The organism is Streptomyces sp. NBC_00448, assembly GCF_036014115.1.
Taxonomy (GTDB): Bacteria; Actinomycetota; Actinomycetes; order Streptomycetales; family Streptomycetaceae; genus Actinacidiphila.
In genome coordinates this window covers 1,376,088-1,433,758 of record NZ_CP107913.1, presented here as the reverse complement: position 1 = coordinate 1,433,758, position 57,671 = coordinate 1,376,088, and the positions used below count along the sequence as shown (strand labels likewise).

The following is a 57,671-nucleotide window of genomic DNA, read 5'->3' as shown; positions in this document are numbered from 1 at the left end:
ACGGCGCCTACGAGTCCTACGTCCGCATACCTTTCACCGTCAGCGGTCCCGCCGCCGACGAGGCCGCGGCCCGCCTCGCCCAAGCCGCCGAACTCGTCCGCTCCGGCGCGGCCCCCGACGGCGACCCGACCGGCCTCTTCGTTGCGTAGCCCCTGCGGGGTGGCCGCCGCGACCCCGTCCGAACGGCACGCCGTTCCCCCTACGGCACCCCGCCGCCGTGGTGGCGGTCCGTGTCCGTCCCCGGCCCGGTGGGTGGCTGGTCGCGCAGTTCCCCGCGCCCCCCTGCGGGGTGGCTGCCTCGCCTTTGTCTGACGGCCGGTGGTCGGTTGCGCGCGCAGTTCCTCGCGCCCCTGACGGCAGCCCGCCGCCGTGGTGGCGGTCCGTGTCCGTCCCCGGCCCGGTGGGTGGCTGGTCGCGCAGTTCCCCGCGCCCCCCTGCGGGGTGGCTGCCTCGCCTTTGTCTGACGGCCGGTGGTCGGTTGCGCGCGCAGTTCCTCGCGCCCCTGACGGCAGCCCGCCGTCGCGGTGGCGGTCCGTGTCCGTCCCCGGCCCGGTGGGTGGCTGGTCGCGCAGTTCCCCGCGCCCCCCTGCGGGGTGGCTGCCTCGCCTTTGTCTGACGGCCGGTGGTCGGTTGCGCGCGCAGTTCCTCGCGCCCCTGACGGCAGCCCGCCGCCGTGGTGGCGGTCCGTGTCCGTCCCCGGCCCGGTGGGTGGCTGGTCGCGCAGTTCCCCGCGCCCCCCTGCGGGGTGGCTGCCTCGCCTTTGTCTGACGGCCGGTGGTCGGTTGCGCGCGCAGTTCCTCGCGCCCCTGACGGCAGCCCGCCGCCGTGGTGGCGGTCCGTGTCCGTCCCCGGCCCGGTGGGTGGCTGGTCGCGCAGTTCCCCGCGCCCCTGAGGGGGTTGCTCGCCGTTGTCGTCCGACGGCCCCCGGGGCCGGGCCGCTGCGGAGGAAGCCGCACTTACAGGGGCGCGGGGAACTGCGCACGCAACTCGCCACCGGCCGTCAGGCGGTAACGAGCCGCAACTCCGGCGGCGGGGTGCCGTAGGGGCGCGGGGAAATGCGTGGCCAACCACGACGCACCGTCGGACGGGGTCGAGGCGGCCACCCCGCAGGGGCTAGCCGAGCTCTAGGTCGGCGACCGTGCGGACTACTGCATCCTTGCGGAGGGTGACCGTTTCGGGCGTGGAGTTCCGCTCGGGTTCGGGTGGGGTCGGGGTGGAGAGGGGGGCGCCGTCGGAGGGGAGGAGGGCGAGGACCGCGGAACGGTGTGCGGCGGGGGCCTCCTCGTCGAAGGGGTCGGGGGTGGCGGGCACTTGGAGCCGGAGTACGGGGCCGGTGCCGAGTCGGGCGTAGCCGCGCCCGGGGGGCACGTCACCCGCGGGGGTGGTGCGTTGCGGCGCCCCGAGGACGGCCTGCACGTGCTCGGGTGCGAGCGGCCCGAGCACCACCCTGGCCCGGGTCTGCGAGATCACCACGGGCGCCAGCGCCTCGGTCGCGTCGAGCTGATCGGCCACCGCGACCGCGACGTTCGCGGTGCGCCCGTGCCGCAGCGGGACGTCCAGCAGCGCCTGCGGGTCGGGCCGCCCCTCGGCGAGCGCGAGTTGGGTGAGCGCGGTCGGCCGGTCGACGACGATCCACAGCGGCCGCCGTACGTCCTCCGCGACCGGATTCCCCGCCTGCCGGGCCCGGTTCACCGCGATCAGCCGCCGCTCGGTCTCGTGCGCGGCCCACTCCAGCGTCGCCGACGCCCCGAGCAGTCCGTCCTCGACGGCGAGCACGCCCGGCCGCCCGGCCAGGCACGCGTACTCCCCGGTGCCGCTGCCGTCCACCACCACCACGTCGCCGTGCACCAGCGCCTGGAGCGCGATCGACCGCAGCAGGCTCGTCGTACCCGTGCCGGGCTGGCCGAGCGCCAGCAGGTGCGGCTCGGTGGAGCGGGCGCCGGTGCGCCACACCACCGGCGGCGCGTCCCGGGTGGCCGGCTGGTCGCCGTCGCCCTCCTCGCCGGCCGGCACCGCGACCGGCAGGGTCCGCTGCACCGTGTCGGTGTCGGTGAAGCCGAGCACCGTCTCACCCGGTGAAGTGACGAACCGCTGCGCGACGATATCGGTCGGCAGCGGCGGCAGGGTGGTGAGGGTGAGGTGGTTCTCCTCCTCGTTCCAGTCGAAGCGGTACTCGCGGCCGCGCCCGGCCTTGGCGTGCAGCAGTTGCTCCACCCGGGCCCGGGAGTCCGCCTCGCCGTCGGTGAAGTACGCCGGATAGCGCAGGTGCAGCCGCATCAGCCGGCCGTCCTGGAACTCGTACGAGCTGAACGCCCGGTCCCAGCCGCCGTCGTGCGCGTACAGCGGCGCCGGGTCGCCCGCGTCGGACAGGTACGGCACCAGCGCCTCGTAGAGCGACTGGAGGCGTACGCCCTCGGCCTCGGTCGGCCCGGCCGGCGCGGTGGCGGCGCGGTCCCGGCCCATCCACGCGGCCGAGGCGACCAGCGCGGCGATACCGAGGATCGGCCCGTACGGCATCATCGCCACGATCACGACCGCCGCGACGGCCAGCAGCAGCGCCGGTCCGCGCCGGTCCTTCGGGGTGCGGCCCCACCACCCGCCGGCCCAGGACGCCTGCCTGCGCATGCCTCGGGCGATGGTGATGACGGGGTGCAGCACGTCGCCGGCGCCGTCGGCCGCGGTGCGCGCCAGATCACGGCCGCGGACGAGCGCCGGTCGGGTGCTGAGGATGCTGGGAAGGGGACGCCTGGCCACGGGTTGCTCCATGGGTGGTTCGGGTGGGGGACGGCGCATGGGGGACGCCGCTGCGCGGGGGGACACGTGCGGAGAGCTGCGGGGAACGCGGCTGGGGGGAAGCACGGGGAGATCAGGTGCGGGGTGCGGGGTGCGGGGTGTGCGGGTGTGCGGGTGTGCTCGGGAACGAGGGCGAGGAGCGGAACGGCGACGGGCCCGGGAGCGGATCGACCGCTGCCGGGCCCGAGGGGGAGGGGCAGGAGTGGCCGTCGGGGACGGCGCTAGATCTTGAGCCCGCCGATCAGGCTGGCCAGGCTCGCTCCGCCCGCCGTGATGCTGGGGGCGATGGCGGTACCTGCGAGGTAGAACCCGAAGAGGGCGCAGACCACTCCGTGGGACACCTTCAGGCCGTCCTTGCGGAAGAACAGGAAGCAGATGACGCCGAGAAGCACGACGCCGGAGATGGACAGGATCATGGGGCTCTTCTCCTGAGGTGATGGGGACGGTCACCGTGAGTTCTTCCAGGCTCACAAAAAGTAATAGATCGCGCTCGGTGGCAAACGGGTGATTTGTAGCTGATTTCCACCACTGGAGTGAGGCGGGGTACGAGGGGCGTCGGGCCCTGGTCGGAACGCCGCCCGGATGTGCCCGCTCCCTCCGGCCCTCCCCGCTGCCCGGCCGTCCCGGCGCCCGTGCCGGGGCCGCCCGGTACGGATACCGCGTCACCTCGTCCGATCGGGTGACGGCGAGCCGCCGGGGTGACGCCCGCGGCGGCTCCGGCAGGATGGCCGGGTGCAGCCGATCCCCATCACCTGGCCCAAACTCGCCGACGCCCTCGCCGAGCGGATCACCGACGGCCGCCCGCCCGGACCGTGGTGGCGGGTCGCGGTGGACGGCGCCCCCGCCGCCCGCCCCGCGGACCTCGCCGACGCCGTCGCCGCCGCGCTGCCCGCGCTCGGCCGACCGGTCCTGCGGGTCGGCGCCGAGTCGTTCTGGCGCCCCGCCTCGCTGCGACTGGAGTACGGCCACGAGGACGTCGACGCGTACTACCAGCTCTGGCTCGACACCGGGGCGCTGCGCCGCGAAGTGCTCGACCCGCTCGGCCCCGGCGGCAGCGGCCGCGCCCTGCCCTCGCTGCGCGACCCCGGCACGGACCGCTCCACCCGGGCCGACTACGTCGAACTCCCGCCCGGCGGCGTCCTGTTGCTGGATGGACCGTTGCTGCTCGGGCAGGGGCTGCCGTTCGACCTCACGGTCCATCTGCGGCTGTCCCCGGCGGCGCTCGCCCGGCGCACCCCGCCGCAGGAGCAGTGGACCCTGCCCGCGTACGAGCGGTACGCCCGCGAGGCGCTGCCCGAGGAGGCCGCGGACGTCCTGGTGCGCGCGGACGACCCGCGGCATCCGGCGTGGACCGGGTGAGGAGGCGACGGCAACCCCGAGCCATCGGGTCGGCGGTCGCCGGCGTGCCCCCGGTGCCTCGCCCGGCGGGCGCCGGCCGCGGCCGAACGCCCCTGCCGGGCACGGCGTTTCGCGCGGTTGGCGGCACCCGTCCCGACCTGTCCCCGGCCCCGGCCGGACCCGCCTTGCCCTGGGACGGCGCCCACCACTAGCGTCCACGAGCACCATGACTGTCGCCACCGCGCCGCTGACCACCGAGCACATACCTCTTGCCGTCCAGCGGTACGACCGCTGGTTCGCCCGGGCCCGGCGCCCTCCGTCGCAGCGGTCCTGGCTCGCGGACGGTCCGGTGCGCGGCGAGGAACTGCTCGGCAAGCTCCACCAGGTGCCCGGCATCGAGGCGGTCCGCGCCCTCGACGGCGAGGGTGGCCTGATCGGTCACCTCGCGGCGATACCGCTCGACCTCGCCCCCGACGACCCCGCCGCCCTGCGCAGCCACCCGCGCTCCGCGCTCGTCCCGCACGGCGGCCACGCGCTCCCCTCCGGCCGCGAGAGCGAGGTGCTGCGCGCGCTGTACGTACGGGTCGCCGATCGGCTCGTCGCCGAGCGGCGGTTGGTGCACTACGTCGACGTGCCGGCCGGCGAGGTCGGCACCACGCCGTGGTCCGACCTCGGCTTCGGCCGGGAGCGGGTGCACGGGCTGATGGCGGTCAAGGCCCGCGGGCGGCAGCCGCGCGGGGTCGAGGGCCTGGCCATCCGCCGGGCCGGGCCCGGCGACCTGCCGCAGATCGGCCGGATGGCCGCGGAGTCCGCCCGGCGGCAGCGCGGCACCGCGACCTTCCAGCCGCAGCCGGAGGCCGCGCTCGCGGCGCTGCGCGTGCACTACGCCGGTGCGCTCTCGGACTCCCGCTGCGGTGCGTGGATCGCCTCCCGGCGCGGCGAGGAGATCGGCATGGTGCTGCTGGTGCCCGCGCACGCGGACCCGGTCGTCCCGGCGGCCTGCGTCGAACTCGTCGAGGCGTACGTCGAGCCTGCGTTCCGTGGGGAGGGGATCAGCCGGGTGCTCCTCGCGACCGCGCTCGCGTGGGCGTACGACGCCGGGCACCGCTACATGTCGGCGCAGTGGCCGTCCGCGTCGCCGCACGCCGCCGGGCACTTCCCCGCGATCGGCTTCCGCCCGGTCGCCTACCGGCTCTCCCGCACCCTCGACCATCGCCTCATCGGCGCCCCGGGCACGTTCTGAGGTTCTCCCCGGGGTGCCCCTGCGTAGGTACGGCTCCTCCCGCGAAAGGAGGTCGCACCCAAGAACCGTACGAATCAGGGCAATTCGGAAACGTGTGAGCGGGATCACCGGATGAGTACGGTCCGCGGTCGGCCGTAATACGCCGAGTCACCGCGACCGGCGCACCGTGATGGACGGTGGCGGGTGGCGCACCTGAAGTAGGGGCGGCATAACGGACATCCGGGAGCGCGGGCACATACGGTGACGGGGGCGCCCGGGGGTGGGAAAGTGCCGTTTGCCCGGGTGGAGCGGCGTCCCCTACGTTCCGTCTCGTGCGGGGCAACCCGCTTCCCCTCCGCCGGGCGGACCGCCGAGTCCTGCCACCGCCCGCTACGCGGATCACCCGAACACCGACATGGCAGGAGCGGGGGAACCAGGTAAGCCGCCGCTCGAGTCGACCGCCGCACCGCCGGCGGTCGCACCCGGGCGGCTCGGGGTGAAGCCGCATCCGCGGCCGGGCATCTCCTGCCCGAACCCGACAGCTCACCTCGCAGGCGTAGGAGAGGACATCCCCCATGCCCGCACACAGCCGGCACCGCAAGCCCAAGGTCCGCAACGGCCGCCGTCTCACCCGCCTCTACGTGGCCGCCGGCGCCGGCGGCGCCGCACTCGTGCTGCCGCTGGTCGCCGCGACCCACGCGGGCGCGGCCACCCCGGCGAAGAGCACGACCGCCGCGTCGGCCACGTACAAGGTCGTCACGGGCGACACCCTGGTCAAGATCGCCACCGCGCAGCACGTCACCGGCGGCTGGCAGCAGCTCTACCAGGACAACAAGGCCGTCATCGGGTCGAACCCCGGCCTGATCCGCCCCGGCACCGTACTAACCCTCGACGCCGCGAAGGCCGCGCCGCAGGCGAAGACCGCGGCCAAGACCGCCACCGCGTCCACCGCCGCCGCCACGACCACCGCCGGCACCGGCTGGATGAAGCCGGTCGGCGACGCCGCCATCGGCACCGGCTACAAGGCGTCGGGCTCGCTGTGGTCCAGCGGCTCGCACACCGGCGTCGACTTCCTCGTCGGCTCCGGCACCCCGGTGCACGTCGTCGCCGCGGGCACCGTCGTGTCGGCCGGCTGGGACGGCGCGTACGGCAACGACGTGATCGTCCACCACGCCGACGGCAAGTACACCCTGTACGGCCACCTGTCGCAGGCGCTGGTCTCGGCCGGCCAGACCGTCACCGAGGGCCAGCAGATCGGCATCTCGGGCGCGACCGGCAACGTCACCGGGCCGCACCTGCACTTCGAGGTGCGCACCACGCCGAGCTACGGCTCGGACATCGACCCGGTCGCCTACCTGAGCAGCCACGGCGTCGTCATCTGACACCGGCACCGCGGTCACACGGCCGCGATCGGCGGGCCCGCCCGGTTCTGACAACCGGGCGGGCCCGTCCGCGCGTTCGGGCCGGGCGGGCCGAACTCAGGCCAGCAGCCCGGACAGTTCGCCGCGCGAGGCGACGCCCAGCTTCGGGTACGCCTTGTACAGGTGGTAGCCGACCGTACGCGGGCTGAGGAACAGCCGTGCGGCGATGTCCTTGTTCGACAGGCCGTGCGCGGCCAGCCGGATGATCTGCCCCTCCTGCGGGGTGAGCCCCGCCTGCTCGGCGAGCGAACGCGTCTCCTGATGTGCCGTCACCAGCGCGCCGGAGGCGCCGAGTTCACCGCGGGCCCGATCCGCCCACGGGCGGGCGCCGAGCCGTTCGAAGACCTCCAGCGCGGACCGCAGCCGCCCGGCCGCCTCGCTTCTGCGCCGGGCCCGCCGCAGCCACTCCCCGTACAGCAGCTCGGTGCGGGCCGCCTCCAGCGCGCGCCGGTGCGGGTCGTGCGCGGCCAGCGCCGCCGTGAAGTACGCCTCCGCCTGGTCGTCGGGGGCCAGCAGTGCCCGGCAGCGGGCCACCATGGCCTCCGCCCAGTCCTGCCCCGTGCGCCGCGCCCACCGCTCGAACCGGGCGAACGGCTCGGCCGCACGCCCGGGTTCGCCGAGGCGGACCGCCGCCTCCACCAGGTCCGGCACGCTGCGGGTGGTGCAGATGTGGTGCCGCAGCAGCGGCTCGCTGAGCAACTCCAGCCGCTCCAGGGCCGATCCGGCCCGGCCCAGGCCGAGGTCGAGCAGGCCCTGCGACCAGTACGCCCACCCGGCACCCGGCGCGGTCGGCGCGCCCGGTGCGGCCGCCAGCGCCTCGGCGACGTGGGCGCGGCACTCCTCCTCGTCGCCCCGCAGCGCGGCCACCTGCGCCAGCGCACCGCTCAACTGGCTGACCCACTGCGCCTGCTGGGTGTCCCGGGCGATCCGCAGCCCCTCGGCCGCGGTGGCGTACGCCTCGGCGATCCGCGACTCGAACACCTCCACCTCGGCCCGGAAGAACAGCACCGTCGCCAGCCGCCCCACCCCGCCGCTGTCCCGGCTCTCCGTCGCCAACTGGGCGGCCAGTTCGTACGTCTGATCGTCCTGCCCGCGCAGCATGCCGGCCGCGCAGAGCATCACCAGCTCGCGGGGGTCGGCGTCGCCGCCATTGGCGGCCCGCACCGCTGCCGCGGCCGGCAGCAGCTCCTCCGGCGTCGGCGGGGCGGCGGCAGAGGCAGGGCCCGGTAGCCCCAGCGCGCCGGCGAAGAAGTCCGCGACCGGGCGGATCGCCGCGTCCCGGGGCAACTCCAGTGCCGCCAGCCGCCGTACGGTCTCCTCGACCTCGGCGGCGCCCAGGTACCACGCGGTGTGCACCGCCTGCACCAGCATCCGCCCGGCCCGTTCCGGGTCCACCGCGGCCACCGCGTCGGCGCCCACCAGCAGCATCCGGTGCGCGCCGGGGAAGGCGCCCTGCCAGAAGTCGGCGAGCGCCCGTACGTACAGCGTCCTGGCGCGTATCACCGCCTCCGCCGCGGAGCCGGGGGAGAGGACCGGGGCCGCCACGCGGGCGGCCTGCTCGGCGAAGTCCCGGGCCCGGGGCAGTTCGCCGGCCTCCGAGGCGGCCTCGGCGGCGAGCAGGAGGCGGTCGGCGCGGGCGGTGGAGTCGGTGCTCAGCCGGGCGGCGCGCTCGTAGGCGACCGACGCGGCGGAGTGGCCGCTGCGCCGGCGGGCCCGCGCCGCGGTGGCCTCCAGGGCGGCGGCCACCTCCTCGTCCGGGCCGGTCGCGGCCATCGCCAGGTGCCAGGCGCGGTGGTCCGGGTCGTGTACCGGGTCGGCCGCCTCGGCCAGCGCCCGGTGGGCGGCCAGCCGCTCCGGCAGCGGGGCCCGCTGGTGGATCGCGGCCCGCATCAGGGGATGGCGGAACCGCAGCCGGTCCTCCTCGTCGACCAGGACGAGCCCCGCGTCCTGCGCGGGCGGCAGGTCGTCCACGCCGACGCCGAGCGCGGTGGCGGCGGCGAGCAGGGTGTCCGGGTGGCCGGTGTGGTCGGCGGCGGCGATCAGCAGCAGCGTCTGCGTGCCGCGCGGCAGGTCGGCGACCCGGCCGTGGAAGGCGGCTTCCAGCCTGCTGGTCAGCGGCAGCGGGTCGGGCCCGACGTCCACGCCGGGGCCCGCCGGGCCGGCGCCGTCGGCTCCGCCGGCCGGGTCCAGCGCGAGCGGCAGCTCCAGCAGGGCCAGCGGGTTGCCCTGCGCCTCGGCCAGCACCCTGCGCCGTACGGCCGTGCCCAGCCCGGCGCCGCGCTCGGCCAGCAGCGTGCCGGCCGCCGTCGCGTCGAGCCCGCCCAGCCGCAGCTCGGGCAGCCCCGGCGCGACGAACGACCCCTCGCCGTCGCGGGCCGCGAAGAGCATCACCACGCCCTCCGCGTCCAGCCGCCTGGCCGCGAACGCCAGCGCGTCGGCGGACGCCCGGTCCAGCCACTGCGCGTCGTCGACGACACACAGCAGCGGCCCGTCGCCCGCGTGCCCCGACAGCAGCGACAGCACCGCGAGACCGACGAACATCGGCTCGCCCGCGTTCCCCGCGGTCAGCCCGAACGCCGCACGCAGCGCCCGCTGTTGCGGCTCCGGCACCGACCCGATCGCGCCCATCGCCTTGCGCAGCAGCAACTCAAGTCCGGCGTACGGCAGTTCGGCCTCGAACTCGACGCCCGAGCTGCGCACCACCGTGAAACCCGCCGCGCGTGCGCGCTCCACCGCGTGCGTCAGCAGCGCGGTCTTGCCGATCCCGGCGTCCCCGCGCACCACCAGCACCCCGCTGCGGCCCGCCCGCGCCCCGTCCAGCAGCGCCTCGACCGTGTCCGCTTCGGCTCCCCGTCCATGCAGCATGCTGTGCACGCTAACCGATGTCCGGCCCCGGGCCGAGCGTCGGGGCTTCCCGCGGCACGGCGGCCAGGCCGGCGCGGATGGCCAGCTCGACCGGGGAGTACGCCCCGTCCGGCCGCTCCAGCCGCAGCGGCTCGGCCGGGTACAGCGGCGGCTGCGCCATGAAACGGGGCCGGCCGCCGTGCTGCGGCTGCGCCGCGTGCACCAGGAAGGGATGGCACAGGTACACGTCCCCGGCCCGTCCGGTCGCCAGGGCGAGCGGGCGGCGGGCGCTCGCCTCGTCCACCTCCTTCGCGACGGTGAAGATCGACGTGCCCTCCTCGCCGTACGGCCGCAGCACCGGCGGCACGTCCAGGTGCGAGCCGATCCGGATACGGGTGGGCGCGTCGGCCCGGGCCACGTCCGTGAACAGGAAGAGCATCAGCAGCGCGCGGCCCTCGGACCGCGTGTTGACGTGATACTGCCGCCCGCCCGGCGGAAGGAAGCTCGCGTCGATGTGCCAGCCGGCGTCATCGGGCTCCACCGGGTGCGGGAAGCGCAGCGGGAACGAGCCGAGCGAGGAGCGCGGCGCCCACCGGCCCGCACCCACCAGCAGGTCGAACGCGGCATGCAGCACTTGGGTGTTGGCTGCCGCCGCGAAGGGGGGTTGGGCCATGTCGCCGACCCAGTGCACCGGTTCGGTCCAGGTGGCCGGGTCGTCCGGGTCGCACCCGGTCCGCTCCCACAGCAGGGCCGCGCACTCCCGTGCGGTGCTCCTCGCGAACGCGCCCTCCACCTTCACGAAGCCGTCCCGGAGGAAGCGGTCCCGAAGGAAGTGGCCCGGAAGGAGGCGGCCCGGGAGGATTCGGCCCGTCGGTTCCCTGTCGGTCATCCGACGATCCTGCCGGTTCCCGGCGCCGGAGGCACCCGATTTTCCGCGGTGCCCCCGGGCACCGGGGTGCCTGAGGTCTGACGAGGCGCCGGGGGGCGTGGCGAGGCTCCGGGGCGTCAGGAGGCGCCGGGCACGGTGGCGCGGGCGTTGCGGAGGAAGTCCGCGTTCGTGGCGGTCTCGCGCAGGCGGGTGAGGAGGACCTCGGTGGCGCCGTGCGGGTCGCGGTTCACGAGCGCGCGGCGCAGGTGGTAGCGGACCGCCAACTCGTCGGCGGGGACGAGCAGTTCCTCGCGCCGGGTGCCCGAGGTGGTGATGTCGAGCGCCGGGAAGACCCGGCGCTCGGCGAGGAAGCGGTCGAGGTGCAACTCCATGTTGCCGGTGCTCTTGAGCTCCTCGTAGTAGAAGTCGTCGGCGCGCGAACCGGTGTCGACCAGGGCGGTCGCGAGGATCGTCAGGGAACCGCCCTCCTCGGCCAGCCGGGCCGCGCCGAACAGCCGCTTGGGGCCGAGCAGGGCGGCGGCGTCCACCCCGCCGGAGAGCGTGCGGCCGCTGCCGGCGCCGTTGTTGTTGTGGGCCCGGCACAGCCGGGTCAGGGAGTCGAGCAGGATCACCACGTCGCGGCCCTGCTCGACCATTCGCTTCGCCCGCTCGATCGCGAGCTCGGCGACATGGATGTGCTGCCGGGCGGGCTGGTCGAAGGTCGAGGAGATCACCTCGCCGCGGACGCTCGCCCGCATGTCGGTGACCTCCTCGGGACGTTCGTCCACGAGCAGCACCATCAGGTGCGCCTCGGGGTGGTTGGTGGCGACCGCGGCCGCGATGCCCTGCAGCAGCACGGTCTTGCCGGCCTTGGGCGGGGCCACGATCAGGCCGCGCTGGCCCTTGCCGATCGGCGCCATCAGATCGATGACCCGCCCGGCGGCGGCCGAGGAGCCCTTGAGCGCGGAACTCTCCAGCCGCAGGGGCTCGTTGGGGTGCAGCGGCGTGAGGTCGCCGAAGTGGGGGCGCGGGGTGGCCGGCGGCCGCCCGTTGACGGACCGCACGTCGGCGAGGGTGCCGGGCTTGCCGGCGGTGCCCTCGACCAGGTCGCCTCTGCGCAGCCCGGCCCGGCGGACCAGCGCCTGCGGCACGGCCGGGTCGTCGGGGGAGGGGAGCAGGCCGGGGCCGCGCAGCCGGGCCTGTCCGCCGCGCTCGGTGTCGAGCACGCCGGTCACCCGCTGCGGCAACTCCTGCCGGTTCAGCGGGCGTTCGAGAATCTCGGTCATGGATGTCGTCCTTTCGCGGACGGATGGATCAGACGGGCGGCGCCGTACGCCGCCGTAGGGCGTGAGGGAGTTGCGGCCCGAGCGGAGGGATGCACGCTCCGGGTACCGCGGGAAGTCGGGCGAGGACGAAGATCGGCCGTCGCCGTGTCGATCGGAAAACAGACCACGCTCGGAGGAAAACCGAGGGGTGAGAGGGACGAGGCGCCATCAGAAGGGCGCTGACCTATAAGTCCCTACGGTGACTCTAGCACACTCCGGTCCGCGGTCGCGCTACTCCACCTCGATGCCGTGCTCCTGCACCAGCTCGACCAGGCCGCCGGGGCCCTGGTAGCCCTTGCCGCCGGGCACGAAGGTCCAGTCGTCGCCGGCGCGCCTGCGGAAGGAGCCCAGCACCAGGGCGGTCTCGCCCGGGCGGCCGTCGGAGACGTCCAGCCGGTCCGCCTCGCTGCCCTCCGGGTCGGTCAGGCGTATCCGGGCGTCGGTGAACCCGGCCAGATCGGCGTCCGGATTGACCTCGGGGTCGATCGCGGCGACCAGCACCACCCGGTCGGCGGTGGCCGGCAGCCGGTCGAAGCTCACCCAGATCGCCGCCTTGTCGCCACCCAGGCCCGGCATCATCCGCACGCTGCCGTCCGGGGTGCGGGGGTTGTTGTAGAAGACGAAGTGGTCGTCGCCGAGCACCCGGCCGCCCGCGCACACCAGCGCGCACACGTCCAGCGCAACCTCCCCGGCCCACCACATGCCCAGCACGCTCGCGTCCGGTTCGTCGTCAAGTCCGAGCCCCTGCCCGGCAGTCGGCGTTCCCTCGCTCGTGCGCGCGGCCGGCGCGCCGCCCAACCGCCCGCCCAGGCCGTGCTGGTGCAGCAGCTCCACCAGGTCCGTACCCGACACCAGCGTCAGCGGCTTGCCGTTGGCGAAGGCGTGCGAGGTCGGGCCGAAGCCCGAAGTGGTGATCAGCACGCCCTTGTTGGCGCCGAGCGACTGCACGGTCCCGTACAGGTCGCGTACCGCGCTGGGCGTGACGGTGTTGCGGTACCGCTTGACCTGCACCACGATCTTGCCGCCGCGGATCGGGTCCGGGTCCAGCGCGTCCACGTCCACCCCGCCGTCGCCGGACCGCACCGTGGTGACCGCGCTCATGCCCATCGCCCGGAACAGCTCCGCGACCAGCTCCTCGAACTCCAGCGGGTCCATCGTCAGCAGGTCCGGCTCCTCGCCGCCGCCGTGCGTGACCACCCCGCGGCCCGCCTCGCCCGGCTGCCGCACCGGCACCACCGCCGCCCTGCGGTCCGGCCGTGCCGACAACTGCCCGCCCAGACCGTCGACCAGGCAGTCCACCGCGTTGACCTGCACGAGGTTCACCGCGTCGAAGTCCGCCCGGGAGACCATCGCGGTGGCCAGGAACACCGGGGTACGGTGCCCGGTCGCGGGATCGGTGTCGTCCACGAAGCCGTTGAGCACCACCGAGCCGAGCAGGCCGAAGGAGTCCGCGCCGAACACCTCGCGCAGCACCAGCAGCAGGCACTGCGCGAGCAGGTCCCGGTAGGCGGCCCGCCGTTCGGTGACCGGCCGCGCCACTTCCTTGTCCCGGTCCACGCTCGGCATGTACCGCACCAGCGCCGCCTCCGGCACCACCGAGAACGCCGGCAGCTCCCAGTTCAGCACCAACTGCCGCTCGGGCGCCTCGAAAGTCGCCGACACCTGCCGCGGCAACCCCTCCGGCCACGCCCGCGACGAGTACAGCGCCCCCGTCAAGTACTCCTCCACCGCGTCCGGTTCGCCGCCGCGTAGCCGCTCCAGCGAGTCGCGCACCCCCGCGTTGTGCCGGCGTATCTCGGCCAGCCGCTGCTCCGCCCAGCGCCGGTACCGCTCCTGGTAGTCGGCGAGTTGGTGCTGCCGCTGGGTCTCCGCGGCCCGCGCCACCCCCAGGTCGTGCTCGTAGCGTTCGCGCGTCTGCCGGTCCTGGCGGCCCAGGCCCCACGCCGAGCGGTGCGCGGGGGCGTAGCTCTCCAGCCGCGGCATGGCCACCGGCACCGCCAACGGGCCCGGCGCGAACGGCTCCAACTCCTCGGGGAGCACCAGCGCTTCGGGCGAGAGGACCGGCGCCGCGCAGCCCGCCCGCAGCAGCCCCGCCAACTCCTCGCTGCGGCACTCCAGTTCCTCGGTACGCCGGCGGGCGTCGTCCTCGCGGCGGCGCCGGTAGGCCGCCTGCTGCTCCTTCTGCGAGCGGGCCAGCGCACGTTCCGCGGCCCGCTGCCGCCGTTCGGCCTCGCGCCGCTGCTGCTCCCGGGCCCGGTGCTGAGCCTCCGTCTGCCGCTGCTGCTGGCGCTGGATCTCGGCCCACGTGGACACCAACCCGGTCGAACGACGGCTCATGCGGCTACAGCTCCCCCTCCGGCGGCGCGCGTCAGCGCACGGGCGGCCGCCGACTCGCGCCCACCGCCCGGCTCGACCGCCCGATCACCGAGCGTACCCCTCTGCCAGGAGCTTTACCGGTTCTTCGCGGCTGCTCGGCGCCGCAGCACGACCACCGACGCGGCGGCCAGCAGCACCAGCGCGCCGCCGACCGCCCAGGCCGTCGGCGAGGCCACCGCGGAACGCGACGCCACCGGGGCGGCGTGCGCCTCCTCGGGGGCCTGCGGCGCACCGCGCCCGGCCCGCGCGGAGTCCGGTGCGGTGCCCGCGTCGGCCGGCCGCTCGGGCGCCGCGGCGTTCAGCGTGCCCACCGACGTGGTGTGGTCCGCCGCCGAGAAGCCCCAGTCGAGCAGTTTCGTCGCCTCGGTGTAGACGGCGTTGGTCGCGCCGGACTGCGGGTTCATCACCGACACGATGATGGTGCGGCCGTTCTTGCGGGCCGCGGCGACCAGGGTGTTGCCCGCGTTGGTGGTGTAGCCGTTCTTCACGCCGACCAGGCCCGGGTAGGCGGTGACGCCCTTCTCGCCGGTGAGCAGCCGGTTGGTGTTCTCGATGCCGAAGGACGCCACGTACGAGCCGTGCGCGTCGTAGCCGCCGGGGAACTCGGAGTCCTTCGTCGAGGCGTACTGCGCGAAGTCCGGGTTGTCCAGGCCGGCCCGGGCGAACACCGCCAGGTCGTAGGCGGAGGAGACCTGCCCCGGCTCGTCGTAGCCGTCCGGGGTGACCACATGGGTGTCGTCCGCGCCCAGCATCCGCGCCTTGGCCTGCATCTCGGCGACGGTCTTCGCGACCGAGCCGTTCATGTTCGCCAGCACGTGCACGGCGTCGTTGCCCGAGGCGAGGAAGACGCCGCGCCACAGGTCGGCGACGGTGTAGGTCTGGCCGGGCTGCACCCCGACCAGGCTGCTGCCGTCGCCCAGGCCGGCCAGGTCGGAGTCCTTGACCTTGTGCCTGAGGTCGCCGGGGAAGCGCGGCAGTACCGTGTCGGCGAAGAGCGTCTTGAGGGTGGAGGCGGGCGGCAGCTGCCGGTGCGCGTTCTTCGCGGCCAGCACCTGGCCGGTGCGGGCGTCGGACACCGTCCAGGACAGCGCGGACAGGTCGGACGGCAGTTCGGGGGCGCCCGCGCGGGGCAGCACGTGCACGCCGGGCTCGGCGAGCAGCGTCCGGTCCACGGCCGTCTGGGAGGTGTCGGCGGCGGAGCCCGAGGAGCCCTGACCCCCATCGGACGCGGGCGCCACCGCCGGAGCGGCTGCCACGGCCACCGCGGGCGCGGCGGTCAGCGCGGTCAGGCAGCACGCGGCGGCCAGCGCGGCGGCGGGCAGCGCGGCGGGCAGGGTGACGGGCAGCGTGGTGCGGCGGCGAGCGGAGTGGCGAAGAGGACGGATGTCGTTCATATGATCACCGTAAGAACGATGGGCAACCCCTGCGCGGTGGTGCAGCCCATACCGGTGAGGCCGACGCGCCTGCGAGTGACCCGGGCGCCGCCAACCAGACGTACCGTCATATGTCGGATAGTCATACCGCGCTGATCGGCCGTCGGGTACGCCGCCGCGCGACGGCGTACGGGCAGGTGGCCCGTGGCCCGCTCAGCCCAGTTCGGCCAGCCCCCGCGCGGTCGCCGCCTCGTCCAGCGGTACCGGCGCCGCCTTCATCACCGAGGCCGCCACCGCGTCCACCACGCCGCCCACCCCGCGGTCCAGCGCGGCCTTGAGATACCGCACCGCGTCCAGGACGTTCCCCGCCGCGCTCGGCGAGTCGTCGACCTCCATCCGCAGGTCGATGTCGAGCGGGGTGCCCCCGAACGCCTCGGCCTCCACGCGGATGAAGGCCACCTTGCGGTCGCCGAGGAACGGGATGAAGTCGGCTCCCACGTGGACCTGCGGCTCGCCGCCGGCCGCCTTCCCGGTCCCGGTACCGTCCCCGCTCCCGGCCGCGTCTGTGCCGCCGGCGAACATGCCCTGCGCCTTCGTGGCCTTCTTGTCGGCCATCCGCTCCGCGTCCTGCATGTTCCAGAAGTCCATGTTGCCGCCGCCCAGCAACTGGTAGGTGCTGCGCAGCGCCACGCCGTTGCGCCGCAGCACGTCCACCAGCGCGCGGTGGATCAGCGTCGCGCCGAACTGGCTCTTGAGGTCGTCGCCGGCCAGCGGCAGCCCGGCCGCCGCGAACCGCTCCGCCCACTGCGGGGAGCGCGCCACCACCGACGGGATGCAGTTGAGGAAGGCGCAGCCGGCCTCCAGCGCCGCCCGCGCGTACAGCTCGGACGCCGCCTGGCTGCCCACCGGCAGGAAGTTCACCAGGACGTGCGTGCCGCTCTCCTTCAGCCGCCGCACCACGTCGTCCAGGCTCGCCTCGCCCCGCACGTCGAGCCGGTCCGCGCTGCCGCGCCCCACCCCGTCGGCGAGCGGGCCCTCGGTCACCGGCACGCCCAGGTGCGGCACCTTCGCGAACGCCCGCGAGTTGTTCGGCGCCGCCCAGATCGCCTCCGACAGGTCCCGGCCGGTCTTCCCGGTGTGCACGTCGAAGGCCGCGGAGAACTCCACGTCGCCGATGGCGTACCCCGCGCACACCGGGTGGGTCAGCCCCACCGCGCCCGGCTCGGCGTCCCGGTAGAACTCCACGCCCTGCACCAGCGACGACGCGCAGTTGCCGATGCCGACGATGCCGACCCGTACGGTGCTCATCCGAGGTCCCCTCCCGTGCCCGGCGGCCGGCGGATGCGCGGACCGCGTCCGTACGATCCTACGGGCGGGGGTGTCCGGCCTGCGGGTTCGCGGGGTTCGCGGGGTTCGCAGCCGGGCCGCTCAGTGCAGCAGGCCGGCCAGCAGCCGGTAGGACTCGAGCAGTTCGGCGCGGTCGTAGGTGCTGGTGGTCACCAGGAACTCGTCGGCGGCGCTGCGTGACAGCAGCGATTCGAGGGACTTCGCCACGTCCTGCGGGGTGCCGTGGATGTGCCCGGCCATCGCCTCCTCGAAGCGGTCCCGCTCCGCGCCGGCCATCGCGGTCGCGGCGATCGACGCGTACGGCGCCAGCGCAGGGAAGACGCCGTGCGTGCGGGAGTACGCCGTCGCCCACGCCTCGGAGGCCAGCAGCCGGCGCGCCTGCTCCCCGGTGGTGGCGACCGCCACGGTGCCGGAGACCACCACATACGGCGCGGCGGCCCACGGCGAGGGGCGGAACGCGGCGCGGTAGCGGTCCACCGCCCGCAGCATCGCGTCCTCGCCGCGTATCCCGCCGATCACCAGCGGCAGGCCGTGCGCGGCGGCGAGGTCGGCGCCGCTGCCGGTGGCGAGCAGGAACGGCGCCGGGCGCAGCCCTTCGGCGGGCCAGGCGTGCACTTGCGGATACGCGCGCTGGGTGCCGTCGAACCAGCCGAGCAGCTCGCCGATCTGCTCGTCGAAGCCTTCGGCGGCCTCCTTGCCGTGGCCGAGCGCCTTGCGTACGCCGCCGGTGAAACCGACCGAGCGGCCCAGGCCCATGTCGATCCGCCCGGGGAAGAGCGACTCCAGCACGCCGAACTGCTCGGCGACCACCAGCGGCCGGTGGTTGGGCAGCATCACCCCGCCGGTGCCGACCCTGATCCGCGAGGTCGCCGAGGCCACGGCGGCCGCGAGCACGGTGGGCGCGGAGCCGGCCACCCCCGGCACGCTGTGGTGCTCCGAGACCCAGAACCGGTGGTAACCCAGCGCTTCCGCCTGCCGCGCGAAGCCGACGGTCTCGCGCAGCGCCCGCGGCGGGTCCTCGCCCTCGCGGGTACGGGACCGGTCCAGGACGGAGAACGGCGTGTCGCGCAGCAAAGAAGTCACTTGGCGTACAACGCCCCGGATGCGCCGGCTAGTCCCACCTGTGCTGTTGCGGGCACTCTTGTGGGCGCGCCGGGGCGGGCCTATCTTTGGCCCGCCTCTCTGGCCCGCCCGGAGCAGCCCGGGCGCTGAAGCGTAGGGAAAGGACGCGCGTCATGGCCTTACGCGGACGCCACCGCCGCTATCGTCCCAGCCGGGTCTCCCAGGCGTCGCTGACCGTCACCGCGGGCGGTGCCGGGCTCGCCCTGCCGCTGGTCGGGATGAGCAGCGCGCACGCCGCCACCGCCGGGGTGTGGGACAAGGTCGCCAAGTGCGAGTCCTCCGGCAACTGGACGATCAACACCGGCAACGGGTACTACGGCGGGCTCCAGTTCACCGCGAGCACCTGGCGGGCGTACGGCGGGACCGCGTACGCCGCGCGCGCCGACCTCGCCTCCAGGAGCGAGCAGATCGCGGTCGCCGAGAAGGTGCTCGGCAGCCAGGGCCCGCGCGCGTGGCCGGTCTGCTCGGTACGGGCCGGGCTGACCCGGGAGCCCGCGACGGCCTCGCACACCGTGCAGGTGTCGACCGGTACGAAGAAGGCCGGCCCGGCGCCGAAGAGGAAGCCCACGGAGCACACCGCCCAGACCGCGCACCCGGCGCACCCGGCCGCCGCGAAGACGTCCGGCGCGAAGGCCGATGCGAAGAAGGCCGACGCGAAGAAGCCGAGCGCGAAGAAGCCGGGCGGGAAGAAGTCCGACGCCGAGGACCGGTACACCGTCGTGCACGGCGACACGCTCTCCGGCATCGCGGCGGACCACCAGGTCAAGGGCGGTTGGCCGGAGCTGTACGCCGACAACCACGCGGTGGTCGGCGACGACCCCGACCTGATCCTGCCCGGCCAGCGGCTGACCCTGGCGGCGCCAGCCAAGGCGGCGCCGAAGACAACGCACGCGCCCGCCGCCGAGCCCACCGCGAAACCGGCGGCGAAGCCCGCGGCCAGACCTGCGGCCAAACCCGCTGCCAAGCCTGCCGCCAAGCCCGCGCCGAAGAAGACGCATGCCGAGCCCGCGGCCAAGAAGTCCTCCGGGTGGACCGTGCCGGTGCACGCGTCCATCGGCACCGGTTACCACGTGGGCGGCGGCAGTTGGGCCAGCGGCTACCACACGGGCGTCGACTTCCTGGTCGGCACCGGCACCGCGGTGCACTCGGTCGCCGCGGGCACCGTGGTCACCGCCGGCTGGGGCGGGTCGTACGGCTACCAGGTCGTGATCAGGCACGCCGACGGCGAGTACAGCCAGTACGGCCATCTGTCGCAGATCTCGGTGAAGGTCGGCCAGCACGTCAACGAGGGGCAGCGGATCGCCCGTTCGGGCGCGACCGGCAACGCGACGGGGCCGCACCTGCACTTCGAGATGCGCACCGGCCCGGACTACGGCGACGACATCGACCCGCTGAGCTTCCTGCGGTCGCACGGCGTCAAGGTCTGACCTCTCCGCTGCCGCTGCCGCTGCCGTCCTCGCCGTCGTGCGCGCGGGCGTACGCGGTCAGCGGCGGCAGCACCAGCAGCAGGCACCAGCCCGCGTACAGCCAGCCGCCGAGCACGTCCGTCGGCCAGTGCACGCCCAGGTAGACCCGGGAGCAGCCCACCGCGACCGCGGCCGCCACGCACAGGGCGGCGGCGACGCGGCCCGGCGGCCCCGGGCGGGCCCGCAGCGCGCCCCACGCCAGCAGTCCGGCGGCCATCGCGCTCGACGAGGTGTGCCCGGAGGGGAAGGAGTGCCCCGACGCGGCCACCGCCCAGTCGGCGACCGGGGGCCGGGCGCGGTCCGCGGCCACCATCACCGCGGCACGCACCACCTGTTCGGCGACCAGCGCCACCACCGCGAGCAGCGCCACCGGCACCCCTGCGCGAGCCCGGGCCATCCGTCCCCGGCTGCCGCCCAGCCAGCCGCCGAGCGCCGCCGCCACGTAGGGGTACGGGCCGGTGCCCGCGTGCGTCACCGCGCGCGCGGCCGTCAGCCAGCCGTGCGGGCGGTGCCGTACGGACCAGTTGATCGGACCGGTGTCCAGGGGATACGGCGTGCCGTGCCGGGTCAGCACCACCCCGGCCAGCACCGCGAACGCCGCCGCCAGAGCGGCGGCCCAGCCCAGGCCGCGCTGGGTGTACGGCGACCGGCGGGACCGGCCGGACGGCGTGCGAGGCATCGGGCGGCCCGCCTTCCCCGGACCCCGGCGGTGCGCGCGGGGCCCGCCCGGCCGGCCGCGCGCGGCCGGCCGGAACAGACGTCTACAGAACTGTAGTCACCCTACGCGCGGGACCGGTCCGCCCCGCACCGCCACGCGAGGCGAACCGCCCGGCGGCGGCCGGCGCCGGGGCCGGACGCGAGGTGTACCGCGCTCCGCGCTCCGCCTCAGCGGCGCTCGGGCACGTTCTCGTGGACCCGCTTCGGGTCGGTGATCGCGACCGGGGCGAGCACCTCCTCGATCTTCGCCATCAGCTCGGCGTCGAGCTTCACGCCCGCGGCCTTCGCGTTCTCCGCGACCTGCTCGGGGCGGGAGGCGCCGACGATCGCCGCCGAGACGTTCGGGTTCTGGAGTACCCAGGCGACGGCGAGCTGGGCCAGCGACAGGCCCGCCTCGGCGGCCAGCGGCTGGAGCTGCTGCACCCGCTCCAGCAGGTCGTCGTGCATCCAGCGGCTGATCATGTCCGAGCCGCCCTTGCCGTCGGTGGCCCGGGAACCCGCCGGCGGCTGCTGCCCCGGCTTGTACTTCCCGGTCAGCACGCCCTGCGCGATCGGCGAGAACACCACCTGGCCCAGGCCCAGTTCCTCACAGGTGGGCACGACCTCGCCCTCGATGATCCGCCACAGCGCCGAGTACTGCGGCTGGTTGGACACCAGCGGGATGCGCAGCTCGCGGGCGAGCGCGTGGCCGCGCCTGATCTGGTCCGAGGTCCACTCCGAGACGCCGATGTAGTGCGCCTTGCCGGAGTGCACGACGTCCGCGAACGCCTCCATCGTCTCCTCCAGCGGGGTGGAGACGTCGAAGCGGTGCGCCTGGTAGACGTCGACGTGGTCGGTCTGCAGCCGGCGCAGCGAGTTCTCGATGGACTCCGCGATGTGCTTGCGGGAGAGGCCCCGGTCGTTGTGCCCCGGGCCGGTGGGCCAGAAGACCTTGGTGAGGATCTCCAGGCCCTCGCGCCGCTCGCCCTTCAGCGCGCGGCCGAGCACGGACTCGGCGCGGGTCTGCGCGTAGACGTCGGCGGTGTCGAAGGTGGTGATGCCCGCGTCGAGCGCGGCGCGCACGCACGCGGTGGCGGCGTCCTCCTCCACCTGGGAGCCGTGGGTGAGCCAGTTTCCGTAGGCGATCTCGCTGATGAACAGGCCGCTGCGGCCGAGGTGACGATATTCCATGGAACGCGACTCTATGCGCTGCCGAAAGCACGGACGGAGCTGGGCCCTGCCGCCCCCGCGCCGCGGTGACCTGCGGCTGGTGCGCGCGGCGACTCCGGCGTCCTGCGGTCTCACGGTCCCGCGGGCCGGCCGTCTTGCCGTGCTGCGGTCCGGGTGCGGGGCACCCCTCTGGCGAGGGGTGCCCCGATCCGGTCGGAGGCGTACGCCTGTCAGGAGGCGTACGCCTCCAGCTCGGAGAGCTGGCCCGCGGGCCAGCCGGTGTTGGCCGTGAAGGTGAGCCGGAGGTAGCGGGTGGAGGTCGGGCTCAAGGACACCGTAGCGGTGTTCCCGCTGGAAGGGTCGAAGGTGTACCCGGCGGAGGACTTGAGCGTGCTGAAGGTGGAGCCGTCCGTGGAGCCGAGGACGGAGAGGGTTTCGGTGCGGGTGGCCCACGCGGCGGCCGGCGGCAGCTTCAGCACGAGGCGGCCGACGGTCCGGGCGGAGCCGAGGTCGACGGTCAGCGACTGCGGGAAGGCGTTGTTCGTGCTCTCCCAGTACGAGTTGGCGTCGCCGTCCACCGCGTTGGCGGCCGTGTAGACGTCGGAGTGGCCGGTGTCGGTGGCCGGGTGGCCCTTGGCGAGGTTGCCGTCGGCCGGGGGAGTGGTCGGCGGGGTGGTCGGGGGCGTCGCGGGAGGCGTGGTCGGCGGGGTGGTGCCGCCGCTGTCGCCCCCGCTGCCGCCGCCGGTGGGCACGCCGCCGTTGGTCCACACCGGCGCGGGCCAGCCGTTGCACTGCTGACCGCCGTTGTTCCAGCCGGAGTTGCCGCCGCTGTCGTTGAGGACCAGGGCGGTGCCCTCGCAGTTGTAGATCGGCTTGTCCGCCTGCGCGATGTTCTTCGCGGTCACGTTGGTGAAGGTCATGTTCGCCGGGGCCTGGCCCTGGATGGCGAAGGTGCCGGCGCCGTCGATGTTGACGTTCTTGAAGTGGACGCCGGTGACGCCGCCGCCCTCGATCGACTGGATCGCCTCGTAGGAGCTGTCCAGGATGTCGGTGTTGGTGATCTCGATGTCCGCGTCGACGGTGCCCTGGAGGCCGTCGAACCAGATCGCGCCCACCCCGAACTGCCAGTTGTAGTCGCTGTTCCCGGCTCTGATCAGGGTGTTGGAGTCCGCGGTGATGGTGCCGGAGACGCCGTTGGCCGAGCCGCCGTTGACGCCCGGGTAGCGGTTGGCGATGTGCAGGCCGCCGCCGTTGGTGACGGTGTCGGCCATCACGTTGTCCGAGATCGTGAAGTCCTTGCCGCCGTAGGTGACGATGTTGTTCGCCAGCACCGGCAGCACCACCGTGTTGTGGGTGAAGCTGTCGTCCGCGTTGGGCGCCTTCTCCGGCCAGGACGCGAGGCCGTCGTCGCCGGTGTCCCGGACGAAGGTGTTGGTGACGGTCGAATCGGTCACGCCGGAGTGGAAGTTGACGCCGTCGGCCGAGGTGTCCAGGATGCGGCTGTTCTCGATGGTGAGATGGTCCATCGGACCGTCCATCCAGGCGCCGACCTTGACGTGCTGTATCCACAGGTCGTCGATGGTCGAGTTCGACAGGGCGCCGCCGATGCCGTTGACCTGGTCGTCGTCGACCCGCTCGGTGATGTCGCCGATGATGGCGAAGTCCTTCAGGGTGACGTTCTTGCTCGGGCCGCCGGCCTCCTTCGGCCGGATCTCCCCGGTGTAGCCGCCGCCGGCGACGTACTTGCCGTAGAAGCCCGCGGCGCGGTTGCGGTTCACCGGGTCGCGGCCGCCGAAGACCGTGTACCAGGGACCGGCGCCCTCGACCGTCACGCCGTCCACGATGACGTGGTCGTAGAGCGTGTAGTCGCCCTGCGGGATGTACACCGGCTTGCCCTGCGCCTGGCCGGCGTCGACCGCCGCCTGGATCTTCGCAGTGGAGTCGGTGGCGCCGGTGGGGTCGGCGCCGTAGTCGGTGACGGCGTTGATCGAGCCGGAGGGCTGGGCGATCGGCGCGGCCACCTGCTCGAAGTCGGCGAGGTCGATGGTGAACGACGGCGACTGCGCGGTCGAGGTGACCTGCACCCGGATCTCCGTGCCGGCCTGGTAGGTGGTGCCGAACATGGTCCGGGACTCGTCGTAGAAGTGGTGCGCGTTGCCGCCGCCCGGGTCGTTGCTGAACGGGTAGCCGCCGTAGTACCAGCTGTAACGGGACGTCACCGGCAGGGTCTTGACGGACTGGCCGTTCGCCTGCACGTCGAGGGAGGCGTCCCGGCCCTTGCCGTCGGCGGAGTCCGGGATGCTGTAGCGCAGCGACATCGCGTTGGCGGGCTTGGTGAGGGTGAACTCGACGTACTGGCCCACCGCGTCGAGGGTCACGGCCTGCCGGCCGGACGCCTCCGAGGGCAGGTGGGTGTAGAGCCGGTCCGGGCCGATCAGGGCGCCGTTGGTGTTGGCGTACTCCGCCTCGTACTCCGTGAACGGCACGTTCGCGCCGCGGCCGGAGATGCCGACGGGCGAGGGGGCCGGTACGCCGCCGGCGGCGTGCGCGGAGGGGGCGCTCGCCAGGGTCACCGCGGTGAGCGCGGCCGCGGCGGCGACCGCGAAGGAGAGCACGGCGGCGGTGCCGCGCCGTCTGAACCGGTGCTGCCGTGGGGGGTTCTGGTCGTGGCTGCGCGTTTGTTGCGACACAGGCAGGTCCTTGCGGGTCGGGGGTGAGGGGAAGTGGTACACCCGGCCGGGCGTGGAGAGACTACGAGCGCCGCCGCAGTAAGTAAATGAGTTCGTGCAAGATTACGATTTCTTCTCGCAATAACCCGGACATCTGGGCGTCATGTCGGGTATCAGGGCGCGAGAAACCGCGACGGCCACCGGTGGACTCGCGTGCTGCCGCGTGCTGCCTCGCGTCGCGGCGCGGGGGTGGTCGGGGGGCGGTCAGCGCGACTCGGCGCTCCGCACGAAGACGCCCGCGCTGGTGGCGGCCATGGCGGCCGCAGCGGCCCGGTCCGCGGCGGATTCGTCGAGCCGCTCGCCGCCGGTGAGCAGGCGGTAGTAGAGGGGGGCGGACGCCGCGCGGATCACCTCGTGGGTGTCGGTGCCCTCGGGCGCCTCGCCGCGGTCGATGTCCTGCTGGACGCGGGGCGCCCACTCGCCGACGCGGGTGAGGTAGAAGCGCCGCAGGGCCTCGGCGGTCTTCGGCTCGCAGGTGGCGGCCGCGATCGCCGCGCGGAACGGCGCGCCCTGCCGCGGGTCGGCCGGTGTGCGCGGGACGAGTCGGGCGTTGGCCGTCAGGTCGCCGAGCGGCGAGCCGGTCTCGGTGCGCGGCAGCGAATGCTCGGCCATGTCCGTGAGCAGGTCGGCCACCAGGCCGGCCACCGTGCCCCAGCGGCGGTAGACGGTGGTCCGGCCCACCTCGGCGCGGCGCGCGACATCGGCCGGGTCCAGCTGGGAGAAGCCCTGTTCGGCCAGGGCGTCGCCGGCCGCGTCGAGCACGGCGCCGCGCGCGCGTGCCGTCCGCCCGCCTGGTCGGACGCTTCCCGGGTCTGGTCGTTCCACGGTCATAACGGGACTCTGGTTCTATTAATGGCTGCGCCAGTGCTATCGTCGGGATCGTCTTAACGGAACTGGATGACCGTTAGTCGGTGGGCGGCGCGTGTTCGCGGTGCTGTGCGTGCCGTGTGCGGCGCGCGCCGCCGCCCGGTGGACGAGCGAACGATCGAAGGAGCAGTCATGGAATACAGGCGGTTGGGTTCGTCCGGCCTCAAGGTGCCCGCGCTGAGCTTCGGCGCCGGCACGTTCGGCGGGCAGGGCCCGCTCTTCGGCGCCTGGGGCAGCACCGACGCCCGCGAGGCACGCCGTCTGGTGGACATCTGCCTGGACGCCGGGATCACGATGTTCGACACGGCCGACGTCTACTCCGGCGGCGCGTCCGAGGAGGTGCTGGGCGAGGCGATCAAGGGCCGCCGGGACCAGGTGATCGTGTCCACCAAGACCAGCCTGCCCACGGGCGACGGGCCGGGCGACGCGGGTTCCTCCCGGTCGCGGCTGCTCGCCGCGTGCGAGGCCGCCTTGCGCAGGCTCGGCACCGACCGCATCGACCTCTTCCAACTGCACGCCTACGACGCCGGCACGCCGATCGAGGAGGTCCTGGCCACGCTCGACGACCTCGTGCGGGCGGGCAAGGTCCGCTACGTCGGAGTCTCCAACTTCTCCGGGTGGCAGGTGATGAAGTCCCTCGCCGTCGCGGAGAAGTACGGCCGGCCGCGCTATGTCGCGCACCAGGTCTACTACTCCCTCGTCGGGCGCGACTACGAGTGGGAGCTGATGCCGCTCGGGCTCGACCAGGGGATCGGGGCGGTGGTCTGGAGCCCGCTCGGCTGGGGCCGGCTGACCGGCAAGATCCGCCGCGGCCGGCCGCTGCCCGCCGGCAGCCGGCTGCACCAGACCGCCGACTTCGGCCCGCCGGTGGCGGACGAACTCCTCTACCGCGTGGTCGACGTCCTCGACGAGATCGCCGAGGAGACCGGCAAGGCCATCCCGCAGATCGCCCTCAACTGGCTGCTCCAGCGGCCGACCGTCTCCTCCGTCATCATCGGCGCCCGCAACGAGGAGCAGCTCCGGCAGAACCTCGGCGCGGTCGGCTGGGCGCTCACCCCGGACCAGACGGCGAGGCTCGACGCGGCGAGCGCGCGGACGGCGCCGTATCCCTACTTCCCATACCAGCGGCAGGAGGGATTCACCCGCCTCAACCCGCCGGTGGCCGGGCTCGCGGTGGCGCCGCCCGCGGTCTGAAGCGCGCCGGGCGGCCGGGGGCGGGCGGGCGGGGCGGCGGGAAGTAGGTGGGGACGGGCGGGGGTGCGCGGTCAGGTGTGGCGGGGGGAGACGAGCAGGAAGGGCGCGCCGCCGCGGGCGTGGTGCTCGGTCGCCTGCCAGCCGAGCGGGCCGAGCAGCGCGGCGACGCGGGCGAGCGAGGCCGGCCCCGAACCGGCCTCGGACCAGGTCACCTCGACCAGGCCCGGATGATCAGACGGCCCCACCCGGTACCCCGACGGCCGCTCGGCGCGGTGCGGCGGCACCCCCGCCGCCTCCAGGGCCAGCGCCACCGCGTGCACCGGCCGCTCCCGCTCCCAGCCCGCCGGCACCTCCACCGCGCCGTCACCCAGCACCGCGCGGATCTGGAGCAGCCCCTCCCACGCGGCGGCCACCTCGCCGGGCCGCGCCGCGGTCGTACGCACCGTCCCGGACCCGTCGTCGGCGACGAACTGCCCGCGCTCCGGCTCGGTGCGCCCACCCTGCGCCGATTCCTCGGCCGCCTCCCGCGCGACCCGGGCGTCGCGCTCGGCCAGTTCGGCCCGCACCCGCCGGCCCTCCGGCGTCAGGTAGTGCTGCCCGGCCCGCCCGTGGCGCACCGCCAACCCGGCCGCCACCAGTCCCGTGCACACCACGGCTCCGGCGGCCACCCGACCCGTCGACGGGTCGGACCCCGTGACCGCCCTGCGCTGCGCCGCCGTCAACCCCTTGCTCACACCCCCGACCGTATCCCGCGGCACCGACACGGGAGGGACGGCGCGGAAATCCCCGCACCGCAATTGCGGAACGGGGATTTGCTCGCGTATATTGAGGTTTTCTGTGCGCGCATGAGAAAAGCCCCGCATCGGGGGCTGATAGGCACAGCTTAGCCAGTAGGGAGCAGCTTTGTCAACTCGCGAAAGTGTCGAATTGGAGCGGGAACAGGAATTCCTCGACCGGCTCTACGGCCGTGTCGACACGCTGCGCGAGTCCGCCGCGGAGCGGGTCGAGGACGCGTTGGCCCCGGTGGGAAGCGGGCGGCAGGCCCGGGTCGAGCGCGAGGTGCTGGTCGCCGAGCGGTCCGGGCTGCTGGCCGCGCTGAATGCGGTGGACGGTTCGCTCTGCTTCGGCCGTATTGATCTCCGCGACGGCGCCACGCACCATATCGGCCGGCTCGGAATTCGCGCGGACGACGCGGAGCGCACACCCGTTCTGATCGACTGGCGGGCGCCGGTCGCTCGACCGTTCTATCTCGCCACCGGCCATACGCCCATGGGTCTGCGCCGGCGCAGGCATATCAGCACCGAGGGCCGCACGGTGACCGAGCTGCACGACGAGATCCTCGACCTCGACGACCGCGAACGCAGCGGCTTCGAGGACCCGAGCGGTGACACCGTGCTGCTCGCCGCGCTCAGTTCCGCCCGCACCGGCCGGATGGGCGACATCGTGCAAACCATCCAGGCGGAACAGGACCGCGTCATTCGCGCTCCGCACCGCGGGGTCCTGGTCGTCGAGGGCGGCCCCGGCACCGGCAAGACGGCGGTCGCGCTGCACCGTGCGGCCTACCTGCTGTACGAGCACCGGGAACTGCTGGCCAAGCGCGCGGTCCTGGTGGTGGGGCCCAATCCGGCGTTCCTGCGCTACATCGGCGAGGTGCTGCCGGCCCTCGGCGAGACCGGGGTCATGCTCGCCACGCAGGCCGAGCTCTACCCCGGTGTGGACGCCCGCGGCACCGACACCCCCCGCGCGGCGGCCGTCAAGGGCGGTGCGGGGATGGCCGAGGCCCTCGCCCTCGCCGTACGCGACCGGCAGCAGATGCCCGAGCCCGGAGCACCCATGGTCATCCGGCACGACGACGGCGACCTGGTGCTGGACTGGGAGATCGCCTACGAAGCCCGTCAGGCGGCCCGCGAGACCCGCCTGCCGCACAACCTCGCCCGCCCGTACTTCGCGTTCCACGTCATCGACGCCCTCACCGCGCAACTCGCCGAGCGCATCGGCGCGGACCCGTACGGCGGCCCCAACTTCCTCGGTCCTGCCGACATCGCCCAGCTCGGCAAGGGCGTCGCCGCGAGCGAGGAGGTGCAGGCCGCCGTGGCGGAGCTGTGGCCGGCGCTCACCCCCGAGGCGTTCCTCGCCGACTACCTGGCCGAGCCGGTGTACCTGGCGGACGAGGACGCCGAGGCCGTCCGCCGCGCTCCCGGCGACCGGGAGTGGACCCCGGCCGACGTGCCGCTCCTGGACGAGGCGGCCGAACTGCTCGGGACCGACGACAGTGCCGAGCGGGCCGCGGCGGAGGCCGAGCGCCGGCGGCGGGTCGACTACGCGCAGGGTGTGCTGGAGCTGTCCCGGGCGTCGGAGACCTACGAGTTCGAGGACGGCGAGTCCGAGGTGCTGGCCGCCCACGACATCGTCGACGCCGATCGGATGGCCGCGCGGCAGGAGGAGATCGACCACAGGAGCGCGGCCGAGCGGGCCGCCGCCGACCGGACCTGGGCCTTCGGGCACATCATCGTCGACGAGGCGCAGGAACTCTCCCCGATGGCATGGCGGTTGCTGATGCGCCGGTCGCCGACCCGCTCGCTGACCCTGGTCGGCGATCCGGTGCAGACCTCGGAAGAGGCGGGTGTCGGATCGTGGCAGAAGATCCTGGAGCCGTATGTCGGTGACCGGTTCGCGCATGTACGGCTGGGGGTCAACTACCGCACGCCCGCGGAGATCATGGAGCTGGCCGCGCGGGTGGTACGGGCCCAGGACCCGTCGTTCGAGCCGCCCGGGTCGGTGCGGTCCACCGGTGAGCGGCCGTGGACGCGGGAGTCCGGTGCGGATCTGGCGGGCGCGGTGGCGCGGGCTGTCGCCGAGTTCACGCCCGAGGAGGGGCGGCTCGCGGTGATCGCCCCGCGTGCGCTGCACGAGGAGATCGCGGCCCGGCTCGACGGGGTCGAGGCAGGCGGGGAACCCGACCTCGCCCGGTCCGTGGTGCTGCTCGGCCCGCGCGAGGCGAAGGGGCTCGAGTTCGACCACGTCCTGGTCGTGGAGCCCGGACGGTTCGGGACCAGTGACCTCTACGTCGCGCTGACCCGTGCGACGCAGCGGCTGGGCATCGTGCACCGGGAGGCACTTCCCGAGTCGCTGCGCTGACGGCTGAGCTGATCGCCGAGCCGATCGCCGAGCTGACGGCCGCGCCCTGACGGCCGCGCTGATCCGGGCGTGCGGGTGGCGGGCGGGCGCGGCGACCGGCGGTTTCCTGGGAATCTCCGGTGAGCGGACCGGCGGTCACGGAGCCCGGCGCCTCCCCGCCTAGGATCAGGGGATGGATCTACGGTGGCCGCGCGGGCGGAAGTGGTTCGCGGCGGTGGGGGCGTTCGCCGTCGTCGCGGTGGGCGGCATCGTCACGGGTACGGCGACGGCCGGCGGCGCGAGCGGGTCGGTGCACCGTACGGACGCGATGCTGACCGGCGCCGGGGGAGTGCGGCTGGACACCTCGTACTTCACCGACGGCGGCACCCGGCGCCGGCCCGCGGTGCTGCTCGCGCACGGCTTTGGCGGCACCAAGGACGACGTGCGCGGCCAGGCCGAGGCGCTGGCGAAGCACGGCTACGCGGTGCTGACCTGGTCCGCGCGCGGCTTCGGCGACTCCGGCGGCCGGATCGGACTCAACGCGAAGGACGGCGAGGTCGCCGACGTCGGCCGGCTCGTCGACTGGCTCGCCACCCGCCCCGACGTGCAGCTCGACGCTCCCGGCGACCCCCGGGTCGGCGTCTCCGGCATCTCCTACGGCGGCGCGGTCTCGCTGCTCGCGGCGGGCGACGATCCGCGGATCGACGCGATCGCGCCCCGCGAGACGTACTGGGACTTCGCGGACGCGCTGCTGCCCGACGGCGTGTACAAGAAGATGTGGAGCGGCATCCTCTTCTCCGGCGGCACCCCGGCGGGCACCGGCGCCACGACCGGTCAGGTGTCGCCCCCCACCGGCGACGGGTCCGGGTCGTCCCCCACCGGCGGCGGGTCCGGGTCGGCTCCCGCCACCGGGGGCGCGTCCGGGTCGGCCCCGGCCGCCTCGGACGCCCCTGCAGCGTCCACCGGCTCCACGCCTGCCAACTCCACGTCCACCACCGGCTCCGCGCCCGCTGCCGGCGCCGCCCCGCCCGACGGCGCCTCGGCCGACCCGGTCTGCGGCCGGTTCGAGCCGTCGATCTGCGACCTCTACAAGCGGGTCGCCACGAGCGGTCAGGCCACTGCCGCGGACCGCGCGCAACTCGCCGCGCTGAGCCCGGCCACGGTCAGCAACCGGATCAAGGTGCCCACGCTGATCGTGCAGGGCGAGACCGACTCGCTGTTCACGCTCTCCCAGTCCGACGCCATGGCCAAGGCGATCAAGGCGAACGGCGCCCCGGTGTCCGTCGACTGGATCGCGGGCGGCCACGACGGCGGCAACACCGAGGACTCCCGGGTGAACGGCCGGGTCACCGCGTGGTTCGACCGCTACCTCAAGGGCGACAAGGGCGTCAGTACCGGCCCCTCCTTCCGCGTCACCCGCACCGGCGGCCTGAACGCGACCGACGGCAGCGTGGTGCTGCGCGGCGCGAGCGCGGACCGCTACCCGGGCCTGGCCGGCACCGCCGCCCGGCGCGTACCGCTGACCGGCTCGCCGCAGCAGATCACCAACCCGGCCGGCGGCTCGCCGCCCGCGATCTCCTCGGTGCCGGGATCGGGCGCGATCTCCCAACTCGCCCAGCTGGGGCAGAGCGTGGCCGTCGACTTCCCGGGCCAGTCGGCCCGCTTCGTGTCCGCGCCCCTGCGCCACGCCACCACCCTCACCGGCGCCCCGACCGTCACCGTCAAGGTGTCCACCACCGCTCCCGAGGCCGTGCTGTTCGCGAAGCTCTACGACGTCGGCCCGAACGGCAAGCAGGTCCTGCCGGCCGGCCTGGCCACGCCGGTACGGGTGACCGGGTCGCCGTCGGGCCGCACCGTACGGGTCGAACTCCCCGCAGTCGACCACGAGTTCGCGGCCGGGCACCGGCTGGCCGTGGTGCTGTCCAGTACCGACCTCGGCTATGCGACGCCCGCCGCGCCCGCGACCTACACCGTCGCGCTGGCCGGCTCCGCCGTCACGGTCCCCACCGACAGCGCGCTGGGCGCCGACGCGAACGCGCTGCCGTGGTGGACCTGGGTGCTGCCGCCGGCCGCGGTGCTGGTCGCGGTGGCGCTGCTGGTCACCGGCCGCCGCCGGGTCCGCCCCCGCCCCGCCGACCCGGCGCTGGCCGCGGTCCCGTTGCGAATCAGCGGGCTGAGCAAGCGGTACGCGAAGTCCGCGGACCGTTACGCGGTAAGGGAGTTGACCTTCCAGGTCGAGCCCGGTCAGGTGCTCGGCCTGCTCGGGCCGAACGGCGCGGGGAAGACCACCACGTTGCGGATGCTGATGGGCCTGATCCGGCCGGACGAGGGCGAGATCAGGGTGTTCGGGGAGGCGGTGCGGCCGGGCGCGCCGGTGCTCTCCCGGGTCGGCGCCTTCGTGGAGGGCGCCGGATTCCTGCCGCATCTGACCGGCCGTCAGAACCTCGACCTGTACTGGCAGGCGACCGGCCGCCCGGCCGAAGACGCCCATCTCGCCGAGGCGTTGCAGATCGCCGGGCTCGGCGACGCGCTCAAGCGCGCGGTGCGGACGTACTCCCAGGGCATGCGGCAGCGGCTGGCGATCGCGCAGGCCATGCTCGGGCTGCCGGACCTGCTGATCCTGGACGAACCCACCAACGGCCTCGATCCGCCGCAGATCCGCGAGATGCGCGAGGTGATGATCCGCTATGCCGCCACCGGCCGGACCGTCATCGTCTCCAGCCACCTGCTGGCGGAGGTCGAGCAGACCTGTACGCATCTGGTGGTCATGGACCGCGGGCGGCTGATCACGTCCGGCCCGGTGGCGGAGATCGTCGGCTCGACCGACACCGTACTGGTCGGCGTGGCGGGCGAATTGGCGCCGGACCTGGTGGACAAGGCGGCCGCCCTGCCCGCGGTGGCCACCGCCGTGCCGGCCGAGGGCGGGCTGCTCGTCGTCATCGCGGACGGCTCGACGGCGGTCGAGCTGGTGGCCGAACTGGTCGGGCTCGGCGTGCCGGTGGCGCAGGTCGGCCCGCACCGCCGCCTGGAGGACGCCTTCCTGACCCTGATCGGAGGTTCGGCATGAGCACCGCGCCCGCCGCACCCGTGCCCGACCTGCCGGAGCCGCCGGACGACCCCGCGGTCTCCGGGGCCGTCACCGCGCCCGGTTACCGACCCGGCCGTACGCTGCGGCTGCGGGTGGAGACCCGCCGGCAGTTGCGCAGGCGCCGCACGCTGGTGGTCGGCGCCCTGCTCGCTTTGCTGCCGTTCGTGCTGATGGCCGCGTTCGCGATCGGCGGCACCCCGAGCGACGGCGCCAACGGTCCCACGCTGATCGACACGGCCACCTCCTCCGGCGCCAACTTCGCGGCGACCTGCCTGTTCGTGTCGGCGGGCTTCGTACTGGTGGTGCCGGTCGCGCTGTTCTGCGGTGACACGGTCGCGTCGGAGGCGGGCTGGTCGAGCCTGCGCTACCTGCTGGCCGCGCCCGTGCCGCGAGCCCGGCTGCTCGTGGTCAAGCTCACCGTCGCGCTCGGCTTCAGCGCGGTCGCGCTGGTCCTGCTGCCGCTGGTGGCGCTCGTGGCGGGCACGGTGGCCTACGGCTGGGGCGACCTCGAACTCCCCACCGGGGGCGCGGTGCCGGCCGGCAGCGCCGTCGCGCGGCTGGCGATCGCGGTCGGGTACATCTTCGTCAGCCAGCTGGTCACGGCGGCGCTGGCGTTCTGGCTGTCCACGGTCACCGACGCGCCGTTGGGCGCGGTGGGCGGCGCGGTCGGCCTGACCATCGTCGGCAACGTGCTGGACGCGGTGACCGCGCTGCACCGGTGGCGCGACATCCTGCCCGCGCACTGGCAGTTCGCATGGCTCGACGCGATGCAGCCGGCCACCGAGTGGACCGGCGTGATCGAGGGCACCTCGGTCTCGGTGTCGTACGCGGTGGTGCTCACCGCGTTGGCGTTCCGCGGGTTCCGTACGAAGGACATCGTGTCCTGACGGTGCCCCTGCGGGGCGGCTCCGTCGCGGAGTCCGTGGTGAGTCGGTGGCCGCGATCGGGCGGCGCATCGGCGTTGGTGGCGGCTGGGCGGTCGCCGCCCGCGCGCTGCTGCACGCTCCCGGCCGCGCACTCCTGTGACGGCTGCGCAGTAGTGAGTCTGACGTTGCGTCGGGTCGGCATGACATGGTCATGGCGTCGTAAAATTATCGGCCGTTCGGGTAAAACGACGGATGGCCAACGGCGAACTCCCTTGTCCTGGGCATGATCTATCGGTGTGACCACCGCGGCCGTCTCCGTGACGGCCGCACCTCATGCCAGAAGAGCCCTCCACACAAGGAGAGTCCATGCGCACACCTCGCCCGCGGCCGCGCGCCGTGGTCGCCGCGGCAGGAGCCACCGCCCTGACCGCCGCCGCCTTGATCGCGGCCCCGCTCACCGGTGCGGCGACGGCGGCGGCCGGCCGCGCCGCGCCCGCGGTGAAGCCGGTGCCCGCCGTCGTCGGACATGAGCTGGTCAAGGGGGCGGGCAGCCCGCTGACCATCGCCCAGTGCCAGGCCGAGTGGGGTATCAACTGCTACACCCCCACGCAGTACCGGCAGGCGTACGACCTCAACCCGCTCTACCGCGCGGGCGTGACGGGCAAGGGCCGGACGATCGTGATCGTCGACTCCTTCGGCTCACCGACGATCCAGCACGACCTGGACGTCTACAGCAAGCAGTTCGGGATGCCCAGCACCACGGTGCAGGTCGTCAAGTGGGGCGACGTGCCGCCCTTCGACCCGACCAACCCCGACCACACCGGCTGGGCCGGCGAGACCACGCTGGACGTGGAGATGGCGCACGCGATCGCCCCGGCCGCGCACATCGTGCTGCTGGAGACCGGCGTCGCCGAGACCGAGGGCGTCACCGGCCTGCCCGAGATGATGGACGGCGAGAAGGCGCTGATCGACCAGGGCGTCGGCGACGTCATCACCCAGAGCTTCGGGGCCACCGAGAACACCTTCCCGGGCTTCGACAAGGGCGACTTCTCCAGCATCCAGAACCTGCGCTACGCCTTCAAGGACGCGGCGCGGCGCGGCGTGACGGTGCTCGGCTCCTCCGGCGACGGCGGCGCCACCGACGCGACCGAGGACGGCAGCTCCAACTACCCGTACCAGGTGAACTCCTGGCCGTCCTCCGACCCGCTGGTCACCTCCATCGGCGGCACCCAGCTCCACCTGGACGACGCCGGCAACCGCACCGCGCCGGAGAGCGTGTACAACGACTACGGCGCCGGCGGCGGCGGCCAGTCGCACGTCTTCGCCCGGCCGTCGTACCAGAACGGCGTGCGGAACGTGGTCGGCGCGCAGCGCGGCACCCCGGACATCTCGATGTCCGCGGCGGTCGACGGCGGCGCCTGGGTGTACTCCAGCTACGACCCGACGTCCGTCGGCTGGGACGTCTACGGTGGCACCAGCGAGGCCAGCCCGCTCTTCTCCGGCATCGTGGCGCTCGCCGACCAGGTCGCCGGGCACCGGATCGGCGACATCCACACCGCGCTGTACGCCCTCGCCAAGGGCACCGGAGGGTTCGGCGGGGTGGTCGACGTCAAGGACGGCACGAACAACTCCTACGACGGCGTCACCGGTTACACCGCGGTGAAGGGCTACGACATGGCCACCGGCGTCGGCACCGTGGACGCGGCCCGGTTCGTCCCCGCGCTCGCCTTGCTCGGCCGCCTGCACTGAGGTGAGCCGTCCGGGGCCGCCACCGCGTGCTCCCCTCGCGGGTGCGGTGGCGGCCTCCGGCATGCCCGGGCCGGGTGTCCGGCCGGGGGTGCGGGCGGGGCACCCGGGTCGGGACGCGGGGCGGTCGGCGCGGTACAGGGGTCCGCGCCGGCCGACCGGCGGTGCGCCGGAACCGGTCAACCGCATTATTTGTAAGGGCTCTTGACAGTTGGGTGGTCCAGACCAAACAGTATGGGTCAGCATTGGTCCAGACCAGCATGGCCCGCTGTGCTGGGACCCCCACATCGAAGGGAGCGCGGTCCATGACCGGACCCGTTCGCAGACCACTCCGCGCCCTGCTCACCGGACTCGCCGCCACCGCCGCCGCGGCCGGCCTGGCGCTGACCGGCGCCGGCGGCGCGCACGCCGCCACCCCGCAGGCCACCGCCGCCACCGCACTGCCCAGCCACGTCTTCGCCCCGTACTTCGAGGCGTACAACGGCGACAGCCTCTCCGGGCTGGCCACCGCCTCCGGTAACAAGTACCTGACGATGGCGTTCATCCAGACGCCCTCGGTCGGCTCCTGCACGCCGTACTGGAACGGCGACACCTCCCTGCCGATCGCCTCCTCCAGCTTCGGCAGCGACATCGCCGCCATCCAGGCGGCCGGCGGCGACGTCATCCCGTCCTTCGGCGGCTACGCGGCCGACGACGGCGGCACGGAGATCGCCGACAGCTGCACCGACGTCAGCTCCATCGCCGCCGCGTACGAGAAGGTCATCACCACCTACAACGTCAGCCGGATCGACCTCGACACCGAGGACAACTCGCTGACCAAGGCGGCCGGTATCGACCGCCGCAACAAGGCCGTCAAGATGGTGCAGGACTGGGCGGCGAGCAACGGCCGTACCGTGCAGTTCTCCTACACCCTGCCGACCACCACCCAGGGCCTGACCACCGGCACCGCCGGTGACGGCTCCGGCCTGTCGGTGCTGCAGAACGCCGTCTCCAACGGCGTGAAGCTCGACGTCGTGAACCTGATGACGTTCGACTACTACGACGGTGCCACGCACAACATGGCCACCGACACCGAGACCGCCGCGCAGGGCCTGCACGACCAGCTCGCGCAGTTGTACCCGTCGAAGAGCGACGCGGACCTGTGGGCGATGATCGGCATCACCGAGATGCCCGGCATCGACGACTTCGGCGCCGCCGAGACCTTCACCACCGACAACGCCACCACCGTCTACAACTGGGCGGTCGGCAAGGGCATCAACACCCTGTCGTTCTGGGCGCTCCAGCGCGACAACGGCGGCTGCCCCGGCCAGGGCGGCTCGGACACCTGCTCCGGCGTCGCGCAGAGCACCTGGCAGTTCAGCCACACCTTCGAGCCGTTCAGCGGCGGCGGCAGCACCACCCCGCCGCCCGCGAACGACTTCTCGGTCGCGCTGACCCCGTCGGCCGGCTCCGTCGCCGCCGGCTCCTCGGCGACCTCCACGGTGAACACCGCGGTCTCCGCCGGGTCGGCGCAGTCCGTCGCGCTGAGCGTCAGCGGCGCTCCGGCCGGCGTCACCGCGTCGGTCAGCCCCGGCTCCGTCACCGCCGGCGGCAGCGCCACCCTGTCGGTGGCCACCACCACCGCGGCGAAGGCGGGCACCTACACCCTGACCGTCACCGGCACCGCCGGCAGCACCACCCACACCGCCGCCTACACGCTGACCGTCACCGGTGGCAGCACCGGCGGCGGCTGCACCGCCACGGCCTGGTCGTCCTCCGCGGTCTACGTCGGCGGCAACAAGGTCTCCTACGACGGCCACACCTGGCTCGCCAAGTGGTGGACCACCGGCGAGACCCCCGGCACCACCGGCGAGTGGGGTGTGTGGCAGGACGAGGGCGCCTGCTGAGAACCCGCGATTGCCGGGACCGAAGGCCCCTGGTCGCACGGAAGGTGACCAATGGCCGAACCGCTGGTGACGCCCAGGAAAACAGCCTGTGACCGGGCATATCACGGCTCCGGCCTCCGGTACGGTACGCCGTGGGCGGTGCCGCCCCGACGTCGAACAGCGGCCACCGATCCTCTAGAGTCTGACCGGATGTCTACGCGAATGTAGTCGATTCGGGACGGACCGGGCATCCCACGGGTATGCCCGGTCCGTCCGCACTTCCGGAAGACCGAAGACCAGAAGACCAGGGGACGGAAACCACCCATGAGCGCCATCGGCCTCGGCCAGGCCGCCATTCTCGGCATCGTGGAAGGACTGACCGAGTTCCTGCCGGTCTCCTCCACCGGCCACCTCAAGCTGGTTGAGGGCCTGATGAACATCCCCGTCGACGACGACGCGGTGGTCGGTTTCACCGCGGTGATCCAAGTCGGCGCCATCGCGGCGGTCTTCGTCTACTTCTTCCGGGACATCGCGCGGTTCGTCACCGCCTGGGTGCGCGGTCTGGCCCATCGCAGCGAGCGCGGCAACCACGACTACAAGTTCACCTGGTGGGTGATCTACTCCACCATCCCCATCGTCATCGTCGGGCTCGCCGCCAAACCGCTCATCGACGGGCCGCTCGGCTCCCTGTGGGTGGTGGCGTTCTCGCTGATCTTCGGCAGCGCGGTGATGTGGGCCGCCGAGCAGATGGCCCGGTTCAAGCGCGGCGAGGACCAGGTCACCATGAAGGACGCGATGATCGTCGGCTGCTCGCAGATCCTCGCGCTGCTCTTCCCCGGCTTCTCCCGCTCCGGCGCCACGATCTCCACCGCCCTGATCCGGGACCTGGACCGGATGGCCGCCACCCGGCTGTCGTTCTTCCTCGGCCTGCCCGCGCTCACCGGTGCCGGACTGTACGAACTCAAGGACGCCACCAGCGGCGGCGTCAGCACCTCCGCGCTCGCCGTCGGCACCCTCGTCTCCTTCGTGGTCGCCTACGCCTCCATCGCCTGGCTGCTGAGGTTCGTCGCCCGGCACTCCTTCAACTCCTTCGTGGTCTACCGGGTGGTGGTCGGCGTGGTGATCATCGGCCTGCTCGCGACCGGCACCGTCAATTCCTGAGCGCTCCCGCTGACGGCTCCCGCTGACCGCTCCCGCTGACCGCTTCCTGAGCGTGCCTCCGGACGGCGGCTGACCGCCCCCGACCGCGCGCCGGCGCCCGAACGCGAAAGACCTGGCCGACCCATCCCCCCACGGGTGGGTCGACCAGGCATCCGGGGGGCCGTTCCCCGGGCTTGCCGCGGTGGCGGCGACGCAGGTCAGGTCAACGTCGCCGCCACCGGGTCCCAGTCCTCCGGAAGCGTCGCCACCTCCGGAGCGCGGGATTCGAGTTCCACGAAGCCGTGCCGCTCCGCGGAATCCGTCACCGTGGCCATCAACTCCAGTACGTGCTGCGCCAGTTCGCCCGACGCACGGTGCGGCGCCCCGGTCCGGATACCGCGCGCCATGTCCAGCACGCCGATCCCGCGGCCCGCGGTCGTCCCCGCCACCGGCAGGTCCCGCCACTCCTCGTCGCCGAACGCCCGCACCTGGAGCGGCCCTTCGAACGTGTTCGGGTCCGGCAGCGACAACGTGCCCTCGGTGCCGGTGATCTCGATCATCCGCCGCGGCACCGACGAGTCGAAGCTGAACGTCGCCGACGTGCTCGGGCCCGACGCGAAGTCGAGCAACGCGTGCACATGCGTGGGCACTTCCACCGCGAACTCGGTGCCCGCCTTCGGCCCGGAACCGATCACCCGGTGCGAACGCGCCTGCCGCGCGCTCGCCGCGACCCGCTCCACCGGCCCGAAGAGCGCCACCAGCGCGGTCAGGTAGTACGGACCGATGTCGAACAGCGGCCCGCCACCGTACTGGAAGAGGAACTCCGGGCTCGGGTGCCAGCTCTCCGGGCCCGGTCCCTGCGTCACCGCGACCACGCTGACCGGCTCGCCGATCAGCCCCGAGGCCAGAGCCCGGGCCGCCGACTGCAACCCCGCGCCCAGGAACGTGTCCGGCGCGCTGCCGACCCGCAGGCCGCGCGACTGCGCCTGCGCGAGGATCTTCGCGCCGTCCGAGGGCGCCAGCGCCAGCGGCTTCTCGCCGTAGACGTGCTTGCCGGCCTCCAGCGCGGCCGAGGCGATCTCGGCGTGCGCGGCGGGGATCGTCAGGTTGATCACGATCTCCACCTCGGGGATCGCCAGCGCCGACGCCACGTCACCCGCGTGCGGCACCCCGTGCGCCTCCGCCTGCACCCGGGCCCGGTCCACGTCCAGGTCCGCGACGGACAGCACCCGGACGTCCGGGAACGTGGACAGCGCCGTGAGGTACTGCGTGCTGATCACCCCCGCACCGACCAGCGCGACGCCGACCGGCCCGGAACCCGAACCGCTGGTCATGAAAGCCCCTCCTCCAGCGCCGTCAGGTAGGCGCGGCTCTCCGCGACGGCCTCGAAGATGTCCGTGGCGCACTCGTCCAGCTCCACGATCCGCTGCGCGTCCGGCGCCGCCGCCAGGATCGCCGGCACATCGATCACGCCCTTGCCGACCGCGGTGTGCGGCTGCTCCTTCACCCCGGGACCGTCCTTGACGTGCAAGGACAGCACCCGGTCGCCCAACGCCCCCAGCAGCGCGGGCACATCGGCGCCGCCGACCTGCGCCCAGTACGTGTCGACCTCCAGGAACACCTCGGGCGCCAGCTCGTCCGCCAGCACCTCCAGCGCGGTGCGGCCCTCGAACCGCGGCTCGATCTCCCACCAGTGGTTGTGGTAGCCGATCCGGATGCCGCGCTCGGCGGCCTTGGCGGCGAAGCCGTTGAGCAGGTCCGCGGTGCGGCGCAGCCCGTCGGCGGTGGTGAACTCCTCGTGCCCGATGCCGCCCGGGATGATCGCCAGGTCGGTGCCGACGGTGGCGACCGCGTCGAAGACCTCGCCCGCGTCCTTGTCGAACAGCGCGTAGGCGTGGGTGCTGGACACGCCGATGCCCAGGTCGTCGGCGAGCTTGCGGAAACCGGCCGGGTCGGCGGTCGGGTCGTACGTCTCCACCGAGCGGTAGCCGATCTCGGCGAGCCGGGTCAGCGTGCCGTCGCGGTCGGCGGCGATCTGGTCCCGGAGGGTGTAGAGCTGAATGCTCAAGGGTTTGGCCATCGAAGCGAAGCCTCCTGGAAGTACAGCGGCGAATGCGGGTGCGGGTGCGGGTCCTGGTGCGGGTACGGGAAAGCGGTGGGGCCGGCGCGGGCCGCCCGGCCGGCGCGGGGGACGGGCGTCACCCGACGATCAGCGGGCGCAGCGTGCGGTGGGCGATCTCCAGGCCGCGGGTGACCCGCTCCACGTCGCCGCTCCACACGGGGTCCTCGTGCTCGACGGAGAGCACCCCGGTGAAGCCGCCCTCGTAGAAGGTGTCCACCAGCCGGCGCCAGTCCACGTCGCCCAGGCCCGGGACCCGGTAGCGCCACCAGCCGCTGTCCCAGCCGTCGGTGCGCTCCACGGTGCGGCCGAAGAACCCGAACCGGTCCCGGGCCCGCGGGTCGAGCTGCGCGTCCTTGGCCTGCGCGTGCGGGATGCGGTCCAGATACGGCTTGAGGGCGGTGACCGGGTCGATGCCGAGCCACAGCAGGTGCGAGGGGTCGTAGTTGAGGTAGAAGCCGAGGTCGAACATCCACTCCCACAGCTCGGGGGAGTAGGCGAGGTTGCCCGGGTAGCCGTCGGGGTGCCACCCCTCCATCACGCAGTTCTCGATGATGATCTTCACCCCGCGCTCGCCCGCGTACTCCACCAGCGCGGGCAGTTCGCGCTCGGCCTGGGCGAGGTTCTCCTTCACCGACAGGCCCGGGTGGCGGCCGATGAAGGTGCCGACGTACTCCACGCCGAGCAGCGCGGCCGCGTCCACGTTGGCCCGTACGTGGGCGGCGATCTCGGCGCGGCGCTCGCGGTCGGGGTGCAGGTTGTTCTCGTAGTACGCCAGCGCCGACAGCGTCAGGGAGTGCTGCTCGAACAGCGCGCGGACCGAGTCCGCCTCGGCCTTGCCGAAGTCCACCACGTCGATGTGGCTCGCCTCGAAGTCGCGCGACCCGGTGGACGGCCAGGTGGCGACCTCCAGCGCGTCGTAGTCGTGGGCGGCGGCCCAGCCGGCGATCTCGGCGAGCGGGAGCTGCGGAAGGCAGGCGGTCAGGAAGCCCAGCTTCATCTCAGGAGACCTCTTTCCAGGTCCGGTCGGCCGCCGAGCCGAGTACGGCCTCGGTCAGGCGCACCATGCGGGCGGCGTCGGCGAAGGTGGCGAAGGGCGTGGGGCGGGCGGTGTCGGCGGCGGGTACGGGAGAGCGCTCTCCAGTGTGCCTGGTGTTCGGCTGGTTCGGGTCGGCAGGGGTGGATTCCGTGCCCGGGAGAGCGCTTTCCCCCGCTCCGGAGGGAGTCGTGCCGGGCTCCGCGCCAGGGTTCGGGGGAGCGCTCTCCGAGCCGGGCGCGTCGGCCGCGCGGGCGGCGGCGTGCACGTCGCGGACGAACGCGGCGAAGCAGTCGAGGTAGCCCATCGGGTGCCCGCCGGGCACCACCGACAGCCGGGCCGCCTCGGGGGAGAGGGTGGCCGGGTCGCGCAGCACCGTGGCGTTCTCGCCGCGGCTGCCGACGAAGAGCGACTCGGGCGCCTCCTGGTCGAAGGCGAGCGAGGTGCGGCTGCCGTCCACCTCGAACCACAGCCGGTTCTTGCGGCCGGGCGAGATCTGCGAGACGGTCACCGACCCGCTCGCGCCGAGGTCGGTGCGGAAGAGCAACTGCACCACGTCCTCGGTGGCGGGCCGGCCGCCGGTGCGGGGCACCGTCTGGGAGAGCGCGGTCAGTTCGGCGATCCGGTGCCCGGTCACCCACTCCACCAGGTCGCACCAGTGCGAGCCGATGTCGGCGAACGCCCGCGACGGCCCGCCGGCCACCGCGTCCACCCGCCAGTTGGTGTCGTCCGGCAGTGACAGCCAGTCCTGGAGGTAGTGCCCGTGCACCAGCCGTACGTCCCCGGCCCGGCCGTCGAGCACCCGCGCGCGGGCCTCCGCGGCCATCGGGTGGTAGCGGTAGACGAACGGTACGGCCGCCACCTTGCCGCTGTGCGCGGCCAGCGCCGCCAGCGCGTCGGCGGTGGCCGAGGAGGTGGTCAGCGGCTTCTCGCACACCACGTGCTTGCCCGCGCGCAGGGCCAGTTCGGCCAGCCGGGCGTGCACGTCGTTCGGCGTGCAGATGTGCACCACGTCCACGTCGTCGCTGGTGACCAGCTCCTCGGACGAGTCGAAGGCCCGCTCCACGCCGAGCGCGGCGGCGGCCTCCTTCGCCCGGGCCGGCGTGGAGGAGCTGACGCCGACCACCGGGGCGCCGCTGCGGCGCACGGCGTCCAGATGGACCCGGCCGATCATGCCGGTGCCGGCGATCGCCGTCCGCAGCGCGGTCGTGCCGGTCGTGCCGGTCGCGCCGGGCGTACCCGGCGGGTTCTTTGCATTGGGCCCCGAGAGTGCCACCAAACTTCCCTCCATTTCGGCTCACGGAAGACGCTAGCCAGGGATGTTTCGGTTGACAATGGCAAAATTTACGCTAACTTCTGTCATAAATCGGCGGGCGGGCGGCGTGGGCGTGACGGCGGTCGCCGGGGTGATGGCCGGGTCGTTCACCGGGTCGGTCGGGGCGCGCGAGAGTGCGGCGGGCCGGTCCCGGTGGGGGCGAGGGCGCCGGATGCCGTGCCGGGCGTGCTGGGGTGCCGGGTGTCCGGTTCGGCCGCGCCGGCGCGCCGACGTCGGTGCGTGCAGGGTCCGTTGTACGGGCGGGCGCGACCAACGGGCGCGGGGTCCCGTCGTACGGCCCTGGCCCCGGCGCCGGCGTCGGGCCGTACGGCGGGTACCGCACTTCCGGCCGACCCGGGCAGGGACCGGCCGGGACCGTCCGGCGCGCGCGAGGAGCGGCCCGGCCGGGGCGGCGACATCGATCGAGAGGGACAGGCGTACACGTGACCGCAGCAACCGACCGGCAGCTCACCTCGCTCAGCGAACTCGCCGGGCTCGTGGCGGGCGGAGCCACCCGCCGCAGCCAACTGGCCACCGCCACCGGCCTGTCCAGGGCCGCCGTCGCCCAGCGGGTGGACCTGCTGATCGACCGCGGCCTGCTGGTCGAGACCGGCACGCTGGCCACCGAGCGCGGCCGCCCGCCGCTGACCCTGCAACTCGCCTCGCGCACCGCCGTGGTGTGCGCGGTCGACCTCGGCGCCACCCACGGCACCGTCGCGATCTCCGAACTCGGCGGCACCGTACTGGCGGAGGCCACCGAGGAACTCGACATCAACGACGGACCCGAGGCCGTACTGACCGCGCTCGACGCCCAGATCGGACGGATGCTCGCGGCCGCCGGGCACCCGGCCGAGCATGTCCGCGCGATCAGCATCGGCGTGCCGGGCCCGGTCGAGGCGAGCACCGGCACCGTGGTGCGCCCGCCGATCATGCGCGGCTGGGACGGCTACCGGGTGCCCGGGTTCTTCGCCGGCCGGCGCGGCGCCCCCGTCCTGGTGGACAACGACGTCAACATGATGGCGCTCGGCGAGTACGGCCACCGGCCCGCCGCCGCCCATCTGCTCTACGTCAAGGTCGGCACCGGGATCGGCTGCGGCATCGTCTCCGGCGGCGTCGTGCACCGCGGCGCCACCGGTGCGGCGGGCGACATCGGGCACATCGCGGTGCCCGGCCACGACGACGTGCTGTGCCACTGCGGCAACACCGGCTGCGTCGAGGCCGTCGCGTCCGGCGCCGCCGTCGCCGCCCGGCTGCGCGCGGCCGGCCTGCCCGCGGAGCACGCCGCCGACGTGGTGCGCCTCGTCGCCGAGGGCGACCCGCTGGCCCGCCGCCAGGTCCGGCTCGCCGCGCAGCGGATCGGCGACGTCCTCGCCTCGCTCGTCAGCTTCTACAACCCCGACACCATCGTGCTCGGCGGCTCGATCGCCTCCCTCCACGACGACCTGCTCGCGGACATCCGCGCCGCGGTCTACCGCCGCGCGCTGCCGCTGGCCACCCGGACCGTCGCCATCGAGACCACCGTGCTCGGCCGCCGCGCGGGCATCGAGGGCGCCCGCCGCCTCGCCGTCCAGCACCTGCTCTCCCCGGCGGGCATCGCCCGCTTCCTCGGCGCCTGACGCTCCCGGTCCGCGCGGGACTCCGCCGCGCCGGACGGCGGTTCGGGCCGTGCGGGCGGCCGTTCGCTACGGAATTGCGCCGCGCGGCCGGCCGGGAGTACGTTTCCGCAGGCTGTCGGCACCGTTGGCGCGGCGGGGCGGGCCTTGGGGGAGCGGCGAGGGCGCCGCGTCACAACGGTGCGGCGCTTGAAGGGCGTTCGGCCGTGGACATCAGTGGGGGGACTTCATGGGCGACCTGACGTCGCGGACGGCACGGGCACGGGCAGGGAGACGGGCGGCGCGGGCACGGATGGCGCGGCGGTCGGCGGCGAGGGCGATCTGCCTGGCCGCGGTGGTGGCCGCGGCTACGGCCTGCGGGAGCGGCGGGGACAGCCGGGGCGGTGGCCGCGGCGCGAGCGGCGGCACTCCTCGCCCGTCCAGTACGGCGGCGGCGTCCGGTACGGCCGACCCAGCCGGTTCCGGGTCGGCGGTCCGCATGCTCGGCCAGCGGGATTTGGAGCAGGCGGCGGTGGGCCCGGCGGACCTGCCGGGTTCGGGATGGAGTACCGACACCGTGTCCGGCCGGGGCTCGGACGGCGTCGAGATCAAGCAGACGATCCCCGACGTCACCCGGCTGCCGCGCGTGTCCCCGGCCGCGTGCGCACCCCTCGGCGGCATCGCCATGGGACCGGTGAGCACCACCCGCCAGCACCACGCCGTTCTGATCCAGGACGTCCGGCGGAAGGGCAAGGGCCACGAGTCGGTGGAGGACGCGCTGCTCGCCTACCAACCGGCCGACGCCCGCGGGGTGATGACCGACCTGCGCGCATCCCTCAAAGCCTGTGACTCCTTCCCCGAACGCGACGGTGACCGGTTCGCCGACCCCAAGCCGCAGGCCGCGCCCTCCGTCGGTGACGACGCCGTGGAGTACGACCTCACCCAGATCGTGGCGAGCGTCGACGACAGCGGTGATCTCGACGGCGGCAAACCCGCCAAGGCGCCCTTCCGCTTCCTCGTCGTCCGCAGCGGAGCCACCATCGCGGTCTTCTCGAACCAGGGTTTTCCCGGTGACCACCCGGTGATCCCCGCCGAGGTCGTCAGCGCGCAGATCGCCAAGCTGGCGAAGGCCGGCTGAGCCACCGGGCGTTTTCCGCCACGGCGGAACGCGCCAGTGACCGTACGCCGTTCCCGTGACCTGCGAACCGGTCGCCCGTCGGCGCCGTCCGGAGCGCGGTTTTGCTGGAATCGGGGGCCTCGGGACGGCCGGACGGGCATGCTAATGGCATGAAGGTGAACGGTGACGCTCAGGAGGAAGTGACCGGCCGGGAGTGGCCGCGGCCGACCGTGCCACCGTCACCGGTCGCGGCCGGGCTGTCCGCGCCCGCGGACGTGGAGACCTGGAAGGCCCGCAAGGCGTATCCGTCGACGCTGTTCGCCGGCGGTCCGGTGTTCGGCGCCGCCCGTGAACTGCCCGAGGGCGGCTGGACGTTGCGGCCCGGGTTCGCCGGGCTGGCCCCGCAGGACGCACGCGACGCGCTCGGCGCGCACTTCCGGGCACGCGCCGAGCGGTGCGCGGCCGACGGCGACGAGACCGGCCGCGCCCAGTACACCGAGGCGGCCGAGCGCCTCGACTGGGAACGCCTGGACGAGCTGACCGTGGCCGGCGCGCGCTACCGCGTGGTGCGGGCCGAGCGCTTCATCCGGATGGGCCCCGACGGCCCGGAGCCGCCGCGCGGCACCGACCCCGACCGTACGGACCCCGCGCAGCCGCCGCTCGATCCCGCGGCGGACCTGACCATCGCGTCCGGCGGCGAGGCGGGGCTGTCGCCCGGCGTGCTGCGGGTCGAACTCCTCACCGCCCTGCGGAAGAACGGCACGGTGCCGCGCGACGTGCGCGAGGACTCCCGTGCCGCCGCGGGCACCCACCCGGGCGGGGTGCTGCTCCCGGCCACGTTCATGGCGGCCGAACGCGAAGGGGGCCGCTGGCGGCCGCAGTCCACCGGCACCGCGGCCACCCCGCGCGACGCCCGCGACGGACTGGCCGTGCAACTGCGGGTGATGGTGCCCTGGCAGCATGAACTCACCGACGAGGAGCACGAGTTCTACAAGCGCGCCGCCGACCACCTGGACACCGAGCAGGTCGACGAACTCGACGTCGCCGGACGGCACTTCCGGATCATCCGGGTGGAGCGGCTGATCCGGATCGGGCCGGACGGACCCGAGGGCCCGCGCCCCTCCGACGTCGACCCGGTCCCGCCGGCCATGGTCCAGGAGCGCCAACTGCGCGAGCAGGGACCGGTCCAGGACGAGGAGGACGGCGACGCCGAGGCGAGCACGAAGAAGTTCATGGCCCTCCTCGACGAGGAGCGGCGGCGCCGTGAGCACCAGCGCGAACGCCCCTGACTCCCGTGCGGCGTCGTGCTGTTCGGGGGCGCGCGCTCCCGCTCGCCGGTTCAGGCCGTGTGCTGGGGCGCCCGTTCCGCCCGGCCCGCGGACGCCGAGCGCCAGCGGTGGTGGGTCGCGTACGAACTCCACGGCCGCCAGCGGGCGGCGCCCGCCACGGCCGGCTCCAGCAGGACATCGGGGTCGCCCAAGGCCCGCATCCGTATGTAGCCCGCCGTCCAGGGGTGCACGCCCGGCAGCGCCAGCAGGGCCCGTTCGGCCTCGTCGCGGTCCGCGCCCGGGTCCAGCCGTACCGCGCCCGACGCCAGCGCACGGGAGACCGCGCGTACCGCGGCCCGCCGCTCGTCCGGCACGTCCACCGCCGCCAGGTCCGCGTCCACCAGTTCGGCCGGGCGCGGGAAGAGCAGCGCCAGTCCGCCGCTCGGTGCGGGGAGCGACTGCCCGTAGCAGGAGGCGAGTCGGTCGGTAGCCCGTCGGGCGCGGGGGGCCGTCAGCCCTTCGGCCAGCACCGCGCGCACCGCCAGTTCCTCGGGGTCCGCCGCCCCTGGTGAGCGGATGCCCGGGCGCCGCGCCACCAGCGGGGCCAACTCCTCGTCGGTGCAGAGCCGTTCGGCCACCGCGTACGGGTCCGCGTCCAGATCGAACAGCCGCCGCATCCGCTGTGTCGCGGTCGTCAGGTCCCGCAGGTCCTCCAGGTGCAGCCGGCACGCCAACCAGCTTCCCGTGCCGGCCCGTTCGGACACCTCCGCGACGCCCGCGCCGTGCGGCAGCCGCAGGGTCCGGCGGTAGGTGCGGCCGTGGGTACGGCCCGGTCCGGGCGGGCCGGCGTCCTGGCCCACCACCTCCTCCACCCCCGCGACCGTGCGCGCCGCCAGGTAGTCGAAGACCTGCCCGCTGTCGTAGGCGCCCCGGTACGCCAGCCGCAGCGGCACCCCGGCCGCGCCGTCGGGCCCCAACTCGCCCTTCCGGCCACCGGAGTTCGCCCGGGCCGAGCGCAACTGGGTCGGCGTGGCCGCGTAGATCTCCCGCATCGTCCCGTTGAACTGCCGCACGCTGGCGAAGCCGGCGGCGAACGCGATGTCCGCGGCCCGCAGGGACGTGGTCTGCAGCAGCACCCGCGCGGTGTGGCCGCGTTGGGCCCTGGCCAGCGCGATCGGGCCGGCGCCGAGTTCCGCGTTGAGCTGGCGCTGGACCTGGCGGGCGCTGTACCCGAGCCGTGCGGCCAGGCCCGCGACGCCCTCCCGGTCCACCACGCCGTCGCCGATCAGCCGTACCGCCCGGCCGACCACGTCGGCACGCGCGTTCCAGTCCGCGGAGCCCGGCACGGCGTCCGGGCGGCACCGGCGGCACGCGCGGAAGCCCGCGGACTGGGCTGCCGCGGCCGTCGCGAAGAACGAGACGTTCTCCCGTTTCGGGGTGACCGCGGGGCAGCTCGGGCGGCAGTAGATGCCGGTGGTCGACACCGCGAAGAAGAAGAGGCCGTCGAACCGCGCGTCTCGGCTTCGGACGGCCTCGTAGTTGCCCTCTTCCGTTGCCATGGTTCCCAGTATCGCCTGCCGGCCGTCTTCCGGCCGGCGTGTTTCGGACCCGGTGGTCCACCTGGCGAGGGCGCCCTGACCTGCGGGGCTGACCGGTTCTGTCGGTTCCAGGACATCCCGCCGGCGGGGGCCTCGCGCAGTTCCCCGCGCCCCTGGATACCTGCGGCGCCTCGACACGTTGCCCCCGGGACTACCCTTGCCGCTGTCGGATCGCGACTTCACCCGGGGGGACGGCCGTGGCCGCTCGTGAACGGACAGCCGGTGCACCGGACTTGGCGGAGTTGACGCGACGGGCTGCCGCGGCCGGGGTGCCGGACCGGGACGAGGGTCTGGTCGTGTGCGAGAACCTGGTGCGGATCTACCAGACCGAGGGCGTGGAGGTCCAGGCGCTCCAGGGCCTGGACCTGGCCGTGGCCGAGGGCGAGATGATCGCGGTGATCGGGGCGTCCGGCTCCGGCAAGTCCACCCTGCTGGGCATACTCTCCGGCCAGGACGTGCCCACCGCGGGCTCCGCCGAGGTCGCCGGGCACGACCTGCTGGCGATGAAGCGCCGCGCCCGGCTGGAGTACCGGCGCTCCACCGTGGGGTTCGTCTGGCAGCAGACCGCCCGCAACCTGCTGCCGTACCTCTCGGCGGCCGAGAACGTGATGCTGCCGATGACCTACACCGGGGTGCGGCGCTCCGGGCGCCGGGCCCGCGCCGAGGAACTGCTCGACCTGCTCGGCGTCGGCCACTGCCGGGACCGTACCCCCGACGCGCTGTCCGGCGGCGAGCAGCAGCGGGTCGCCATCGCCGTCGCCAACGCCAACGAGCCCCGGGTGCTCTTCGCCGACGAGCCCACCGGCGAACTCGACACCGCCACCAGCGACGAGATCTTCGCCGCGCTGCGGCAGGCCAACGAGGAACTGGGCGTCACCGTGATCGTGGTCACCCACGACACGCTGGTGTCCGAACAGGTCCAGCGCACCGTCCGGATACGCAACGGCCGCACCTCGACCGAGGTGCTGCGGCGGGTCGCCACCGGCGAGGACGGCGTCGAGGCCCTCACCTCCGAGGAGTACGCGGTGCTGGACCGCAACGGGCGGCTGCAGATACCGCGCGAGTTCACCGAGCGCCTGCACCTGCGCAAGCGGGTGCGGCTCGCCCTGGAGTCCGATCACGTCGGCGTGTGGCCGGACACAGCCGCGCGCCAGGCGAAGGCGGCCGCCGACGCGGAGGGCGACGGGACCGGTCACGTCCCGCCGCCGTCAGCCGAGGCGTAGCACCGCGCCCAGGCGGCGCCTGCGGGCGAGGACGGTCTCCGTGGCCGCCGCGACCAGGATCAGCAGGACCACGCCGCCGACCAGGGCGAGGGTCAGAGCGTAGTCGGTGCGCAGCGCCGGTTGCGTGGCGCCGCCGGTGAACTGGCGCAGGTTCAGCGTCGGTGCCATGAGCCGGGGTTCGACCACGCCGACCAGGGTGCCGCCCACGGCCGCGGCCGCCGCGAGCGGGAGCATCTGCAGGAAGTGCAGCGCCCCGGCCGCTTTGCCGCCGAGGCCGAGCGTCCGCAGGAACGAGGTGGTGCGGCCGCGTTCGTGCGAGGTGAGGATCAGTTCCAGGGCCACCGCGAGCAGGCCGGACAGGGCGGCGAGAGCCGAAGCGGTGGCGTAGACGTTCTCCAGGCCGCGGGTCAGGCCGTCGTCGCGCAGGGCGCTGAGCGTCCGGGAGCGGGTGCGGACCGTTGCCAGCGGCCCGAGCGCCTTGGCCGCCGCCGACTGGAGGGCCGCCGTGCTGGTGCCGGGACCGTCGCCCTGGAGGAGCAGCACGGTGGTCCCGGAGGACTGCTGCGGCATGAGGTGGTCGGCGGAGGCGGCGGTGATCAGCAGCGGTGTCCCGGGCGCGAGTTGTGCCGTGATCGGGCCCAGCAGGGGGTCGCGCAGGTCCGCGGCGCTGAGGGTGCCGACGGGGTCCAGGGCCAGCTGCACGGGCGGACGGCCGTGGACCTCGACGGTGGAGGTGAAGCCGCCGGTGCGCTCGCGCGCCCGCAGGGCGGGCGACACGACGGACGGCAGCGGGACGCCGGCGCCCGTCGTGTCGCCCGACGGGCCGATCAGCGCGGACCGCAGGGTGCGGGCCAGCGGCGAGTGCGGGGCGAGGGCCACCAGTTGCCGGGGCTCCACGGTGATCACCGCGACCGACGAGATCTCGGCGCCGTCGGCCTGCCCGACCAGATCGAGCGCGTGCAGATGCTGGAGGGCGGTACGTATCCCGCTCGTGCCGGTCAGCGCGTCCGGTGCGGGCGCGGTGTCCCCGGCGGTGGTCGCGGAGGCGTCGGCGCCGGTGCTCCAGGCCGCGCCCGCCGCCAGGCCGTCGCCGATCGTCCGCTGCACGAGCCCGCCGAACACGGCCGTGCCCAGGGTCAGCACCAGCACGAACAGGGCCAGCCCGGTCGCCGGGGCGTCGTGCGCGGCCCGGGCCGCTCCGATGAAGCCCACGGTGCCCTTGCCGCGGCGGGCCCGCAGGAGCAGCAGCCGCAGGGCGAGCGGGTAGAGCCGCAGCAGGATCAGCACGGTGGCCAGGGCCAGTAGCACCGGCACCGCGCCCAGCACCCAGTCGGGCCCCTGTGACCTCAGCGCGGCCACGCCGGCGGCCGCCGCGAGCAGCACGGTGACCTCCACGACCACGCGCCGGCTGCCGGCGACGGGCCGGCGGGTACGACGCCGGCGGGTGGTCCGTCGTGGCCGGGGCGGTTCGCGGACCGCGAGCCAGGTCAGCAGCGACACCGTCAGCGCCGCGGTCGCGGCGAGCACGGCCGCGGACAGCGGTCGTGGAGCCCCGGAGACCCCGGTGGGGGCGAGCAGGCGGCCGCCCGCCCAGCCGAGCAGCGCGGCGATCACCACCACCGGCCATGCCACGGCACCGCGCAGCAGGACCAGCCGCGCCGTGGAGGCGCCGCGCGCACGCTGCAGCCGCAGGTGCGCCTTCCGCCGGCGCAGCAGCAGCCGTACGGCGACCGCCGTCGTGGCCAGCGCCACCGCGGCCAGCGCGTCGACGGCGAACGTCGCGAGCCCGCGGGCCTGGTGGTCCTGCGCGCTGAAGGTGCCGACGAGCGGTGTCAGCGCGTCGGTGACGGTCAGCGGCCCCGTGCGCTGGCTGCCGACCGCGCAGCTCTCGCCGCCGGTGTACGCGTCGGTCCCGCGGCACAGCGCCCGGTCCAGGTCCGTGCCGTAGCGGGACAGCGGGCCGCTCAGCGCGCGGGCCCGGTCGAGCGCCGACTGGCGCAGATCGGCCCGCAACTGCCAGGTCACCGAAGGGCCCGGCACCCCGGCGGCCGCCAGCCGGTCGGCGGCGTCGGTGCCGACCAGGCCGCTGACGGCGAGCACCGTGCCGCCGGCTTGCTGGGCGGGGTAGCGGGAGGGCTGGGCCAGTGACGGCCGGTTGCCCCAGAAGTCGTCGGCGCCGGCCGCGGTCCGGAAGATCCCGCTCACCACCAGCTGCGCGTCGGGCGACCTCTGCAGGGCCGGCACCCGGGCGAACTCGACGCCGAGCCGGCTGCCGGCCCGAACTCCCAGTGCCTGCGCGGTGGCCTGCGACAGGCCGATCTGCGGCGCCGCGCCGATCGGCGTGCGGTCGGCCGGCGCGTGGCCGCTGACGTAGCGCAGATGGGCCCGCGCGTCCGGCAGGTGGCTGATCGCCAGTGTGGTGCTGCTGCCTGTCTCCCCGGGTGGGAGCGGGGAGGTGAGAGTGGCCGGGTTGTAGTCGTAGCCGCCGCTGCCGGCGAAGCTGAGATGCCGTGCCGCGGAGCCGCTGAGCCGGTGGGAGAGGGCGCGGCCGTCGCCGAGCAGGGTGGCCATGTCCAGGGCCGGCGGGCCGGAGTTGAAGACCTCCGGCACGGTGCTCAAGGTGATCAGGGGGGCGCCGGCCTGCGCGGCGGCGACGCGTTGCCGCAGCGCCCGGTCCTCCTGGCGGCCCGCGAGCGAGGGGGCCCACGCGCACATGCCCGCCAGCACCAGGACCAGCACCGCCAGGCAGGCGAGCAGCGGCAGATCGCCCCGGGCCTCCTTGCGGATCAGGCGCAGCGTCATCGCCGCACCCGTGCGCCTGCCCGGACCCGGACCCGCGGCGGGACCCGGCCCCGTACTCGTATCCGCGGCTGCACCCGCACCCGTGTCCGTACTCCTGCCTCCGCCCGGGACGCGGCGCGCGGTCCGGTCCTGCCCGGTGGCGCGCCTCAACGGTCTTCCCCCGCCCGCAGCACGCGCACCAGGTCCACCCGGGCCAGCAGCCGGGCCAGCGCCAGTACGACCGCACTGACGGCGAGCGCGGTCGCCACCGCGGTCAGCGCCACGGTCCGCCAGGGCATGACCAGCGGCAGCGGCGGATACGGTGCCTGTCCGCTGTCGTCCACGGTGACCAGCGGCAGCACCGCCGACGCCAGCCCCATGCCCATCAACGCCCCCGGGACCACCGCGAACAGGGCCAGACCGACCTGCTCCGTACCCAGCAGCGCGGCCAGCCGTCCGGAACCGACGCCGATCGCCCGCAGCAGCGCGAACTCCTTGCGGCGCTGCCGGGCGGAGATCACCGCGTGGACGGTGAAGGCGATGACCGCGAAGCAGGGTGCCAGGTCGCGGACCAGCTCCAGTACCCGGCGCAGCCCGCTGCGGAACGGGTCGGACCGCAGCGCCGCGGCGGCCTGCGCCGTGGTGGTCACCCGGCCCAGCGCGGGCTGCGCCTGCGCGGCGGCGGCCGTGCGCGCGCTGTCGGTGCTGCTGATCCACCAGAACGCCGGGTCCTGCTGCGGGGCGCCGGCGCGCGTGAGGGCGCCGGCGAGCAGGCGCTGGTCGGCGATCAGATGCCCCTGCCCGCTCCCCAGTCCGCGCGGCGGGCCGACCCGGCCCACGACCTTGGCGGGCACCGGGGCGCCGCCGCCCAGGTCCAGTGTGGTGGCGCTGCCCACGGTGAGGTGGCCCTCGCGCAGTGCCTGCGCGTCGGCGCGCACGGGAAGCGGCGCCGGTCCGCCGGCGGGCCCGGCCAGCAGCCGCACCTCACTGTCGGGCTGGGTCCTGTCGTCGTCGGCGCCGTCGGTGTCGTCCGCGCCCGGGGTCCGGTGGCCGGTGCTGATCGTGGTCCGCAGGACGGCGGAGCCGCCGGCGCGGATCGAGCACACCCCCGGGAAGCCGTAGACGTACGCGCCGGACGTGTCCCCCCGGCAGGCTCCCGCGGCGGCGTCCGCGGCGGCCACGGTGCCGTCGCTCCACACCTGCCCCCGCGGCAGGGGAGCGGCCCAGGTGTCCGTGGTGCCGCGCGAGCCGATCCGGAGCAGGTCCAGGTCAAGCCGGGCGGGCGCCACCCCCACCTGCGGCAGGACGTTGACCGCGGTCACCGTCAGCGGGTACGCGCGCGGGCGGCCGCCGCCGAGCGCGACGTCCAGGGGGATCGCGAGGGTGTGCCGGGCGCCGTCGGCGGCGGGCAGGGCGGCGGACATGGTGCTGTCCAGTCCGGCCGCGTCCTGCACGACCAGTTCCAGGTGGGGCGGCGCGGTGCTGCCGTCGCTGCCGAGCTTCTCGTCCAGCAGCAGCGTGGTCGGCCGCCCCGGGAGGGTGATCCCGTACGCGGCCGGGGCGGACGTACCAGCCGGGGAGGCCGTACCGGGAGGGGTGGACGTACCGGGGACGGCCCCGCCGATGGTGGCGTCCAGCTCCTCGCCGGTCCCGCCGGGCAGGTTCACCGTCGCCTGGGTCACCGGCGTCACGGCCGTCACCGCGGGCAGCGCCCGATAGGCGGCGTCCAACACCTCGGCGGGGTAGTCGTTGTCCTGGCCCGGATCGATCCTGACGTCCGCGCCGACCGTGAACGCGGCCTGCTCGGAGGCCAGACCGCCCAGGCACGCCAGCGCGGTGGTGGCGAAGGCGCTCACCGACACGGCCAGGCACATCAGCACCACCGGGCCGGCGTTGCGCGCGGCACGCCGGCTCAACTGCCACCCGGCCAGCGCGGGGACCAGCCCGCGGCCCCGGCGGCCGAACGCGTCCAGCAGCCGGGCGGTCAGGGGCAGCAGCCGCAGCAGCAGGAGCGCGGCGGCCCCGCTCGCCACGGCCGGGACCAAGACCATCACCGGGTCCACGGACACGCCGCCGATCCCGCCCGCGATCAGCGAGCGGTGCCGCCGCAGTTCCAGGAACCCCAGGATCGCGACGGCCAGTAGCGCCAGATCGGCGCCCCACCGCTGCGCGACGGCCGCCCGCGCGCCCCGGCCCGCCCGCAGCCGCACCGTCGGCAGGACCGGCAGCAGGACCGCCGCGGCGTGCACCAGCAGGGTCAGACCCACCGCCGCCCAGGCGTCGGCGCCGCGGCTGCCGGGGTGCAGCAGCCCGGCCAGGTACGGTGCCGCGACCGCGGCCGGCACGCCGGTGACCGCCCATTCGGCCGCCGCGCCGCGCAGCAGTCGCGGGGTGCCCGCGCCCCTGGCCTGCTGGAGCGCCAACTCGTCGCGCCGGCGCACGGTCATCTGACGGGCGGTCAGCAGAAGGGTGGCGAGCGCGAGGACGGCCAGCATCACGCTCGGCAGGTACAGCGCGGACCGGGCCGCCACGATCGGCACGTCCAGGTCGTCGATCGCCTCCGGGAGACCCGAGGACACCGCCAGGTCGTCCAACGACGGCCGCTTCCCGTGGAACACCGACACGTCGCTCTGGCTGCCGGTGAAGCCGCGCACCCGGTCGTGCAGTCCCGCCAGGTCTCCCGCGCCGAGGTGGGAGAAGTCCGGCTGTACGCTCCAGCGGGCCGTCACGTGCCCGTTCAGCACGGCGCTTCCGTTCAGGGCCGCCGCGGAGACCACCAGCAACTGCTGGCTGCTGCTCTCGCCCTCGGTCAGGTCACCGGCCATCGCGGGCCAGAACCCGACGGCTCCGGCCGCACGGAAGACGCCGGCGATCCGCAACGTCATGGTGCGGCCGGCGGCGTCCTTCAACCGTACGCGCGAACCCGGGCGGAGCTTCAGGCGCTCGGCCAGCGGCTGGGGCACGGCGGCGTCCACCGGGGCCGTCGAACCCGTGGAGACGCGCACCTCGGGCAGCGAGGTGAACGTGCCGGCCGGGGCGTCCGCCGTGCCGGCCGGCCAACTCCCCGCGACCAACTGCCCGAACCTGCTCGGGTCCTGCACCGCGACCGGGTGCAGCCCGCTGCCGCCGGGCCCGCGCGGCGGTCCCTCGGCGCCGTCGACACCGGTCACCGACACCGCCGAAGTGCCCAGTAACCCCACGGACGTTCGCTGCGGCACGCTCCCGAAGACCCTCGCGGCGGCGGCCCGTACGCTCCGGTCGGCGGCCGCCATCCCCCCGGCCCGGAACGACGCGTTGACCGACACCTGCGCGTCGAGGTCGGCGGCCAGCCGCCGGTCCGCCTCGGACTCCACCGAACGCCCCGCCAGCGTCACGAGAGTTGCGAGGGCGGTCGCGCACAGGAGTACGGTCACCGCGACCGCGGCCAGCACCAGGCCGTGCTGCGTCGAGCGTCTCGCTGCCGCGGGAAGGCGGCGCGGTGTGCGTGTGACGGCCGTTCCGACCACGTGAACCCCCGTCCGCGGCCTCGAACATGTGACGTAACGGTGCGTCGCAGTCCTACCAGGCCGCGCCCCACCGACGCAATGTCGGTCCCCCTGAGGGTGCCCTGACCCCCCGGGTTGCCTCGTCCTGTCGGCCGAGGGACCACCCGCCGGTGGTGGGCTTGTCGCGCAGTTCCTCCCCCAGAGCTTTGCCTGGGAGGTACCCCCAGCGCCCCTGGATTGCTGCGGCTCCTTCCGCGGAGGAGGGTCACAACCAAGGGGCGCGGGTGGTCCCGGGACCGGTAAAGGGGCAAGCCGGGGGGTCAGGGGCGCCGCCTTACCGTGCGGGGGCCCGTCACGTCGGCGCCCACGGCGACCACGCGGGAGCGGAGGCCGCGGTCGGCGGTGACCACGAGGCAGGGACGGGCTCCGCCCCGGTGGCCGCTTTCGTCGGCGCGGGCCTCCGCCGCCACCTCGGCGATGAGGTCGTCACCGCTGCCGGGCGCGGAGCGGACCGTCACACCGGGGACGGAGCCGACCCCGCGGGCCGCGCCCTCCACGACGAGGACCACGTCCAAGGGGACGCCGACCGTCCAGGGTGGCGCGGGGCCGTCCGCGGGGAGTCCGGCGGTCGCGTAGGGCACGAGAGCGTCACGCAGGCGCTCGGCGGCCGCGTACCGGTCGCGCCACCAACCGTCCGGCACGGAGCCGACCACGTTCGCGCCGTCGACGACGAGCAGTGGTCGTTCGGTCACACCCCCCACCCTCGCACACGCACCTCACTGCAGCGGGGGCGCGGCCGGCTCGGGCTGGGGCGTCGGCGGGATCGGGTCCGGCGCCGGGGAGGGCGGTGTCGGCTCGGGGCCGGGAGGCGTCGGCACGGGATCGGGAGCCGGCCCGGGCACCGGGTTCGGCGTGGGGTTCGGTACGGGGCTGGGTCCGGGTCCGGGTCCCGGCGTCGGGTCCGGACCCGGCGAGGGGCCGCCGGGGCGCGGCGGCGTCGGCGTCGGGAATGGCTCGGTCATCGTGACCTCCCAGGTCGGTACGGCACGGGACGCGAACGCGCCCCGCGATCGACGCCCTGTCGCTTACCCGATGCCCCCGCGGGCATGCCGCCCTCGGCCCGTGCGGGTGAACCCGGTGAAGATCGGCAACCGTGTCCCCATCCGCCATGTCCCTCCGGGCAACCGCATCCCGAGGAAGGGAGCCGAACCCGTGCCCATGGACCGTAGAGTCCCCGCGCAGCGCCTCGGCGGCGCCGACGGCCTCGCCCATGTCGTGATCACCGCCCGGGACGAGGCCAGCGCCTACCGGGTCTTCGACGCGCTGGTGGAGCGCTTTCCCGGCGTCGAGGCGCCCGTCCCGTGGCCCGCCCGCCCCGGCCTGGTCGCGCTGCGCGTCCTCACCCCGACCCTCACCGCGCCCCTCGGCCCCACCGCCGGCTCGCCGCCGTCCTCGCCCCCTCCCTCGGACCGCCCGCACGGCCGCCCCCGCACGTCGCATCCGTCATCGGGTGATAATAGCCATGATGACCATCATTCCGGCAAAAGCGATATACATCCCCGAAAGTGACGAAGCCGCCCTGGTGATGCGTCGCGCGTACGTGGTCCCCGGTCCCCGGCCCGACCCCGGAGCAGTCGGATGACAGCTCGCAAGCGCCTGGCCCGCGGCCGCTACGACCCCCGCGTGGGCCCCTCCGTCTCCGGCCGTCCCGTCTCCCCGGCGATCGGCCCGGAGGAGCGGCTCGCCATGAACGGCATGGGCAGCTTCGACTGGGATCTCGACCAGGGCGTCTTCGACCTCGACGAGGCGGGGCTGCGCGTGTTCGACCTGCGGCCCGAGGAGTTCAACCGCAGCCCAGACGCGTTGGTGCTGCGCGTCACCCACGAGGAGGGCGACCGGATCGACCGCGAGCTGCGCCGCGCCATGCAGTCCGGCCGGCGCAGCTACGGCGGCTACTTCCAGATCACCCGCCGGGACGGCGTCAAGCAGTGGACCCACACCCAGGGCACGATCCTGCGCGACGAGCACGGCTACGCGCACCGCGTCGTCGGCATCGTCAGGGACGCCACCGACGACCTCACCCAGGCCCCGCCCGCCGCCGCCCCCGCCCCCGCCGACGGTGAGGTGCCGCCGCGCCACAGCTTCTCCTCGATCGTCGGCCGTA

The 57,671-nt window shown here is 74.4% G+C and carries 40 protein-coding genes and 1 riboswitch (2 of these 41 cut by a window edge); of the genes, 18 read left to right on the top strand and 22 right to left on the bottom strand.

Annotation, left to right across the window (positions count from 1 at the left end; translation table 11 throughout):
- Positions 1–149, top strand: the final stretch of a protein-coding gene (gene yczR, locus OG370_RS06020) for a MocR-like transcription factor YczR (protein ID WP_328461364.1). 1,363 nt of this gene lie to the left of the window's left edge; the window shows 149 of its 1,512 coding nt (coding positions 1,364–1,512); its start codon lies off the left edge, out of view; it ends in the stop codon at positions 147–149.
- 964 nt (positions 150–1,113) lie between these two features.
- Here yczR and OG370_RS06015 read toward each other — a convergent pair.
- Together OG370_RS06015 and OG370_RS06010 are read right to left on the bottom strand one after the other, a co-directional pair.
- Entirely contained in the window at positions 1,114–2,754 is a 1,641-nt protein-coding gene (locus tag OG370_RS06015) for a hypothetical protein (protein ID WP_328461362.1), read from the bottom strand.
- A 260-nt stretch (positions 2,755–3,014) separates the two neighbouring features.
- Complete coding sequence (locus OG370_RS06010) at positions 3,015–3,209, bottom strand: hypothetical protein (protein ID WP_103887705.1); 195 nt, start codon at positions 3,207–3,209, stop codon at positions 3,015–3,017.
- A 316-nt stretch (positions 3,210–3,525) separates the two neighbouring features.
- Between OG370_RS06010 and OG370_RS06005 the strand changes: the two genes are divergently transcribed.
- The 3 genes from OG370_RS06005 to OG370_RS05995 all read left to right on the top strand — a co-directional run bounded on the left by OG370_RS06005 (position 3,526) and on the right by OG370_RS05995 (position 6,735).
- Positions 3,526–4,152 carry a uridine kinase gene (locus tag OG370_RS06005; protein WP_328461355.1) on the top strand — a complete coding sequence of 209 codons (627 nt, stop codon included), beginning with the start codon at positions 3,526–3,528 and terminating at the stop codon, positions 4,150–4,152.
- Between the two features lie 205 nt (positions 4,153–4,357).
- The gene (locus OG370_RS06000; RefSeq protein ID WP_328461353.1) at positions 4,358–5,374 is read left to right on the top strand and encodes a GNAT family N-acetyltransferase; all 1,017 of its coding nucleotides are present in this window, start codon (positions 4,358–4,360) and stop codon (positions 5,372–5,374) included.
- A 377-nt stretch (positions 5,375–5,751) separates the two neighbouring features.
- A riboswitch (cyclic di-AMP (ydaO/yuaA leader) is annotated at positions 5,752–5,923 on the top strand.
- Between the two features lie 5 nt (positions 5,924–5,928).
- Positions 5,929–6,735 (top strand): M23 family metallopeptidase, encoded by an 807-nt coding sequence (locus tag OG370_RS05995; protein ID WP_328461351.1) that lies wholly within the window; start codon positions 5,929–5,931, stop codon positions 6,733–6,735.
- A 96-nt stretch (positions 6,736–6,831) separates the two neighbouring features.
- On the opposite strand, the gene OG370_RS05990 is transcribed toward OG370_RS05995, so the two are convergent.
- The 7 genes from OG370_RS05990 to OG370_RS05960 all read right to left on the bottom strand — a co-directional run bounded on the left by OG370_RS05990 (position 6,832) and on the right by OG370_RS05960 (position 17,990).
- On the bottom strand, positions 6,832–9,639 hold the full coding sequence (locus tag OG370_RS05990) for a helix-turn-helix transcriptional regulator (RefSeq protein ID WP_328461349.1): 2,808 nt from the start codon (positions 9,637–9,639) through the stop codon (positions 6,832–6,834).
- 10 nt (positions 9,640–9,649) lie between these two features.
- Positions 9,650–10,507 carry a phytanoyl-CoA dioxygenase family protein gene (locus tag OG370_RS05985; protein WP_328461347.1) on the bottom strand — a complete coding sequence of 286 codons (858 nt, stop codon included), beginning with the start codon at positions 10,505–10,507 and terminating at the stop codon, positions 9,650–9,652.
- 116 nt (positions 10,508–10,623) lie between these two features.
- Complete coding sequence (rho, locus tag OG370_RS05980) at positions 10,624–11,772, bottom strand: transcription termination factor Rho (RefSeq protein WP_328461345.1); 1,149 nt, start codon at positions 11,770–11,772, stop codon at positions 10,624–10,626.
- Positions 11,773–12,042: 270 nt separating this feature from the next.
- Complete coding sequence (locus OG370_RS05975) at positions 12,043–14,148, bottom strand: restriction endonuclease (RefSeq protein WP_328461343.1); 2,106 nt, start codon at positions 14,146–14,148, stop codon at positions 12,043–12,045.
- Positions 14,149–14,261: 113 nt separating this feature from the next.
- Complete coding sequence (locus OG370_RS05970) at positions 14,262–15,581, bottom strand: D-alanyl-D-alanine carboxypeptidase family protein (RefSeq protein WP_328461341.1); 1,320 nt, start codon at positions 15,579–15,581, stop codon at positions 14,262–14,264.
- Between the two features lie 192 nt (positions 15,582–15,773).
- Positions 15,774–16,868 (bottom strand): inositol-3-phosphate synthase, encoded by a 1,095-nt coding sequence (locus OG370_RS05965; RefSeq protein ID WP_328461339.1) that lies wholly within the window; start codon positions 16,866–16,868, stop codon positions 15,774–15,776.
- A 120-nt stretch (positions 16,869–16,988) separates the two neighbouring features.
- The gene (locus tag OG370_RS05960) at positions 16,989–17,990 is read right to left on the bottom strand and encodes an LLM class flavin-dependent oxidoreductase (RefSeq protein ID WP_443060620.1); all 1,002 of its coding nucleotides are present in this window, start codon (positions 17,988–17,990) and stop codon (positions 16,989–16,991) included.
- A gap of 152 nt (positions 17,991–18,142) precedes the next feature.
- Between OG370_RS05960 and OG370_RS05955 the strand changes: the two genes are divergently transcribed.
- Positions 18,143–19,456, top strand: coding sequence for a transglycosylase family protein (locus OG370_RS05955; RefSeq protein WP_328461337.1), 1,314 nt, complete (start codon positions 18,143–18,145; stop codon positions 19,454–19,456).
- Here OG370_RS05955 and OG370_RS05950 read toward each other — a convergent pair.
- The 4 genes from OG370_RS05950 to OG370_RS05935 all read right to left on the bottom strand — a co-directional run bounded on the left by OG370_RS05950 (position 19,446) and on the right by OG370_RS05935 (position 24,921).
- Positions 19,446–20,174, bottom strand: coding sequence for a phosphatase PAP2 family protein (locus OG370_RS05950; RefSeq protein ID WP_328461335.1), 729 nt, complete (start codon positions 20,172–20,174; stop codon positions 19,446–19,448). The genes OG370_RS05955 and OG370_RS05950 overlap by 11 nt on opposite strands.
- A gap of 206 nt (positions 20,175–20,380) precedes the next feature.
- Positions 20,381–21,382 (bottom strand): aldo/keto reductase family protein, encoded by a 1,002-nt coding sequence (locus OG370_RS05945; protein ID WP_328461333.1) that lies wholly within the window; start codon positions 21,380–21,382, stop codon positions 20,381–20,383.
- A gap of 209 nt (positions 21,383–21,591) precedes the next feature.
- Entirely contained in the window at positions 21,592–24,051 is a 2,460-nt protein-coding gene (locus OG370_RS05940) for a discoidin domain-containing protein (RefSeq protein WP_328461331.1), read from the bottom strand.
- 243 nt (positions 24,052–24,294) lie between these two features.
- On the bottom strand, positions 24,295–24,921 hold the full coding sequence (locus OG370_RS05935; RefSeq protein ID WP_328461328.1) for a TetR/AcrR family transcriptional regulator: 627 nt from the start codon (positions 24,919–24,921) through the stop codon (positions 24,295–24,297).
- Positions 24,922–25,089: 168 nt separating this feature from the next.
- Between OG370_RS05935 and OG370_RS05930 the strand changes: the two genes are divergently transcribed.
- A complete protein-coding gene (locus OG370_RS05930) occupies positions 25,090–26,151 on the top strand; it encodes an aldo/keto reductase (RefSeq protein WP_328461326.1) in 1,062 nt (353 codons plus the stop codon).
- A gap of 71 nt (positions 26,152–26,222) precedes the next feature.
- Here the strand turns inward: OG370_RS05930 and OG370_RS05925 are convergent, their stop codons facing one another.
- Positions 26,223–26,885 (bottom strand): hypothetical protein, encoded by a 663-nt coding sequence (locus OG370_RS05925; RefSeq protein WP_328461324.1) that lies wholly within the window; start codon positions 26,883–26,885, stop codon positions 26,223–26,225.
- A gap of 193 nt (positions 26,886–27,078) precedes the next feature.
- On the opposite strand from OG370_RS05925, the gene OG370_RS05920 reads away from it, so the two are divergent.
- The 6 genes from OG370_RS05920 (at position 27,079) to OG370_RS05895 (ending at position 37,994) form a co-directional block, all read left to right on the top strand.
- On the top strand, positions 27,079–29,289 hold the full coding sequence (locus OG370_RS05920) for a HelD family protein (protein ID WP_328461322.1): 2,211 nt from the start codon (positions 27,079–27,081) through the stop codon (positions 29,287–29,289).
- Positions 29,290–29,461: 172 nt separating this feature from the next.
- Positions 29,462–32,335 (top strand): alpha/beta fold hydrolase, encoded by a 2,874-nt coding sequence (locus OG370_RS05915; protein WP_328461320.1) that lies wholly within the window; start codon positions 29,462–29,464, stop codon positions 32,333–32,335.
- Positions 32,332–33,243 carry an ABC transporter permease gene (locus OG370_RS05910; protein ID WP_328461318.1) on the top strand — a complete coding sequence of 304 codons (912 nt, stop codon included), beginning with the start codon at positions 32,332–32,334 and terminating at the stop codon, positions 33,241–33,243. The genes OG370_RS05915 and OG370_RS05910 overlap by 4 nt, the downstream gene beginning before the upstream one ends.
- 345 nt (positions 33,244–33,588) lie before the next feature.
- Positions 33,589–34,971 carry a S53 family peptidase gene (locus tag OG370_RS05905; RefSeq protein ID WP_328461316.1) on the top strand — a complete coding sequence of 461 codons (1,383 nt, stop codon included), beginning with the start codon at positions 33,589–33,591 and terminating at the stop codon, positions 34,969–34,971.
- Between the two features lie 302 nt (positions 34,972–35,273).
- Positions 35,274–36,854, top strand: coding sequence for a chitinase (locus OG370_RS05900; RefSeq protein WP_328461314.1), 1,581 nt, complete (start codon positions 35,274–35,276; stop codon positions 36,852–36,854).
- Between the two features lie 303 nt (positions 36,855–37,157).
- On the top strand, positions 37,158–37,994 hold the full coding sequence (locus OG370_RS05895) for an undecaprenyl-diphosphate phosphatase (protein ID WP_328461312.1): 837 nt from the start codon (positions 37,158–37,160) through the stop codon (positions 37,992–37,994).
- Between the two features lie 197 nt (positions 37,995–38,191).
- On the opposite strand, the gene OG370_RS05890 is transcribed toward OG370_RS05895, so the two are convergent.
- The 4 genes from OG370_RS05890 to OG370_RS05875 form a co-directional block, all read right to left on the bottom strand.
- Positions 38,192–39,307, bottom strand: a complete 1,116-nt coding sequence (locus OG370_RS05890; RefSeq protein ID WP_328461310.1) for a Gfo/Idh/MocA family protein — start codon at positions 39,305–39,307, stop codon at positions 38,192–38,194.
- Positions 39,304–40,053 carry a sugar phosphate isomerase/epimerase family protein gene (locus tag OG370_RS05885; RefSeq protein WP_328461308.1) on the bottom strand — a complete coding sequence of 250 codons (750 nt, stop codon included), beginning with the start codon at positions 40,051–40,053 and terminating at the stop codon, positions 39,304–39,306. Before OG370_RS05885 ends, OG370_RS05890 begins: the two co-directional genes overlap by 4 nt.
- Positions 40,054–40,171: 118 nt before the next feature.
- The gene (locus OG370_RS05880) at positions 40,172–41,092 is read right to left on the bottom strand and encodes a sugar phosphate isomerase/epimerase family protein (RefSeq protein ID WP_328461306.1); all 921 of its coding nucleotides are present in this window, start codon (positions 41,090–41,092) and stop codon (positions 40,172–40,174) included.
- Position 41,093: 1 nt separating this feature from the next.
- Positions 41,094–42,404: a Gfo/Idh/MocA family protein gene (locus OG370_RS05875; RefSeq protein ID WP_328461304.1), complete on the bottom strand. Its 1,311-nt coding sequence runs from the start codon at positions 42,402–42,404 to the stop codon at positions 41,094–41,096.
- A 482-nt stretch (positions 42,405–42,886) separates the two neighbouring features.
- On the opposite strand from OG370_RS05875, the gene OG370_RS05870 reads away from it, so the two are divergent.
- The 3 genes from OG370_RS05870 to OG370_RS05860 all read left to right on the top strand — a co-directional run bounded on the left by OG370_RS05870 (position 42,887) and on the right by OG370_RS05860 (position 46,441).
- Positions 42,887–44,059 (top strand): ROK family protein, encoded by a 1,173-nt coding sequence (locus OG370_RS05870; protein ID WP_328461302.1) that lies wholly within the window; start codon positions 42,887–42,889, stop codon positions 44,057–44,059.
- A gap of 289 nt (positions 44,060–44,348) precedes the next feature.
- Entirely contained in the window at positions 44,349–45,173 is an 825-nt protein-coding gene (locus OG370_RS05865; RefSeq protein ID WP_328461300.1) for a hypothetical protein, read from the top strand.
- 149 nt (positions 45,174–45,322) lie between these two features.
- A complete protein-coding gene (locus OG370_RS05860) occupies positions 45,323–46,441 on the top strand; it encodes a DUF5954 family protein (RefSeq protein ID WP_328461298.1) in 1,119 nt (372 codons plus the stop codon).
- A gap of 50 nt (positions 46,442–46,491) precedes the next feature.
- Here OG370_RS05860 and OG370_RS05855 read toward each other — a convergent pair whose 3' ends face one another.
- Positions 46,492–47,979, bottom strand: coding sequence for an AlkA N-terminal domain-containing protein (locus tag OG370_RS05855; RefSeq protein ID WP_328461296.1), 1,488 nt, complete (start codon positions 47,977–47,979; stop codon positions 46,492–46,494).
- A gap of 272 nt (positions 47,980–48,251) precedes the next feature.
- Here OG370_RS05855 and OG370_RS05850 point away from each other — a divergent pair, with 272 nt between their 5' ends.
- The gene (locus tag OG370_RS05850; RefSeq protein ID WP_328461294.1) at positions 48,252–49,241 is read left to right on the top strand and encodes an ABC transporter ATP-binding protein; all 990 of its coding nucleotides are present in this window, start codon (positions 48,252–48,254) and stop codon (positions 49,239–49,241) included.
- Here OG370_RS05850 and OG370_RS05845 read toward each other — a convergent pair.
- The 3 genes from OG370_RS05845 to OG370_RS05835 form a co-directional block, all read right to left on the bottom strand.
- Positions 49,227–52,043, bottom strand: a complete 2,817-nt coding sequence (locus OG370_RS05845) for a hypothetical protein (protein ID WP_328461292.1) — start codon at positions 52,041–52,043, stop codon at positions 49,227–49,229. The genes OG370_RS05850 and OG370_RS05845 overlap by 15 nt on opposite strands.
- A gap of 146 nt (positions 52,044–52,189) precedes the next feature.
- The gene (locus OG370_RS05840) at positions 52,190–55,453 is read right to left on the bottom strand and encodes an ABC transporter permease (protein ID WP_328461290.1); all 3,264 of its coding nucleotides are present in this window, start codon (positions 55,451–55,453) and stop codon (positions 52,190–52,192) included.
- Positions 55,454–55,827: 374 nt separating this feature from the next.
- Complete coding sequence (locus OG370_RS05835) at positions 55,828–56,259, bottom strand: NTP pyrophosphohydrolase (protein WP_328461288.1); 432 nt, start codon at positions 56,257–56,259, stop codon at positions 55,828–55,830.
- A 466-nt stretch (positions 56,260–56,725) separates the two neighbouring features.
- Between OG370_RS05835 and OG370_RS05830 the strand changes: the two genes are divergently transcribed.
- The gene (locus OG370_RS05830; protein WP_328461286.1) at positions 56,726–57,076 is read left to right on the top strand and encodes a hypothetical protein; all 351 of its coding nucleotides are present in this window, start codon (positions 56,726–56,728) and stop codon (positions 57,074–57,076) included.
- A gap of 69 nt (positions 57,077–57,145) precedes the next feature.
- Positions 57,146–57,671: the 5' end (the start) of a SpoIIE family protein phosphatase gene (locus tag OG370_RS05825; RefSeq protein ID WP_443060619.1), read on the top strand. The gene runs 1,679 nt beyond the window's last position; the window shows 526 of its 2,205 coding nt (coding positions 1–526); it begins with the start codon at positions 57,146–57,148; the stop codon falls past the right edge of the window.

Bases quoted from the DNA above. Each gene is read 5' to 3' on its own strand.
- OG370_RS06010 (WP_103887705.1), bottom strand. From the start codon at position 3,209: ATGATCCTGTCCATCTCCGGCGTCGTGCTTCTCGGCGTCATCTGCTTC.
- OG370_RS06000 (WP_328461353.1), top strand. From the start codon at position 4,358: ATGACTGTCGCCACCGCGCCGCTGACCACCGAGCACATACCTCTTGCC.
- OG370_RS05995 (WP_328461351.1), top strand. From the start codon at position 5,929: ATGCCCGCACACAGCCGGCACCGCAAGCCCAAGGTCCGCAACGGCCGC.
- OG370_RS05990 (WP_328461349.1), bottom strand. From the start codon at position 9,639: ATGCTGCATGGACGGGGAGCCGAAGCGGACACGGTCGAGGCGCTGCTG.
- OG370_RS05985 (WP_328461347.1), bottom strand. From the start codon at position 10,507: ATGACCGACAGGGAACCGACGGGCCGAATCCTCCCGGGCCGCCTCCTT.
- rho (WP_328461345.1), bottom strand. From the start codon at position 11,772: ATGACCGAGATTCTCGAACGCCCGCTGAACCGGCAGGAGTTGCCGCAG.
- OG370_RS05975 (WP_328461343.1), bottom strand. From the start codon at position 14,148: ATGAGCCGTCGTTCGACCGGGTTGGTGTCCACGTGGGCCGAGATCCAG.
- OG370_RS05970 (WP_328461341.1), bottom strand. From the start codon at position 15,581: ATGAACGACATCCGTCCTCTTCGCCACTCCGCTCGCCGCCGCACCACG.
- OG370_RS05965 (WP_328461339.1), bottom strand. From the start codon at position 16,868: ATGAGCACCGTACGGGTCGGCATCGTCGGCATCGGCAACTGCGCGTCG.
- OG370_RS05955 (WP_328461337.1), top strand. From the start codon at position 18,143: ATGGCCTTACGCGGACGCCACCGCCGCTATCGTCCCAGCCGGGTCTCC.
- OG370_RS05950 (WP_328461335.1), bottom strand. From the start codon at position 20,174: ATGCCTCGCACGCCGTCCGGCCGGTCCCGCCGGTCGCCGTACACCCAG.
- OG370_RS05945 (WP_328461333.1), bottom strand. From the start codon at position 21,382: ATGGAATATCGTCACCTCGGCCGCAGCGGCCTGTTCATCAGCGAGATC.
- OG370_RS05935 (WP_328461328.1), bottom strand. From the start codon at position 24,921: ATGACCGTGGAACGACCAGACCCGGGAAGCGTCCGACCAGGCGGGCGG.
- OG370_RS05930 (WP_328461326.1), top strand. From the start codon at position 25,090: ATGGAATACAGGCGGTTGGGTTCGTCCGGCCTCAAGGTGCCCGCGCTG.
- OG370_RS05915 (WP_328461320.1), top strand. From the start codon at position 29,462: ATGGATCTACGGTGGCCGCGCGGGCGGAAGTGGTTCGCGGCGGTGGGG.
- OG370_RS05910 (WP_328461318.1), top strand. From the start codon at position 32,332: ATGAGCACCGCGCCCGCCGCACCCGTGCCCGACCTGCCGGAGCCGCCG.
- OG370_RS05905 (WP_328461316.1), top strand. From the start codon at position 33,589: ATGCGCACACCTCGCCCGCGGCCGCGCGCCGTGGTCGCCGCGGCAGGA.
- OG370_RS05900 (WP_328461314.1), top strand. From the start codon at position 35,274: ATGACCGGACCCGTTCGCAGACCACTCCGCGCCCTGCTCACCGGACTC.
- OG370_RS05895 (WP_328461312.1), top strand. From the start codon at position 37,158: ATGAGCGCCATCGGCCTCGGCCAGGCCGCCATTCTCGGCATCGTGGAA.
- OG370_RS05890 (WP_328461310.1), bottom strand. From the start codon at position 39,307: ATGACCAGCGGTTCGGGTTCCGGGCCGGTCGGCGTCGCGCTGGTCGGT.
- OG370_RS05885 (WP_328461308.1), bottom strand. From the start codon at position 40,053: ATGGCCAAACCCTTGAGCATTCAGCTCTACACCCTCCGGGACCAGATC.
- OG370_RS05880 (WP_328461306.1), bottom strand. From the start codon at position 41,092: ATGAAGCTGGGCTTCCTGACCGCCTGCCTTCCGCAGCTCCCGCTCGCC.
- OG370_RS05865 (WP_328461300.1), top strand. From the start codon at position 44,349: ATGGCGCGGCGGTCGGCGGCGAGGGCGATCTGCCTGGCCGCGGTGGTG.
- OG370_RS05860 (WP_328461298.1), top strand. From the start codon at position 45,323: ATGAAGGTGAACGGTGACGCTCAGGAGGAAGTGACCGGCCGGGAGTGG.
- OG370_RS05855 (WP_328461296.1), bottom strand. From the start codon at position 47,979: ATGGCAACGGAAGAGGGCAACTACGAGGCCGTCCGAAGCCGAGACGCG.
- OG370_RS05845 (WP_328461292.1), bottom strand. From the start codon at position 52,043: ATGACGCTGCGCCTGATCCGCAAGGAGGCCCGGGGCGATCTGCCGCTG.
- OG370_RS05830 (WP_328461286.1), top strand. From the start codon at position 56,726: ATGGACCGTAGAGTCCCCGCGCAGCGCCTCGGCGGCGCCGACGGCCTC.